This window comes from Enorma burkinafasonensis (genome assembly GCF_902150035.1).
GTDB lineage: Bacteria > Actinomycetota > Coriobacteriia > Coriobacteriales > Coriobacteriaceae > Enorma > Enorma burkinafasonensis.
The window spans coordinates 1-57,671 of record NZ_LR597506.1 but is presented as its reverse complement, the minus strand read 5'-3'; the positions used below and the strand labels follow the sequence as shown (position 1 = coordinate 57,671).

Here is a 57,671-nt window from a genome sequence, read left to right as displayed (position 1 = left end):
TCCACCGTGAAGCCCGTGGAGGCGGCACGCACGGTGGGGTCGTCCGCGCAGGAGAGCTCGACCCGGAAGGGCTCGCCGATCCGCGCCGTCACGCGCACATCGACCGCGCGCTTGCGGGGCACCGCGCGCTTGAGCGCGGCGTCGGCGATATCGATGGCCTCCTGGCTGCGGATCACGCGCACACGGCAGCTGGTCGCGACGGGGCGGGGGACCTCGACCGAGATGGTCCCGCCCCCGACGCCGTCCGTGCGGGCGAGCGCGGTGAGGAAGGCGTCGGGACTCTCGTCGTCGCGAAGCTCGAGGAGGTCGCCCGCGCCCACCGGCTCATCGAGCGCGAGGACGGCCGTGCCCGCGGGGCCCTTGATGGCGGCGCGGAGCCGCTCGCCCTTGGTGACGGGCTCGGTGGGAATGAACTCGGCCACGCGTCCCACGAGCTGCCCGCGGTTGTTCGACCGCTCGTAGCTCATCATGTCGTCGTCCGAGCGTCCGTCCTGGTAGGCGTGGGTGAAGTCGCGGTTGAAGCAGCGCTTGAGCTGCCGTGCGCGCCGCGTGCGCTCGGTGGCGTCGGGCTCGCTGCCGTGGGCGAGGTCATCGAGGTCGCGGCGGTAGACATCGGTCACGGCATAGACGTAGTCGGCGGCCTTCATGCGCCCCTCGAGCTTGAGCGCCGCCGCGCCGGCTTCGATGAGCTGCGGGAGCAGGTCCGTCGTGTTGGTGTCGCGGGGGCACAGCGGGCGCCCGCGCCCCGGGGCGGAGATGTTGCGGCCGTCCTCGTCGATGAGCTCGTAGGGCAGGCGGCAGGGCTGGGCGCACATGCCGCGGTTGGCGGAACGCCCGGCCTGGCAGAAGCTCGAGAGCAGGCAGACGCCCGAGTAGCTGAAGCAGATAGAGCCGTGCGCGAAGACCTCGAGGTCGATGCCGGGGCACGCGTCGTGGATCGCGGCGATCTCGGCGATCGAGAGCTCGCGCGAGAGCGTCACGCGGTCGGCGCCGGCCGCGGCGCAAAACGCCGTCCCGCGCGCGTCATGGATGTTCGCCTGGGTGGAGATATGCGTCTCGATCGAGGGCATGAGGCGGCGAACCTCGGCGAAGAGCCCCCAGTCCTGGATGATGAAGGCGTCCGCGCCGAGCATGGCGCACTTTCGCACGAGCTCCAGGGCGTCTCGCATCTCCGCATCCTTGATCACGATGTTCACGGTCACGTAGACGCGCGTACCGGCGAGGTGCGCCGCGCGGCACGCCGCCGCGAAGCTCTCGTCATCGAAGTTCGCGGCCTTGCGGCGCGCGTTGAAGGAGCCCATGCCGCAGTAGATGGCGTCGGCGCCCGCGGCGAGGGCCGCCGCGAAGGGCTCGGGCCCGCCGGCGGGGGAGAGGAGCTCGACGCGGCGCGCGGCGGCGCCGTCGGTGGTCATGAGGTTGTCTTCAGTGCGTGCGGGCACGGCGGTTCCTATCGTTCGAGGTCGGTCGGCGCGGTATCGGACGGCCTCATGCGCAGGCGGAAGTCGCAGCGGCCGCAGCCCTCCATGAGGGTCTCGGTGCGGGTGAACTCCAACCGCTCATCGTAGCCGTAAAACATGCGCGGGTCGCGCTCGCAGGAGAGGAGCCGGCCCAGGTGCTCGAGGCCGAGCCGCCGGTACATCTCGGCGAAGGCGCAACGCGTCGCATCCATGGCGAGCGTGCCCGCCTCTGCATCGAGCTCGACGTCCTCCCACGTCATGGAGCCTCCTGCCGAGAAGCGCGGCATGACCTCGTCGCGGTAGTAGGCGAGCGGGTCGGCGTCAGTGGGGCGCTCGGCGGCGAGCGCGCGGCCGGATTCTTCCCCCAGGCGCGCCACGGCCGTGCGCACGACCCGGTCGGCGCGCTCCTGTCCGAGCTCCTCGACGAGCGCGTCGTAGAAGGGCGCGATGGCCCGCGCCTCGATCTCGCGCCGGACGATCAGGGGGATATCCTCGATGCGGGGGGTCGTGCAGCTAGCGGTATCTATCGCATCGTATCGGCCGTCTTTGCCCACAATCGTCCTCCTTGCATGTTGCCTCGTGGTGTCAATTGTCTGCCAAAGCGGCCGAAGAGCGCAAAAGCCGATCGTCATCAGGCGTATCTTCACGTCCCCTCCAAAGGGCCGGCAGGAGGCGGCATCGCGGCGCGCCCCGTAGCAGCTGTGTCGCCCGACGGGGATTTGATCCGGGGCGTCGTCGGGTGTCGGGTTTTCCGACGGGACGATGGCATGGTCCCGATAAGTTCGAGTAAGAATACTGTGGGTAATTAGCATATGGGCGACTAGACCACGTGCTCGCCCAACGCTTTCCTGCGTATTCCTACGTCGAGATCGCTGGTGCCGCTCGAATGCGCAAGTGAACCCACAGTATTCTTGATCGAGCGGAAAAATCGGCGCTGGATGCCTCTGCGTCGGCACCCGAATCGCGCTTGCGGGCGCCGCTCGCCCTATCAGCCGCTTCGCCCGCGCCCGCGGAGTACACTTGGAAGGGAAGCGGTGCCGGTGCAAGGGCGCCGGCGTTGCCCGCAGCCTGAGGATCACCGCCGCACGAGGAGGCTTGCCATGCGCTACGACTTCACGACCATCATGGACCGTCACGGGGAAGACGCCATCGCCGTCGACGCCCTGGGTACCGCGCCTGGCGTCCCCGGTGCTCCCGACGAGGGCTTCGACCCCATCCCGATGTGGGTCGCGGACATGAACTTCCCCGTGCTTCCCGACATCCAGGACGCCATCATCGGCCGCGTGCGCAAGCCGCACTTCGGGTACTTCGAGCCGCGCGACGAGTACTTCGAGCGCATCATCGCCTGGCACCGCGACCGCAACGGTGTGAGCGGGCTTGAGCCCGAGCACATCGGCTACGAGAACGGCGTGCTCGGCGGCCTCATCTCCACGCTCGCGGCGTTCATGGCGCCGGGCGACGCCGTGCTCGTGCACAGCCCCACCTACATCGGGTTCACCAAGGCGATCTGCAACGCCGGCTTCAGGATCGTCCACTCGCCGCTCAAGCTCGACGAGCGGGGCGTGTGGCGCATGGACTTCGAGGATATGGAGAACAAGCTTGCGGAGAACCGCATTCACGCCGCGGTGTTCTGCTCGCCGCACAACCCGTGCGGCCGCGTGTGGGAGCGCGCCGAGATTGAGCGCGCCATGGAGCTCTACGCGAAGTACGACTGCGTCGTGGTCTCGGACGAGATCTGGTCGGACATCATCCTGCCCGGGCACGTGCACGTTCCCACGCAGTCCGTGAGCGAGGACGCCCGCCGGCGCACCGTGGCGCTCTATGCGCCGAGCAAGACCTTCAACCTGGCGGGGCTCGTGGGCAGCTATCACATCATCTACGACGGCTACCTGCGCGACCGCGTGGTGGCGCAGAGCACCAAGCCCCACTACAACGAGATGAACGTGCTCTCCATGTACGCGCTCATCGGCGCGTACGGCGATGCGGGCCGCGTGTGGGTCGACGAGCTCCGCGAGGTGCTGGGGCGTAACGTCGACTGGGCGTGCGCGCACATCGCGGAGCGCTATGCGGCCGCGGGCGTGCACACGGCCAAGCCCCAGGGCACCTACATGCTGTTCCTCGACTGCACGGGCTGGTGCGAGGAGCACGGCTGCGAGGTCGACGAGCTCCTGCGGCGCAGCTGGCGCGTGGGCGTGGCATGGCAGGACGGCCGCCCCTTCCTGGGCGAGCACCACATCCGCGTGAACCTCGCGCTGCCCGAGGCGCGCGTACACGAGGCGTTCGAGCGCCTCGACCGGTACGTGTTCTGCGAGTAGTCCGGCGGGTTTCGAACGGTTTCAGCGACTCGGTGCGTGGCCGCGACGGCTTGACCGGCCGCCACGGCCATGCACCGCGCGGCTACAGCGCGACGATGCACTCGATTTCGACGAGCGCGCCCTTGGGCAGCGCGGCGACCTGCACGGCGCTGCGCGCAGGGTAGGGCTCGGTGAAGTGCGCGCCGTAGACCTCGTTCACGGCGTTGAAGTCGGCGATGTCGGCGAGGAAGACGGTGGTCTTCACGACGTTGCCGAACGTCGCGCCGGCGGCGGCGAGCAGCGCCTCGATGTTCTTGAGCGCCTGCTCCGCCTGGGCGACGACGCCCTGGGCGAGCTCGCCGGTCGTGGGGTCGAGCCCCAGCTGGCCGGAAAGGAAGGCAAGGTTGCCGGTCGTGATGCCGGCAGAGTAGGGGCCGAGCGCCGCGGGCGCGTTCTCGGATGCGATGACGTGCTTGTCCATGGATCCTCCTCGAGGTGGGGCAGATGTCTGGACCAGTATATCTATTTTTCAGCGCGGAAGGCCTCGTTCGCCCGCGGCCGCACGCTCCGGCGCTCTCGATGTATCCTGAATGCAGTGCGCCAGACGGAGCGCTTGCCATAACGCGATTGGAGCCGCCATGGACCGGGATTTCGACGTCGTGCCGCCGCGCGGCTTCTCTGCGCTCATGCTGGGCGGCGTCGCGCTGCTGGCGCTCGTCCCGGCGGGGTTCGCGCTCGCGGGGGAGCTCCCTCTCATCGGTGCGGTCATGTTCGCGCTGATCATCGCCCCGTTCCTGCTCGCCGCCGTCTGGGCGCGGCGGTTCAGGGTCGCGGTGCGCCAGGGGCTCGTATCCGTGCGTCCCGGGCTCATCGGCAGGCCGTGGAGTTTCACCGCGGGCGACATCACCCGGGTGGTACGCCATATCAACCGGAACAAGACCGTGGGCGTGATGACCAAGATGACCGTCTGCGCCCGCGAGCGCCGCGTGTCCGTCGAGACCCTCATGCAGGGGAGCGAACGGTTCGAGGAGTTCATCTTGGAGAACGTCGATGCCGGCAGGATCGTCACCAAGGTGCACGGTACGGCCGGCGAGTGAGCCAGGGCCCACGCCCTCGCCCTTCCCCTCGCGGAGCGACTTCGCAGTTCGGTGCGCTTGATTCTGAGTTAGGTGCATATCCCCAGGGGAACAATCTCGAATCGCTCGCGGTTTCCCAGGCGGTTTGCACCCAACGGGTTTTCCGATGCGTCCAACTGGAGCATACAGCGCGCTTATGAACTAAGTTGGGCGCTGGTCTTAGGCTCCCGGTACAAAGAGGTGCGCTGCGCTTGCTCCCCACGCCCTTCGAATCGGCTGCAAAATAAAAAAACGAAAATTTATAAAAAAACGAAAATGGATAAAATAACGAAAAGGAGCCATCAAGTGAGGAGGCGCCATGAAGAAGGTCAATCCGTTCAAGCCGACTGCGGGCGCGGAGCCTCCGGTTCTGGCGGGTCGCGATGCGGTTCTCAGCGATTTTGAGATAGGGCTAGAGGAGGGTGTCGGTGCGCCCGGAAGGCTCATGCGCATTACTGGTCCGAGAGGCTCAGGAAAGACGGTCCTGCTAACTGAATTGGGTGACATCGCTCGCCAACATGGATGGCGCGTGGTGGACGTGACGGCAGCGGGGCATCTTCCCGAGCTGATCTGCCGCAGGCTTGAGAAAGAAAAAAGAGCCGATTACTCGGTCGAGCTTGACCTCAAGGTGATCAAGGCGAGGGCTCAAAAGGACGACTTCCATAAGACCGAGGATATCTACGAAGTGCTTGAGCGCGTTGTTGGCAAGCTGACCGAGAAGGGTTATGGCCTGCTTGTGACGGTTGATGAGATCCAGGATGCCAGCATTGAGGATGTTCGTGAGGTTGCCGTTGCCATTCAGCACCTCATACGAGAGCGTCGCAACATCGCCTTTGTCTTTGCGGGACTGACGGCGGGAGTGATGAACCTGCTGGGGGAGGATGGCCCGACGTTTCTGAGGCGCGCATATCCTGAGGAGCTGGACACGATTCCGGTCAATGAGGTCGAGACGGCGCTCGGGGCTACATTCGAAAAGAGCGAGGTCCGTATCGGTGAGGACGAACTCTCCTTGGCTGCGCATTCGACTGCGGGATATGCCTACCTCATTCAGCTGGTGGGATATTATGTCTGGCGCGCTGCGCAGGTCCGAGCGGGTGCGGAGCTCGATGCCATCACAATGGAGGATGTAGAAAAGGGCGTGGTCGCTGCACGACGGGAATTCGAGCGGACGGTGCTCGAGACGGCGATAGCCCATCTTCCCAAGACGGCTATGGAGTACCTGCTTGCGATGGCGGAGGATAAGCTGGCGTCTTCAACAGGGGAAATCGCCAATCGACTGGGCGTTTCCGCATCCTCGCTCTCCACCACCCGAAAGCTGCTCGTCTCCCGTCAGGTCATTGAGTCGACAGCTCGCGGCTACGTTGGCTTCTCCATCCCGTTCATGAGGGAGTACCTGGTTGAGAATCGCGAGGCATTGCTTGCTCGTTATGGGGTCGAGGGATAGTCACACGCGGCTTGCTGTTCCGATGCTAGAGGGCTAAGAGGCGCATTCGCTCAATGGTTCTCGATTCTGCGCCGTGAGTTATTGTTGTCCGGTCTGTCTGTTATGGTCTAGGAAATAGAGGTCGCTACAGTCGGGGACGCGATGAGGCTGTGGTACAAAACGGGGGATATCACGGCTCTGAGGGAGCTTTCGCATCGTAAGGTCGTGTGTCTGGATATTGAGACTACGGGTTTCGACCCGTGTGCTGATGAAGTGCTTCAGGTCGCCCTCGTTCGCGGCGACGGAGAGCCCATGCTATCTCGCTATGTGCGGCCCGAACGCCGCTCGAGTTGGCCTTCTGCGCAGCGTGTGCATGGCATCTCTCCTTCAATGGTGGAAAGCTGTCCCTTGTTGGCTTCGTTGAAACCGGAAATTGAGAGGGCTTTCGAGGGCGCTGGCCTCATTGTTGGTTACAACGCTCCTTTCGATCTCTCGTTCCTCCAGGCGGCAGACATTTCTTTCGGAAACGCTGCAGTTTTTGATGTGATGCGCGAGTTTGCCCCCGTTGTGGGGCGCTGGGATGCCGACCGACAGAGATACGCCTGGGTCTCCCTAGCCTATTGTGCACAATTCTACGGCGTCTCCTTTCGAGCCCATGATGCGCTCGAGGATGCGCGAGCGACGCTAGAGTGCTTCTGCGCCATGATTGGGAAAGATCCCGCTAGATGCGGATTCCCGTCGTCTACAGCCTACCTGGACGTCGTGGCACGTTATTCTCGAATGAAGACACGGGAGAGGCGGGAAAGATGAGTGAGCTCACGACTCGAGTCGGAATGCCGGCGAACGGAATTGATGAGCTTTCTAGACAAGCTCGCGCTCTCTGGGCGAAGACTGACCCCGAGGACGATTCTCTTTGGCTGCCTCTCCATATTCACCTGAGCGATACAGCTCGCACCATGGTTAGACTTTGGGATGGATGGGTTTCGAAAAACGTAAAGAACCTATTTGCACGCCATTGCCATGGGAGTGAGGTGCTCGCTCGCAAGGCTCTTGTTTTCCTTGCCGGCGCTCATGACATAGGTAAGGCCACTCCCATTTTCCAGGCTAAGCCGTGCGGCCGTGGACGGGGCGGGGAGCGGGTGAACCTCGCATGGAAGCCGGAGAAGGCTGGTCTGTTCATCGAGGCTAGCCTCTCTACGACTAGGGATCCTACTCATCCTATTGCCGGTCAGGTGCTCGTTACTCGTTATCTCCAGGACATGTTCGGCTGGTCTTCTAATCAGGCTGATGCTTGGGGTTCCATAGTGGGGGCTCATCATGGGAACGTTCCGGATAAAGAGCGGGTCCATAAGGGCTTTATCCTGAAGACGGCAATGGGCGACGCGCCGGACGATGTGGGCAAGGGCTGGCGCGGTGTCCAACGAGAGCTCCTTGACTATGCTTTCCATGAAGCGGGGTTGTCGAATGAGGATATGGCCTCGCTTGCGCTCTGCGCATGGGACGCGTCGACTGATTCAGTCGCCTGCGGCCTTCTCATCATGGCGGACTGGATTGCGAGCAACCAAGATCTATTCCCGTTGGTCCCGCTGATACCCGGAGAGGGATCGACGCGCAGTTTCATGATGAAGAGAGACGGCGCGTCGCTTGATGCGCGTGCAGATCGAGCATGGCTCGAGCTCGACCTTCCATCCAGCTGGAGCGGTGAGAAGCCCGTTGTGTCCGACAGTTGGTTTTGCGAGCGTTTCGGCCTGTCCGAGGGCTGTGCGCCACGTTCTGTCCAGAAGGCGGTGATGGAAGCCGCTGCGCAGATGACGGAGCCTTCCCTTATGGTTATCGAAGCTCCTATGGGCGAGGGGAAGACCGAGGCGGCGCTTGCAGCGGCGGAAATCGTTGGAGCGCAGTTTGGCTGTGGGGGTGTGTGCGTTGCTCTTCCCACCATGGCGACGACAGACGCCATGTTCGGTCGTGTCCGCCGATGGCTCGATCACCTTGCTGCGCATGACTCCTCGAGCATCTATCTCGCACATGGAAAGGCGCAGCTTAACGAAGAGTATCAGGGAATCGTTCGTTCTTCCCGCACATATCGTTCTCTGAGCTCTATGGGTGTTGACCTAGACGAAGAAACCCCAAGAGACGATCGTGTTGTGGTGTCCGACTGGATGCAGGGTCGCAAGAAGGGCATGCTGGCCAATTTCGTTGTTTGCACGGTCGACCAAGTGCTCATGGGTGCGCTCGACATGCGGCACCTCTCGCTGAGGCAGCTCGCCTTGGCCGGCAAGGTGGTTATCGTCGACGAGTGTCATGCCTACGACAGCTACATGCAGCAATATCTGTTGCGTGTGCTGGAGTGGCTCGCGGCATGGGGCTGCCCCGTTATCCTTCTGTCCGCCACGCTGCCGACGTCGGTACGAGACAGTCTGATCGATGCCTATCGAGAAGGGCGTGCTGCCCAGGGGGCCTGCCCCGTATCTACAGCCGGCTTCGGTGACATGCCCACCACCTCCTCTCGAAAGCTCACTCGAAAAGAGAGGGCAAGGTCAAGGGGAAGAAAGCTGAGGGAGGTACAGACGCCCGTAGATGAATCCTATCCACTCATCACGATTGCTTCCGAGCGGGGCATTGAGAGACTTGATTGTCCGGCGACATCGCGAAGTGCCCAGATCGACGTATCGATTCTGCAAGATGAGCCTGATGCTCTCGTTGCCCTTATGAAGGAGAAGCTGAGCGAGGGCGGTATCGCGGGGGTCGTATGCGATACGGTAACGCGCGCACAGATGGCGTATCGCGCCTTGCGGGGTTGCTTTGATAGCGGCGAGGTTATGCTGGCCCATGCTCGCTTCATGGACTTAGACCGCATGGAAAACGAGACCGTGCTCCGCAACCTGCTTGGCCCCGATGCGACGCGGTCCAACGGTAAGCGTCCTGAGCGAATGATCGTGGTGGGAACACAGGTGCTCGAGCAGTCGCTCGACATAGACTTCGACCTTCTCGTCACCGACATTGCGCCCATCGACCTTTTGATGCAGCGCTTGGGAAGGGCCCATCGTCATGTTCGCGGCGAGGGCGAAAAGGACCGTCCAGTCCGCTTGCGTAAGGCTCGCTGTTTTCTCCGTGGCATTGAGGAAATCGGTCCTGAAGGCCCAGTATTCGCGCCCGGGGTCTCAAAGGTCTATGACAAGGCATCTCTCATGGAGGCACTTGCGGTAAGCGGGCTTGGCGACATGGATGCGAGCGCTAGGCTTTGCCTGCCGCAAGACATCGCTAGGCTGGTGCGCTTGGCGTATTCCTCGACGATTGAGGGGAGGATTCCAGAGGGTTGGCTCTCATCGTATCTCGATGCTTGTGAAGAACGGATAAACGCGGTTCAAGACAAGAAGTGTCGTGCTGGAGATTTCCTCCTTCCGTCGGCGAAGTATCTTGCGGAGAACGAGAAAACACTTACTGGGCTCTTCGCCCGGGCAGTTGAGGACAGCTCGAATTCGAAGATGAGCGAAGATGCGGGGCAGCGTGCGGTCAGAGATACGCAGGAGACCGTCGAGGTTCTTCTTGTTAGAAGAAGAGACGGCCATGTTCACCTGCTTCCTTGGGTGGGGGACGAAGGGAGCGGTGTCGAGCGGGGACAAGAGGTCCCTACTGCATATGAGCCGGATCGGGCTCTGTCCATGGTGCTCGCTCAGTGCGCGGTGAGGCTGCCGCTCTCTCTATGTCGACCACAGCAGCTCGACAGGCTCATTGGTGAGCTTGAGGATGGCTGCGAGCGTTGGGTTGCTGCGTGGCAGGATGTTCCCGTTCTGGCGGGGAGGCTGGTGCTTGCCATGGAAGGGGTTGAGATTGAGCCGGGAGTGCTCGAGGCGACGGTGCTCGATCAGCGCGTGCGTTATACCAGAGAAGAAGGGTTATCGACCGTTCGTCGAGAAACTTAAAACTTTCCTATCCCAATTAATAATTCAGGGAAATAGGCAGATTGATGTTTCCACCAACGGGCGGAATGTACCTTGAGAAAGGATTGTTTTTGATTTGTTCCCCACAAATGTGGGGTTCCAGTACCCACTTTATTATTGCGGCAAACGAAAGGAGGAAGAAATGGCCCAACAGAAACCACATTACGATCTAAGATTCGAGCCCTGGATTCCTGTCGAGCGGCTCGACGGCACTGCCGATGTTGTCTCGATACGAGAGGCTTTGGCCGGCGCCCATCAGATTCGGCGTCTCTCAGGCGAGATTCCCGGAGAGGGAATTGCCCTCCTGCGTCTCTTGCTTGCGCTTGTCTATTGCATCAATGCCGATCTCGAGGATGCGGGCGAGAAGGGGAAGAAGGGGCGTTGGGAAAAACTTCGGTCCCAAGGGTGTTTTGGGCCGGACCAAATTGATGAGTACCTTGCCGACTATCCCCACGAGTTCGACCTCTTTGACAACGAGCGTCCATTCTATCAAGTTCCCAACCTTGCCTACATGGGGGAGAAAGAGTTTGACCCCGTCTGCGAGTTCATGCTGGACGTCCCCAATCCAGAAAAGGGCAAGTTTCTCTTTTCCATGAGGAGCCCGGAGCACCTGGATTCGCTGCCGTTTGATCTCGCAGCTCGTTATCTTATTGTTGTGCAGGCGTACGATATAGCTGGGATTAAAAGTCCTGTCGAGGGAAACACTTCCGTGGTGGATGGCAAGGCGCGAGCGCCCAAGGGGGCGTTGGGCACGGGATGGTGCGGTGCGCTGGGCGGAATCTACCTAGAGGGGCAGAGCCTCTTCGAGACCCTGCTTCTGAATTTCGTACTGTATCTGAACAACGCTTCCGTTATCGTTCCAAACGATTATGCTCCTTGGGAGCGTGAGGCATCTCCGACGGATACATGCCGACGAGAGCCGACCGGGCCCATTGACCTGCTCACATGGCAGAGCCGAAGGATTCGTCTGGTTCCAGGCTCGGATGGCTCTTCCGTCCGCGGCGTCATCATCAGCTACGGAGACATTCTGATTCCAGCGAATAAGCAACGCTTTGAGATGATGACCTGCTGGCGTGAGAGCGAGCGGCAGCAGAAGAAGCTGGGTACCGCCACGGTACCGCTCATGCCCGTGGTTCCAGATACGGCTTTCGCTCTTTGGCGTGGTCTTCCCAGCTTGCTCGCGCTTGTAGATGGAGGAAAGCTTCGTCCTGGCGTCATTCGCTGGATGTCGGAGCTTCAGGACGTTCAGAGCGTTGATGACTGGCGTCTCAATGTTCGCATTGTTTGTCAAGGAGTCAGCTACGGGCCCAACAATAGCGTCATTTACGATGCTATGACGGACTCAGTTGACTTGCGAGCTGGCTTGTTGCGTAAGGATTCGGAGGCAGTTCTCAGATTGCTCGATGTCATTGAACGTACCGACAGGGCAGTAGATGCTCTCGTTAAGTTTATCCGGCACGTTGAGCAGGCCCAAGGCGATCGTCGTGGAAAGAATAAGAAGTTCCCCGACGTTGCCACGAAGAACGACGTCCGCGAGGGAGCTTATTATGCTCTCGACGCTCTGTATCGGTCGCGGATTGCCGAGTTTCCCGATGAGGGGGTGGACGAGTATTGCCTCGCGTGGCGCAAGGAGACTCGTTCTGTGCTTCGAAGGCTGGCGAATGCGTACGTGTCTCGTCGGCACGTCTCGTGCTTCTCGGAACATGATGACGTCTCCGTTGGTCAGGCGCTCGCTTGGTTTGAGCGTGACCTCGTCAAGGCACTGTTCTAGGAAGGGAGGAAGTATATGTCGTCGATTTACGACCGTGCGAACGAGATAGCCTTGTTCGCGCAGAAGAAGATCGCTCGGCTGCAGCGCGCCTATGTAGGAAAGGGCTCTGACGCCGCGGATGCACGAGCCTCCCTTGCGCGCCTGCGCCAGCTGGGGATGCCCGGCGGTGCGTCTTGGGTCTCCGTGGGGGAGAACCTCTTCGAGGGGCTTCTCGACCTGAACCTGTCCGAGGCGGACGAGAGGAAGGCCCTTCGTGCCATAACGACCGCTCTGAGGCTCTACGCCTATCACCAGCAGTCAAGGGACGTCCCCATGGCCATTACGGGCTCCCCTGAAGGCGCGCGTGCCCAGCGGCGCTCCTTTGGGTGGTCATGCCGGTGCATCGAGTACGACAAGGACAAGGCGAAGGGGGTCCGTCGCCGGATGGCCGCACTGGAGGGCGTGCGGGACATGGAGGGCATCGAGCACTACATGCATGCCCTCATCCTGCTCATGAAGGGCAAGGATGTCCGCGTGGACTACTACCAGCTCACCCGCGACCTCTTTCTCTTGCAGTTCCCGAGTGCCCGTGGTGACGTGTTTATGCGCTGGGGACGGGATTACTTTACGACTGCATCCGACGAGACGACAACAGGCGATGCCGCCGGCGCGGCGACTGATGAGAAGAACTAGGAGGCACCTCATGTACCTTGATCTTTATGCCCTTCAGAGCGTTCCGCCCAGCAACATCAACCGCGACGATACGGGGAGCCCTAAGACTGCCATGTTTGGCGGTGCACTTAGGGCCCGCGTCTCCAGCCAGGCGTGGAAGCGTGCCATGCGCGAGATGTTCTCGGACTTCCTGCCGGAAGGCCAGCTGGGCGTGCGCACGAAGTTCGTTGTGCCGCTGATTGCGGAGCGGATCGCTGCCAAGCGCGAAGATCTTGCCGAGCGGTCCGTCGATTTTGCTAAGGCGGTACTGGACGCCACGGGAATCAAGTCGTCCGAGACCGACAGGAAGGGTTCCGACGAGGGGACGCTTGCTACGGGCTACCTCGTCTTTATCGCCAATCGCGAACTCGACGATCTTGCGGACATCGCCATTTCCTGGGCAGACGGGGGAGTCGATCCCAAGAAGCCTGACAGCAAGTCGAAGAAGGACGTCCAGAAGGCGTTCAAGGGAATCCAGGCGGTTGACATCGCCCTGTTCGGTCGCATGCTCGCCGATGCGTCCGACTTCAACGTCGATGCGTGCTCACAGGTCGCGCACGCCATCTCGGTCAACGAGATCTCCCAGGAGTACGACTACTTCACCGCCGTGGATGACTGCGCGGCAGATGACAACGCTGGTGCCGGGATGCTGGGTACCGTAAGCTTCAACTCCTCAACGCTCTACCGCTATGCGACCGTGAACGTCGACGCGCTCATGGAGCAGCTGGAGAGCGCCGAGGCGACGGCGCGCGGAGTGGCGGCCTTCGTCGAGGCGTTTGTCAAGTCCATGCCTACCGGCAAGCAGAATACCTTTGCCAACCGCACGTTTCCCAATGTGGTGGCGGTCTCGCTGCGTGACGACCAGCCAATCAACCTGGCTACGGCGTTCGAGCGTCCCGCGTATGCCGAGCGTGACCGCTCCATCACGCAGGTCGCCGCAGAGCGCCTTGCGGCATGTGCCAAGGATGTCGAAGGTGCCTTCGCGCACTCGGCAACGAAGAGCTGGCATGTCTCGTATGGCGTGGATGCGGCAGCTCTTGAGCATTTCGGGGAGGGCGTGTCTTTCGACGCTCTCGTGGCTGCCGTGCGTGAGGCAATCGAATCGGCCCTTGCGTCCGAGGAGTAATCATGGCCGTTCTTCTCATTCGCCTTGCGGGGCCCATGCAGTCTTGGGGGGACTCGTCGCGCTATGCGAGAAGAACCACAAGGCGCGAGCCGACTAAAAGCGGGATCGTAGGGCTTATCGCCTCCGCGCTCGGCCGAACACGCGAAGACCCGGTGGGCGACTTGGCGCAGCTCGAGCTTGCCGTTCGCGTTGAACAGCCTGGTCAGCTCATGCGCGACTTCCAGACGGAGCGTCCCATGAATGGCGGCAAGCCCATGCCGCTCTCGAACCGTTACTACCTTGCCGACGCCTGCTTTCTCGTTGCCCTAGGAGGGCCTAAGAAGACGCTCGAGAAGGTGGAGTCAGCTTTGAGACTGCCGCACAGGCCGCTCTATCTGGGCAGAAGGTCCTGTCCGGCGGATATGCCGCTCTGTTTGGGCATCGACGAAGGGGCGCGAGACGTTCGGAAAGTGCTTGTCGAGGAGCCCTGGAGAGCTTCCGCGCGATATAAGTCCCGGCACCCGGATGTGCTCGTGCTAGAGATGGTTGCTGACGCACGTGATGGGGAAGCTTGTGAGAGCTGGGCGGATTATCCGCTTACGTACAGCCCCGCGGGAAGACGTTACGCGTGCAGGCCGGTCACTCGGCTGCGGGTGCCTAATCCCGACATCGTCGGTTTTGATGACGCCAGCAGTAGCGGGGCATCCGTCTTGGAGCCGAATTTGAAAGAGGTGCTCGTTCACGATCCTTTGGGATGGATGGAGTGAGGTGACTTATGTATCTATCAAGAGTTCCTCTAAACCTGGAGTGCATGGATGCCATTGCGCTTGTCAGCTCGCCCTACAAGGTTCACGCGGCAATTGAGGGGGCATTTGCGCCCGATGCCGTGCGCGAGGGTGCAGAGGGAAGAATTCTCTGGCGTTTGGACGAGGTTCCAGGAAACGAGCGCGAAGTATGGCTTTACGTCGTGAGCCCCGAAAAGCCAGACTTCGCCCATATTTGTGATCGGGCGGTTTCGGCGGCATCGCTCACCTGGGTGACCAAGGACTACGGCCCTGTACTTAATCAGGTATCTGAAGGGCAGCTTTGGCAGTTCAGGCTTAAGGCGAACCCGGTGCGCAAGGTTCTTGTCGACAAGGGGAGAAGGGAGCGTGAAGGGGTCGTCGGTACGCTCCAAGGCCACGTTACCGAGGCGCAGCAGCGCGAGTGGCTCATGGATCGCTCCGAGGCTCACGGATTTCGCGTTGCCAAGACGGAGGAAGGATTCGAGCGGCTGGTCGTGTCTCATCGTCGTCGAGAGCGGTTCAAGAGACAGGGCGGCGTGGTCACGCTTGCGACTGCACAATACGATGGCGTCCTTGAGGTTATCGACGCTGATTCATTTCGACGCACACTCGGCTTCGGCCTGGGCCGTGCCCGCGGCTTCGGATGCGGCCTTATGACTGTTGCTCCGCTTCGGGAGCTCGGCGATGACTGACGACTGCACCTCCGAGGTGGAAAAGAATATGGGTTCTGAGGGCGGGACGACGCCGGGGGCCGTTCCGCCTGTCTTATCCGATTTGGTCCGCGCCGACGAGCGCATCTCGTTTGTTTACTTCGAGCGATGCGTTGTCAATCAAGCGGAGAACGCCATCACGATTACCGATGACGAGGGGACAATTCGAATACCGGTGGCAACGCTGGGAGTTTTGATGTTGGGTCCCGGGACGAGCATCTCCCACAAAGCCATGGCGACGATAGGGGAGAACGGCGCCAGTGTGATTTGGGTTGGCGAGCGCGGGGTGAGAATGTACGCATCCGGGCGCCCGCTGACACACTCAAGTCGGCTTCTCATCAGCCAGGCGAAACTTGTTTCCAATACGAGAATGCGGCTCGCGGTGGCCAGGAAAATGTATCAGATGCGATTCCCCGAAGAGGATGTGAGCTCTCTGACTATGCAGCAGCTGCGAGGTCGAGAGGGAGCACGTATCCGCAGGGTATATCGGTACTGGTCGAGGGAAACGGGTGTTGACTGGAAGCGGAGGGAATTCGATCCCGATGATTTCGATGCTGGCTCAGAGATCAATAAGGCCCTATCTGCGGCTCATACATGCTTATATGGAATAACACATGCCGTTATCGTTGCTCTAGGTTGCTCTCCGGGCCTTGGTTTTGTTCATACCGGTCATGAGCGTTCGTTTGTATACGATATAGCAGACCTATATAAGGCAGAACTGTCTATACCGGTGGCATTCAAAACTGCCGCGTCGCATCCAAATGACATCGGTTCTGCTACCCGAAAGAACATGCGGGATGCTCTTTATGATCTATCGATCATGAAGCGTATGGTTGAAGATATCGATGCTCTGTTTTCGACAGAATCCAGCGTAGAAGAGTCCTTGGACGATGAAGTTAAGCTTTGGGATGAAAAAACAGGAGAAGTTGCCGCTGGAAAACTGTATCTCGCCGGACCGGAAGGATGAATAAGAATGGTTGTTATGGTTCTAACGGCGTGTCCTCCAGGCGCTCGGGGAGATTTGACTAGATGGCTTTTAGAAATCGCTCCGGGAGTATTTGTTGGGCGATTATCGGCACGCGTGAGGGAAAGGCTCTGGCTACGCGTCTGCTCGTTTCTCAAATCTGGCAGGGCAATTATGGTGTATGGGGCACGTAATGAACAGCATTTGGACTTCGAAGTGTTTCAACCCGACTGGACGCCGGTTGATAACGAGGGACTAAAACTAATCAAGCGGCCGGCGGGGACAGATGATGCAACGCTGGTGGGTTCACTTCCGACAGGCTGGAGTAGCGCTTCGAAACATCACAAGGCAAGGAAATATCGTTCTCACCCATAACGATGCAATCGTTTAAGTGTTTAGATTAGATTGGAAAAGTGAACCAGATGATGTAGGGTTAGAATCTGGACCGCTGGTAAACAACTGTGCTCCCCGCGCATGCGGGGATGATCCCAGGGGGAGGAGCGACACCATGGGAACCAAGCTGTGCTCCCCGCGCATGCGGGGATGATCCCAAAGTGTCGATGCCGCCCACGAGCTGCTCGTAGTGCTCCCCGCGCATGCGGGGATGATCCCATCGTCACCACCAGCTCGTGGACCAACGTAGCGTGCTCCCCGCGCATGCGGGGATGATCCCGTCGGAGAGCTTCATCACTCGTCGCCCCCTGCGTGCTCCCCGCGCATGCGGGGATGATCCCGGGATGTGGTTGATCTCGATCTCGAGCGTCTGGTGCTCCCCGCGCATGCGGGGATGATCCCGGGGCGTCCTCATACGACCGGATCGACATCGTGTGCTCCCCGCGCATGCGGGGATGATCCCGTCTTTTGGGTGAGCGTCACATCCACTTACAAGTGCTCCCCGCGCATGCGGGGATGATCCCCGTGCCGTCCTCGGGGTTGCCCGTGCGCATCAGTGCTCCCCGCGCATGCGGGGATGATCCCGAGTCCACGGCCGAGACCCTGGGAGATCTCGAGTGCTCCCCGCGCATGCGGGGATGATCCCCTCACGATGTCGGTCGACGCGTTCGCGAGCCCGTGCTCCCCGCGCATGCGGGGATGATCCCGAGTACTCGGTGGACGTATCCCTGGAGGTCGGGTGCTCCCCGCGCATGCGGGGATGATCCCGTGCAGTCGCTCGCGCTACCGGCCATTCAGCAGTGCTCCCCGCGCATGCGGGGATGATCCCGGCATGGCGCCGACCTGCTCGCCGTCGATTGCGTGCTCCCCGCGCATGCGGGGATGATCCCCATGGTCACGGCGAACCAGGTCCGCATCGACAGTGCTCCCCGCGCATGCGGGGATGATCCCTCGTTGAGGAAGTCCCCGACCTTGTCGAGCTGGTGCTCCCCGCGCATGCGGGGATGATCCCAGCGCCACGGCCTCCTCGTCGGAGGCGATCTCGTGCTCCCCGCGCATGCGGGGATGATCCCGGGGACGTGGACATGTCCGCCCTGACCGACCAGTGCTCCCCGCGCATGCGGGGATGATCCCAGAGTGTCGATGCCGCCCACGAGCTGCTCGTAGTGCTCCCCGCGCATGCGGGGATGATCCCAGGCGATTCATGCTGTTGCCCGAGACGATGAGGTGCTCCCCGCGCATGCGGGGATGATCCCCATATCGGCGATCTTGCTGCTGGCTTTCATCGGTGCTCCCCGCGCATGCGGGGATGATCCCTTCGTCTCCTGAGTGGTGAGCTGGCGGAATCCGTGCTCCCCGCGCATGCGGGGATGATCCTATGCAGAACAGCGTGCATAATATGCGAAACTAGTGCTCCCCGCGCATGCGGGGATGATCCCTCGTCGAATACTTCCACATCTCCAAAGAGGCCGTGCTCCCCGCGCATGCGGGGATGATCCCTCGTCGAATACTTCCACATCTCCAAAGAGGCCGTGCTCCCCGCGCATGCGGGGATGATCCCATCCAGAACGCCCTCAACGCGGGCAAGTTCAGGTGCTCCCCGCGCATGCGGGGATGATCCCGAGGACGCGGACATGTCCGCCCTGACCGATAAGTGCTCCCCGCGCATGCGGGGATGATCCCGACGTTCTGCCCCGCCGTGATGACCGACTGCAGTGCTCCCCGCGCATGCGGGGATGATCCCAACGCCGAGGTTGCATACATCAGCGAGAGCAAGTGCTCCCCGCGCATGCGGGGATGATCCCGCCGCCAACGCTGCCTCGCAGTTCGCCAGCAAGTGCTCCCCGCGCATGCGGGGATGATCCCATGGACGTACCGGCGGGCTACCGGCTGGAGGTGTGCTCCCCGCGCATGCGGGGATGATCCCGGTGTGGTCACGGTGCTCAGTCAGAGCGAATTGTGCTCCCCGCGCATGCGGGGATGATCCCAGCGCCCTGGCCGAGAACATGCGCGGCCTGCGGTGCTCCCCGCGCATGCGGGGATGATCCCGCCGTCAGCGCGGGCTCGCAGTTCGTCAGCAAGTGCTCCCCGCGCATGCGGGGATGATCCCTCGCTCATGAGGTTGGCGGAGAGCAGCGCCGCGTGCTCCCCGCGCATGCGGGGATGATCCCGCGGGCAAGTTCAGGTAAGGAGGGCCACATGGGTGCTCCCCGCGCATGCGGGGATGATCCCGAGGACGTCCTCCCGCACCTCACCTCGGTCACGTGCTCCCCGCGCATGCGGGGATGATCCCACCGAGTTCAGGCAGTTCCAGAGGAGGAGAAGGTGCTCCCCGCGCATGCGGGGATGATCCCATAGGCGGGACGCCTGCCGGGACGAACGTCAAGTGCTCCCCGCGCATGCGGGGATGATCCCCACGTTGTTGTGTACTACCGGGGCGACGACAAGTGCTCCCCGCGCATGCGGGGATGATCCCGAGGACGCGGACATATCCGTACTCACCGATAAGTGCTCCCCGCGCATGCGGGGATGATCCCGGCCCCGGTACCCACATGTACGACGAGATCATGTGCTCCCCGCGCATGCGGGGATGATCCCATGGTTCAGGAAATCGTGTGCCCGGCCACGGGGTGCTCCCCGCGCATGCGGGGATGATCCCGGGATGTAGCTCGACGCCTCGAAGTAGTAGGAGTGCTCCCCGCGCATGCGGGGATGATCCCAGGGTGTCGATGCCGCCCACGAGCTGCTCGTAGTGCTCCCCGCGCATGCGGGGATGATCCCGGCGTCGATCAGGCGTCCTGCGGCCCCCACCAGTGCTCCCCGCGCATGCGGGGATGATCCCGGCGTCGAGGTGCACGCCACTGTCAATAGCGAGTGCTCCCCGCGCATGCGGGGATGATCCCTCGGAGTAGGAGCAGTACCCAAACTCGAAGCTGTGCTCCCCGCGCATGCGGGGATGATCCCGGCAGCGCCGCCTCCTGCGCGGTCCTGAGCGCGTGCTCCCCGCGCATGCGGGGATGATCCCGACGGCAAGGACTATCTTGCCGATGCGGATGCGTGCTCCCCGCGCATGCGGGGATGATCCCGGCCCCGGCACGGTCCCCGGCACCTCGACGCTGTGCTCCCCGCGCATGCGGGGATGATCCCGTGGCAGGCGGGCCCCGACTCGAACAGCGCCAGTGCTCCCCGCGCATGCGGGGATGATCCCACCGAGCACGCCAAGCGCTCGCAGTCAAAAAAGTGCTCCCCGCGCATGCGGGGATGATCCCACCATACTGTCCATGATCGCCCTGCAGCTCACGTGCTCCCCGCGCATGCGGGGATGATCCCGATGCGATAAGGACTGCCTGGCCGTCCGACAGGTGCTCCCCGCGCATGCGGGGATGATCCCTGCCCAGAACAGCGGCAGAAACGGGGCCGTGCGTGCTCCCCGCGCATGCGGGGATGATCCCTGGATGATCGTCGGAAGCATGTTCGAGGCGCAGTGCTCCCCGCGCATGCGGGGATGATCCCCGGTTCCAGTAGTATTTGAGCATCGGGCCGTTGTGCTCCCCGCGCATGCGGGGATGATCCCGCCGGCACCTCCCCGCAGGACCTGCTGATCCGGTGCTCCCCGCGCATGCGGGGATGATCCCTAGCCGTATATCGGAATTACTGTGCTTAGCTAGTGCTCCCCGCGCATGCGGGGATGATCCCGAGCAAGAAGGTACTCCTATAACGTACTCCGAGTGCTCCCCGCGCATGCGGGGATGATCCCTTAAGGTCGTAGGTTCGAATCCTACATGGCGCGTGCTCCCCGCGCATGCGGGGATGATCCCGTCACGTCGCTTGAGGTCTGCCGCATGATGCTGTGCTCTCCGCGCACGCGGGGATGATCCCCGTCGACACGCCGCGCCGCTCCGAGATCTAGAGTGCTCCCCGCGCATGCGGGGATGATCCCGGCAGCGCCTGCACTATCTCGTCCGTGCCCCGTGCTCCCCGCGCATGCGGGGAAGATCCCATGGTGGGCGTCGAAAGGAGAACGGATGGAGTGTGCTCCCCGCGCATGCGGGGATGATCCCCACTTGGGTATCGTGGAGCTCAACAAGGGCACGTGCTCCCCGCGCATGCGGGGATGATCCCCCGTTCGTGAGCTGGTTGAATGTCGCACCGAGGTGCTCCCCGCGCATGGGGGGATGATCCCGAGGCGCACCTCGTGGCGGTGCTCTGCCATCCGTGCTCCCCGCGGACGCGGGAATGATCCAGCTACGTTTGGCAAGGTGGGCTCTTTGCAAAAAGTTCACTGTTCGTTCGGAAATGATTTCGGGAACGTTGTGAGTGGAACTCAGAGACGGAGTCAGACCAAGAGGTTGAGCATGCCTATCTGAATCTTGAAAAGATGTCATCAGAAGGCGTGACCGCTATTAGTCATTCGCTGCCGTCGTCAACTTTGGTGAGAATATTGTGGTTACCCGTCTCTATTCCCGCTTTTCAGCAGGGGTAGACGGGGCCTTATCTCGCTAGAGGGCACACTAACTGTGGTCTCCGGATTGCGATCATATTGCCCCATAGCAGATGGTTTCGTACATTTGAGTGGTTGCACGGGACGCCATCGTACGAGGGCACGGACGGGCCCGCGGAGCATCCGTTTGGCTGACGAGCAGCGCGGTGCAAGAGGGAGGCCCGCGCTGCAAGCCCTTCCGCGACAGCTGGTATTCTTATCGAGAAGCATGCGGCGCCCGCTGCAGCGGGTATACCAAGGGGCGTGTGCCGGTCGGATGGAGGTGCGGATCGTGGAATCGTACGCGCGCGACGAGCTCGTCTCGGAGCTCTCGAAGCTCACAGAGCTCACGAGCGACGCCGTGGTCGTCTGCGAGGGCGACGGGACGATCTGCCATGTGAACGGGCGGCTGCTCGACCTCGCGGGCGAGCCGCGCGAGCGCATCGTCGACACCGACATCAAGGACCTGCTCTACAGCGACTCGTTCGAGCGGGCCGAGGGGCACCGCGTGCCGTTCCCGCTCAACGGGACCGACACCACCCTCATGCTCAAGCTCGCCGACGGCTCGTTCGTGCCCGTGCTCGTGCGCGCCGTCGAGCTCGCCGCGTCGGTGAGGCTCCGCTCGCGCCTGCTCAAGCGCGGCGCCCCGCGCGGCCGCATCCTCGTCATCCTGCGGAGCCTCCAGGAGCGCTACGCCTACGACCGGCAGATGCGGAGGGTCCTCTCGGAGCTCCAGGCGGCGAACAAGCGCCTTTCCGGCACGCTCTCGGTCATCATGTCCACCGTGGGCGGCGACGACCTCCCGACGCTGCTCACGACGGTGCTCGACAAACTCGTCGACGCGCTCGACGCCGACGGCGCGGCGATCTACTTCTCGGAGAACGGCGGCTTCAAGCTGCGCTCGATCTCGAAGGGGCTCGAGCGCGACTACGTGCCGGAGTTCGTGCCCTACGGCGTGGGCATCCCCACCTACGTGCTCAGGCAGGGCCGTTCCTGCCGCCTGTCCATCGTCCGCGCGGACGAGGCTGCAGGCGCGCGCAGCGGTTCGTTCTACGACATCGACGCCCGTCAGACGCGCACCCTGCGCACGCACTTCATGCCGCCGTACAAGACGCTTATCGCGGTGCCGGTGTTCTTCGGCACGCAGGTGCTCGGCGTGATCGAGCTCGGCTGGAAGCGCCCCACGACGCCGCGCACCTACGACGTGAACGTCATCGAGGTCGTCTGCGAGTACCTCTCGATCGAGCTCATGAGCCTCGTGTCGGGCATGCGCTCGCGCCGCACCGCCGAGCTCACGCGCTCCCTCAACCGGGTGCGCGACCTCATGTTCGATGTCGAGCCCTCCGAGGCCTGGGGTGAGGCGTCGCGCGAGATCGGGCGGGTCCTCGGCTGCCATGTGTGCCCGCTCGTGCCCGTGGGCGCCGACGGCGCGCTCGCGATCGATTTCGAGGGCGGGAGCCAGGTGGCGCTTCCGGGCGATGCCGAGCAGCTGTTCTTCTCGACGACGGCGCCCGCGGCCCGCGTGGGCGCCTCGGCGCGCGACTACTTCGCTGCGGCGGTGCCGGCGCAGGCCGATTCCGGGGCCGACCTGGAGCGCGTGCGCCTGACGCGCGTCGAGCGCTTCTCGCGCATGGGGGAGTGGCTCGACGCGCACGGGCTTCCCTGCCAGGGCGTGGTGTTCGACATGGGCGACATGGTGGCGCCCGCAGCGGACGCCGTGGCGGCGCTGCCCGGCCAGGCCGGCGAGCCCTCCGCTGAACCCGCCGCGGCGCGTCCGGCGCGGTTCTTCCTGCTTTTGCGCGACGCCTCCCAGGAGCCGATCGATGACATGGAGTACGACTACCTGGTGCGCCTCGCGCACGAGTACGAGCTCCGCGCGCACGACGTCCAGCGGCATACCGAGGAGCGCCGTATCGCGCAGACCCTGCAGGCGGGCATGAGGAGCTCGCTCGGCGCGGTGCCGGGCATCGTCACGGACTCCCTGTACTCGTCGGCGACGCGCCAGGCGCTCGTGGGCGGCGACTTCTACACGCTCATCCGCCTGCCCGACGACTGCGCGGTCATGATCTTGGGCGACGTCTCGGGCAAGGGCGTCGAGGCGGCGTCCATGTCGGCGCTCGTCAAGACCGCGCTTTCCGCCTACGCCTGGGAGGGCGCCTCGCCGGTCGCCATGGTGCGCTCGCTCAACTCGATGCTCATGGGCTTCTCGCGCGTCGAGACCTTCGCGACCATGTTCGTCGCGCATCTCGACCTCAGGCGCAGCGAGGCCGTCTACTGCTCCGCCGGGCACCCGCCCTCGATGCTCGTGCGCGCCGGCGGCGGGGATGCCGAGCCGGGCGGCGAGGTCGAGCTCTTGAGCATCCAGTCCGGCGTGGTGGGCGCCTTCGAGAGCATGGCCTTCGAGAGTGGGTCGTTCTCGTTCGGTCCCGGCGACATCCTGTTCATGTACACGGACGGCGCCATCGAGGCGCGCGATGCGGAGGGCGGCTTCTTCGGCGAGCAGCGGCTGCGCACGATTCTACTCGAGCAGGCGGGCGCTCCCGTCGAGGGGCTCTGCCAGCGCGTCCTCGACGAGCTCGATGCGTTCACGGGCTCGGTGCTCGAGGACGACATCGCGCTCGTGGCCCTGCAGTTCGGCTCGCCCGACGCCGCCGTGCCGCCCGCGGACGTGCCCGCACCGCTCCGCGAAGACGCGTCGCCTGCCGGCGGCATCGCGGTATAGCGGCGCCGCGCGCGGGGAACCATCTGCGTATGCGTGAATGGAACGACATAGCCGTGCTTGCCCCTCCCGGCGATATCGACATCGCCACGGTGCCCGCGCTGCGCGCGGAGGTCGATGCGCTCATCGACGGGGGCGTGCGGCGCGTGGTGGTCAACTGCGCGCACGTGGGCTTCATCGACTCGACCGGCCTCGCGTTCCTGCTGTCGCGCGCCCGGGCGCTCATGCGCGCGGACGGCCTGCTCTCGCTCGTCAACGTATCGGCGGGCGTCTCCCGGTTCCTGCAGATCGCCCGCCTGCTCGATATCCTCCACGTGAGCGCCGCCGACAAGCCGCCGCTGCCGGTGCTCGCCCCGGACGAGCTCCCGCGCTGGAGCAAGGCCGTCGCGATCCAGGAGGGCATCGAGCACCTGGGGGGCTATCGCCACCGGGTCGTCGAGCTCCTGGAGGACCTGCCGCTCACCGACGAGGCGCGCTTCGACGTCGCGCTCGCCGCGAGCGAGGCCCTCGGCAACGCCTACGACCACGCTGCGGGCGCCGGCTGCGTCATGAACGTGCGCGCCTACCGCGACCGCGTGGTCATCGAGGTGTGCGACTCCGGGGAGGGCTTCGAGATCGCGCCGGACGAGGAGCCGGACGAGTCGGAGGAACGCGGCCGCGGCATCCGCCTCATGCGCCTGCTCGTCGACAGCGTCGAGGTCCGTCGCCGCGTCGACGCCCGGGGTACGATGGTCCGCCTGGTGAAGCTCCTCGACCGGCCGTTCGCGGCATAGCGCGTTTCCGAAAAACGGTGGTTTCCGCCGGCTCTTTACCGGTTCTTGATGCGCGCCCGCCGACGCGGTGGCACAATGGTGCATCGGCTGTTGAGAGGTTGCAAACCGGGAAGGCGGAAGATCATGTCGACTGCACGCGAACGATATCCGATGGACGGGAGCATCGCCGGTGCCGCTCCGGGCGGCATCGAGGAGGTGCACGGGCGCATAGCGCGCCGCATCGACGACATCGCCGCGCGCTCGCCCATCCCCGTCGAGGTCCCCGCGGCCACGGGCCCCGCTGAGCGCGAGACCTACGGGTGGATCGACTTCGGCCACCTGCCCAACACGCGCGACCTGGGCGGGCTCGCGGGCGCGGAGGGGAGCCGCGTGAAGCCGGGGCTGCTGCTGCGCTCCGGCGCGCTCGGCTTCGGCAGCGACGCCGACCTCGTGCGCCTGCGCGACGAGTACCACCTCGCCGCGGTGGTGGACCTGCGCAACGGCGAGGAGATCATCGAGGTCCCGGACCCCATGGACGCCTTCCCCGGCGCCCGCTACGTGCATGCCGACATCCTCGCCCGCAGCGCCGAGGGCATCACCCAGGAGCGCGCCACGCAGGACAAGATCATGCGCGAGCGCCGGGAGTTCGAGCGCGCCATGCGCAGCGATAAGACCGACGGCCTCGAGGAGATGTACCGCTACCTGCTCATGAGCGAGACGGGCATGATCGGCTACCGCGCGTTTCTGCGCACGCTCATCGCCTGCGACGAGGGCGCCGCGCTCTGGCACTGCTCGGTGGGGCGCGACCGCTGCGGCCTGGCGTCCGTGCTCATCGAGTGCGTGCTCGGCGTCTCGTGGGACGACATCACCTCGGACTACCTCGCCACGAACATCTTCGCCACCGACGAGCAGACCTTCAGCTACCCGGCGCGCGAGAGCGCGCTTCTGGCCGCGCGCGCCGCGGCGGAGGAGCGCTACGGCAGCCTTCTGGGCTACATCCAGCAGGCGCTCGGCATCGAGCCGGCCGAGCTCGAGGCGCTGCGCGAGCGCTACCTGGCCTAGGCCCCCTTGAGGGCGGTGCCTCTGCCGTTTACGATGAGGGCACCATCCGTGTAGATGTCGATGGTGAAGCCTTTGTCATCAAAACCGGTCTGTACGGTAACCAGACGCTCTACGAATACCGTTCGACGGTTATTCCGACCGCGGATGAGGCCAGGCAGCTCGCTTTGGACAACAATCCCCAGTAAGACCTGAAGCTGCTCACCCATTATGGTCTAGCTGCAAGGCGCCTGCCGTTTGGCAGGCGCTTTCTCGTTGGGCGGCGCCCGCTCCGTGCGGGTCACGCCCGCAGGAACACGAGCGTCGTGGCGTGGCTGCAGGTCCCGGAGAGCTCCGGGGCGAAGCGGTAGCTCACATCGAACGCCGTGAGTTCCCGTGGGTCGTCGCAGCCGCGTTCCGCCATCCAGCGTACCATCGAGCCGCGGGCGATCTTCGATGCCGTCGCGCGCTGCACGGGCCTGCCCGCGCGCACCTCCTCGCCGAAGATGCACGTTGTGACCTGCGTTTCCGCACCTAGGTGCGGGAGCACCGCTTTGGCGTACTCGACGCTCGCGAGGTTCACGACCGTGGTAGCGGCCGCCGCCCCGCTCGTCGGCGCGCCATTCGGCCCCGTCTCCAAGGGTCCTCGGACACCCTCGGCATCGGCCTGCTCGATCCTGCGGGCGATGCGCTCGCCCCAGAAGGCGTAGAGGTCCCGCGTCCCGTCGAGCGCGAGCTTGGCGCCCATCTCGAGGCGGTACGGCTCGACCGCGTCGAAGGGGCGGGCACAGCCGTAGAGGCCCGAGACGACCCACAGGTGCCCCTGAAGCCAATCGAGCGCGTCGAGGTCGAGCACCTCGGGCGCGAGGCTTCGGTACTGGATGCCCACGTAGGAGAAGACGGCGGGGGAGACGAGGGCGGCGAGCGCGGGGTCGTCGAGGTCGCGCTCGTCGCGGAGCACCTCGAAGCGGTCCAAAAGCTCGATGTTCTGCGCGAGGAGCTTGTCGTTCACGCGCCAGAGCGCGCGGAGCCCCTCGGCGCCCCCCGTCCGCTCGATGCGGCGCAGCTCGCGGACGAGGCGCGCCGTCTCTTCCGGGAAGGGCGGGATGCCGCGCGGCGCGAACGCGTCGCGCTCCACGCGCATCTGCTTGGCGGGGGATATGATGACCTGCATCGGCGCCCTCCCGGACTTTCTACGCGCGGCTGATGAACGCCTTGTAGCCCTTGTAGGCCTCGTAGATATCGGCCTTGTTCGCGACCTCCCAGAGCGCGTGCATGGAGAGCACGGGCACGCCCGAGTCGATCACGTCCATGCCGTACTCGGCGAGGACGTAGGCGATCGTGCCGCCGCCGCCCGCGCCGATGCGCCCGAGCTCGCAGGTCTGGAACGCCACGCCCGCCTCGTCCATGATGTCGCGGACGAGCGCGAGGTACTCGGCGTCGGCGTCGTTCGAGCCGGCCTTGCCGCGGCTGCCCGTGTACTTGTTGAAGCACAGGCCGTGCCCCATGATGGCGGCGTTCTTCTTCTCGAAGCGGTCGGCGTAGAGCGTGTCGAACCCGGCGGAGACGTCGGAGGAGAGCATGCGCGAGGCGTCGAGCGCGCGGCGCAGCTTGAGCGGGCCGCCCTCGCCGGCGAGCTCCATGATCTCGGCGACGGCGTTCTCGAAGAAGCGGCTCGTCATGCCCGAGGCGCCCACGGAGCCGATCTCCTCCTTGTCGACGAGGAGCGTGCAGGAGGTGCGCTCGATCCGCTCGACCTCGAGCTGGGCGGCGAGCGACGTGTAGGCGCACACGCGGTCGTCCTGGCCGTAGCCTAAGATCATCGAGCGGTCGAGACCCATGTCGCGCGCCGGCCCCGCCGGCACGACCTCGATCTCGGCCGAGAGGAAGTCCTCCTCGTCGATCCCGTAGCGCTCGGAGAGGATGTCGAGCAAAAGCCGCTTGACGGGCTCCGCGGGCTGATCCTCGCCGCCCGAGAGCGCAACGGGCCTGCCGCCCACGATCACGTCGAGCTTCTCGTGCTCGACCGCCTCGGCGGCGGGCTTCTTGAGCTGGTCGGCGGCGAGGTGGATGAGCAGGTCGCTCACGCAGAACACCGGGTCGGCGGCGTCCTCGCCCACGCAGACGTCGACCGTCGTGCCGTCCTTCTTGCACACCACGCCGTGGAGCGCGAGCGGGGTGGCCACCCAGTGGTAGGCCTTCACGCCGCCGTAGTAGTGCGTGTCGAGGTAGGCCATGTCGCCGTCCTCGTAGAGCGGGTTCTGCTTGAGGTCGAGGCGCGGGCTGTCGATGTGGGCGCCCAGGATGTTCATGCCCTCCTCGATAGGCCGCGTGCCGAGGTTCACGAGCATGAGCGTCTTCAGGTGGCTCACGGCGTAGACCTTGTCGCCGGGCTTGAGGGCACGGCCCTCGCGCACGGCCTCGGCGAGGTCGATGTAACCGGCGGCGCGCGCGAGCTCGACGGCCCCCGTCACGCACTCGCGCTCGGTCTTGTGGGCCGAGATGAACGCGCGGTAGGCGCCGCAGAGCTCCTCGAGCGCGGCGCGGTCCTCATCGGTGTAGGCCTTCCAGGCGTTGGGGCGTTCCATGCTGCCTCATCTCCTCAGGGTTTCAGGTGCGTATCGTTCGCATGGTAGCACGCGCCCGGCGGGACGTCACGGCGAGGCGTGTCGCGCGCCGGCGGGATCGTCGCGGCGTATGGAGGCGGTGTGCCGGTAGCGCCCCTCGATGCCGACGGTGTCGCGCAGAAGCCTCAGGTAGAAGCCCATGTGCTCGGCCTCGGGCCGGATGAGGCGATCCTCGTCGTGGAAGAACCCCGGGCCGTCGCGGTCGGTGTGCTCGGGCAGGGCGCGGTCGTAGAGATGCGCCTGGCCGACGGCGTGCCATGTTCCCTCTACACAGGCGATCCTGACGCCGATGGTCCCGTCCCGCCAGCGGGGCTGGAGGCAGGTGACGGGGTCGCATACGTCGTAGCGCCGCCTCGTGACCACGTCGGAGAGGACGACCGTATCCGTCGCGGGGTCCTTGTCGAGGATCGCGAAGCGCGAGAAGAACTGGCTGCGTGCGATCTCGCCGAGTCTGGCGACCCGCGCCGGCTCCGTGCCCGCGGGAGGGTGCGCGGCGTACTCCTCGAGCGGGGTCCTCCGCTCGAGGAACGCGAACTCGAAGAGCACCCACTCGGTGAAGAACATCGAGAACTCGTCGTGCCCCACATACGGTTCCTCGCCGTAGCGGAAGGCCGGGTCGACGAAGGCCATGAAGAGCTCGTTGGCGGGTTCCAGAAACTCGAGCTTGCGGTCTTCCCAGTAACGGGCCATCGCGTTGATATCCGCCTGCACGACGTCAAATCGGTCCATGGTCCCTCCAAACGGTCGGCACGTCTTTGGGGGGAGTGTACCGGGCTCGGCTCGGTCCGGGTACGGCATATCAAACGGGAACCTGGCCGGAACCTGTCCGAAAGCTCACGCGGATGTCACGGCGACCTTCCCCGGTTCTTCCCGGGCGAGCTCGCCCGCGTGGGGAACCGCCTCCCGATGCGCACGCCGGGCGCGGGTCGCGCCCGCAATCCATGGAACCTTCACGGGCGTGAGGGGGCTGTCTGTGGAGTTACGGTGGAGGGGGCGCTACGAGCGGATGTCCACCTTGGTGCCGCACTTGGGGCAGGTCACGCGGATGTGCCCCTTGCCGCGCGGCACGGACATGAGCTGCCCGCAGCTCTTGCACTTGAGGTAGCGCGTCGTCTTGCGGTTCTTCCACATGGTGCTCGCGGTGCGCTTGGTGCGCTCGAAGTCGACCGAGCCCGCCGCGCCGCGCGCGCCGGGAGCCCTCGACAGGAGGGAGCCGATTCCCGGGACCTTGGCGATGAAGGAGCGGAACGCCTCGTTCTCCTCGCGGCGCGTCCCGAAATCCCGCGAGAGGGCCCGCATGAGCGCGAGCGCGAGGATCGCGAGCGCGATCCACGAGAGCGGGCGGAGCGAGAAGATGGTCGCGATGAGCGTGAGCACCACGCCGCAGGCGCCGAGCGAGGCGGAGAGGTCGTCGACGCCGTAGCGTCCCTTCATGAAGTCCTTCATGGTTTCCTATCCCGTCGAGAGTCGATGGAGCGCGGCGCCGCCCGCGCGGGGCGGGTCGACGGCACACGTCCGGTTGTACCCCGCGAGCCGGGCGGTAAACGCCGCGTCGCGGCGATTCCCGGGTATGGACACCGCCCGGGAGCCGCCGCTTCCGCGAGCCTTCCGTGCGCCTACCGCGCGAGCTTGTCGATGACCTGCTCCACCTCGGCGAGCTTGCGCTCCTTCTCGGCCTCGGTCCCGCTTTCCACGGCGGTGCGCACGCAGTGCTCGACATGCGCCTTCAGCACGTCGGCGTTGATGCGCGCGAGCATGGACTGCGTGGCCATGAGCTGGGTCGAGATGTCGATGCAGTAGCGGTCCTCCTCGACCATGCGCATGATCCCGTCGATCTGGCCGCGCGCGGTCTTGAGCAGGCGGAGCGTCTTGCCGCGGTCGGCCTGCATCCTAGGCCGCCTCGACCGAGCGCGCCGTGAAGCCGGCTGCCTCGACGGCGGCGGCGAGCGCGGCGGGATCGACCTCGCCCGACGTCTCGACCGCGACGGTGTTCGCCTCGTGGTCGGCGTCGGCGTCGGTCACGCCGGCGACCTTCATGAGCTCGGCCTCGACGGCGGCCTCGCAGTGCCCGCAGTGGAGCCCCTCGGTGTGGATGGTGTAGTTCATGTCCGGTCCTTTCGTCGGTACCTACCTTATCCCTCCGCGATGACGCGGTCGGTTGCCCTGGGGCGGAACCCGCGCAGGCGCAGCGCGTTCGTCACGACGCAGATGCTCGACAGGCTCATGGCCGCCGCGCCGAACATGGGCGAGAGCTGCCAGCCGAGCAGCGGGAAGAACGCGCCCGCCGCGAGCGGGATGCCGCACGCGTTGTAGAAGAGGGCCCAGAACAGGTCCTCCTTGATGTTTCTGATTACGGCGCGCGAGAGCTCGATGGCGCGCGCGACGTCGACGAGGTCGCTGTGCATGAGGACCACGTCGGCGCCCTCCTTGGCGATATCGGCGCCCGTGCCGATCGCGATGCCCACGTCGGCGCGCGCGAGGGCGGGGGAGTCGTTGATCCCGTCGCCCACCATGGCGACGCAGCGGCCGGCCTCCTGGAGCGCGCGCACGTGGCGCTCCTTGTCGGCCGGCATGACGTCGGCGACGACATCGGAGGCGTCGAGCCCGACCTCATCGGCGATCGCCGACGCCGTGAGGCGGTTGTCGCCCGTGAGCATGACGGTCTTGACGCCGAGCGAGGCGAGCGCGCGCAGGGCGGCCGCGCTCGTGGGCTTCACCTCGTCGGCGACGGCGATGGTGCCCGCGAGCTGGCCGTTGCGCGCGAAGAAGAGCGGCGTCTTGCCCGCGCGGGCGAAGCGCTCGAGCTCCTCTGCCGGCACCTCGATGCCGAGCTCCGCCATGAGGGCCGCGTTGCCCGCGGCGACGGTGCTCGCGCCCTCGCGCGCCGTGACGCCGCGCCCGGGCAGCGCCTGGAAGTCCTCGACGGGTCGGGCGGCGATGCCCAGCTCGCCGGCGCGCGCCATGATGGCCTCCGCGAGCGGGTGCTCGCTGTTCTTCTCCAGCGCGCAGGCGAGCTTCATGAGCGCCTTGGCGCTCATAGCCGGCGTGCCGTCCGCGCGCACGGCGGGGAGCACGTCGGTCACGGCGGGCGCGCCCTTCGTGACGGTGCCCGTCTTGTCGAGCACCACGGTGTCGACCTTGTGCAGGGTCTCGAGCGCCTCGGCGCTCTTGAAGAGCACGCCCAGTTCGGCTCCCTTTCCCGTGCCCACCATGATGGCGACGGGCGTGGCGAGGCCGAGCGCGCACGGGCAGCTGATCACCACGACGGCGACGGCCGAGGTGAGAGCCTCGCTCACGGAGCCGCCCGCGACGAGCCAGGCGACGAATGTGACGGCCGCGATGCCGAGCACCACCGGCACGAAGACGCCGGCGACCTTGTCGGCGAGCCGCGCGATCGGCGCCTTGGTCGCGTTGGCGTCCTCCACGAGCCTGATGATCCTGGCGAGTGCCGTGTCGGCCCCCACGCGCGTGGCGCGGAAGGTGAACGATCCCGTGCGGTTGACGGTCGCGGCGCTCACCGTCGCACCCGGCCCCTTCTCGACGGGGATCGACTCGCCGGTGAGCGCGCTCTCGTCCACGGCGGACGCGCCCTCGAGCACCACGCCGTCCACCGGGATCGACGCGCCCGGACGCACCGCGATGACGTCGCCGGGGCGGATCGCCTCGACGGGGACCGTCTCCTCGCTACCGTCGGCGCCGACGCGCGTCGCGGTCTTGGGCGCGAGGTCGATGAGTTTCTCGATGGCGCCGCCCGTCTTGGACTTGCTGCGCGTCTCGAGGTACTTGCCCACGGTAACCAGCGTGAGGATCGTGCCCGCGCTCTCCAGGAACAGGTTGTCCATGGCGATGCGATGCGCGCTCGCGGTATCGCCCGTGGCGAGCGAGGCCGCCATGAGGAACATGGCGTAGACGGACCAGCCCACGCTCGCCGCGGCGCCGATGGCGATGAGCGCGTCCATGGTGGGCGCGCCGTGCGCGAGCGACTTGAAGCCGCTCTCGAAGTACGCGCGGTTCACGTAGATGATTGGCAGGGTGAGGGCGAGCTCGGCGAGCGCGAGCGTCATCGAGTAGCGCGGGTCGGTGAAGACCGCGGGCAGCGGCCAGCCGAACATGTGCCCCATGCCCAGGTAGAACAGCGGAATCCAGAACGCGAACGAGGCGGCGAGCCGCGCCCGCATGGCGCGGGCCGTGGCCTCGAGCTTCTTGGTGGGCGACTCGGGCCGGGCGCGGGCGGAGCCCGTCGCGGCCGGCGCCGAGCCGGGTTCGGCCACGGGCGCCGCGGAGTAGCCCGCGCGGTCGACGGCGTCGCAGATGTCCTGCTCGGTCAGGGCGTCTTCGTCGAAATCCACGGTCATGGACCCCGAGAGCAGGTTCACGGCGACGTCCTCGACGCCGTCGAGCCCCAAGACCGCCCGCTCCACATGGGCCTGGCATGCCGCGCAGGTCATACCGCCCACATCGAAAGATTCATGTGCCATGATGGCTTCCTTTCCGGTCCGCGGCGCCGGGATGCCTTCCCGGCGGCGCGTTCCCATGCACCATCATATACCCCCACGGGGTATGGGTATTCAGCAATCGCAACGATCGTTGCCTTCTCCCGTCTCGACGGCGGCGCGGGGGAGCCCGCGCGCCACGCGGTTCATGGGGTTTGCGTGCGCGGCCGCGCGATGTCGGCCCCCGGGCGGCGGAAGCCCCTATACTGCACAGGGCACCCGCGGCCAGCGGGTGCGGCATCTCGCGCCCTTCTGCAGATGCGGGGCGCAAAACCTTGCGACCTCGCGCCGGCGCGCCCACGCGGATGCGCCGGCGCTTGCTTGTCAAATCGATGGAACGGAACGTACCTCTATGAACAGGGAATCAGATAACCGAGCCGTCCGCTTCGAGGACCTCGGTCTCTCGGACACGGTGCTCGCCGCCGTGCATGATATGGGCTACGAGGAGCCGACGCCCGTGCAGGCGGCCGCCATCCCCGAGGTCCTCGCCGGCCGCGACCTGCTCGCCGCCGCGCAGACCGGGACGGGCAAGACGGCGGCGTTCCTGCTGCCCGCGCTCGACCGGCTCGGCCATGTTGCCACGGAGCGAAAGCGCGGCCGGGGCCGCGGCCCCCTCATGCTCGTCATCACGCCCACGCGCGAGCTCGCGCAGCAGATCGACGAGGTGTGCACCACGATCGCCCGCCGCACGCGCCACAGCGCCGTGACCGTGGTGGGCGGCGTGGGCTACAACCCGCAGCGCAGCGCCCTCAAGCGGGGGTGCGACGTCCTCGTCGCCACGCCCGGCCGCCTCATCGACCTCATCGACCAGGGCGCCTGCGACCTCGGCGAGGTGCGCACGCTCGTGCTCGACGAGGCGGACCGCATGCTCGACATGGGCTTTCTGCCCTCGGTCCGCAAGATCGTGGAGCGCACGCCCGCCGAGCGCCAGACGCTGCTCTTCTCGGCCACCCTGGATGACCAGGCACTCAAGGGTATCGCGGACCTGGTGCGCGACCCCGCCCGCGTCGAGATCGCCCCGCCCGCGTCCACGGCCGACACCGTCGACCAGTACGTGCTGCCCGTCTCGCTCGAGGCGAAGAACGGCCTGCTCTCCCAGGTGCTCAAGCGCGAGGGCACCGAGCGCGTCATCGTGTTCGTGCGCACCAAGCGCCGTGCCGACACCTGCTGCAAGCGCCTCGCGCGGCGCGAGATCTCGGCCCTCGCCATCCACGGCGACCGGAGCCAGGCCCAGCGCGAGCGCGCGCTCAGGGCGTTTCGCGAGGGGAAGGTCGACGTGCTCGTGGCGACCGACGTCCTCGCCCGCGGCATCGACATCACCGATGTGCGCTACGTGGTCAATTTCGACGTGCCGAGTGAGCCGACCGACTACATCCACCGCATCGGCCGCACCGGGCGCGCCGGCGAGGCGGGCTGGTCGGTCACGTTCGTGACGGAGCAGGATGTGACTGAGTTCTACGCCATCGAGGGCCTGATGGGCAAGACCGCGCGCCTCTTCGACACCGCCGGGCTCGACACGGGCGAGAACCCGCCGGCGCTCGACCCCGCGCGCGAGCCGCGCGCGGGCCGCAAGAAGAAGACCAAGCGCGGCAAGTCGACGTCGCGCAAGAAGCGCGCCCCGGCATCGGCCGCCCGCGAGGACGCCGCGCCCCGTCCCGCCCGTCCCAAGCGCGCGGGTAGGGTGCGCGTGCGCGCGGCCGAAGGCGGCAGTGCCGAGGGCGGCCGCGGTGCCGGTGGCGCGCGCACGCGCGAGCGGACGCGACGCGCCGAGGGCGATCGCGCGGGCAAGCGAGCGCGGGGAGCCGGGCACACGCGCCGGCCCGAGCAGGCCGAGCGGCCCCGTGCCCGCCGGCGCCCAGGCGACCATGGCGGCAGGCAGGCGTAACCCCGCCGGCTCGCGATCTTAAGAACAGGGACATGCGACGAGCGCCCGACGCGGTACGGACCGTGTCGGGCGCTCGTCTTTCTCGGGTTTCGTGCGCTCAGGTGCGCAGGAGCCGGGCATCGTGCCCGCTCACGCCCGCGGTTCGCGGCACGCATCGATAAACGAGCGGAAGATGAGCGCCATGGGCTCGGTCGCCGCGAAGTACTCGGGGTGCCACTGCACGCCGAGCATATTGGGGCGAGCGGGGTCTTCGATCGCCTCGATGACGCCGTCGGTGGCGCGCGCCGTGCAGACGAAGCCGGGCGCGAGGTCGCGGATGGCCTGATGGTGCAGGGAGTTCACCTCGAGCTCCGTGGCGCCGACCGTGCGGGCGAGGAGCGACCCCTCCTCGAGCGAGATCCGGTGCGAGATGCGGCCGTCCATGTAGGCGTCGTGCGCGATGGCGAGCGTGCCGGGGTCGGCCGGGTGCTGCGCGGGTAGGTCGTGGTAGAGCGAGCCGCCGTGCGCGATGTTCATGATCTGCAGGCCGCGGCAGATGCCGAGCACGGGCATGCCGCGGCGCTCGGCGCCCTCGAGCAGGTAGAGCTCGATGGCGTCGCGTCCGGGCGTGACCTCGTGCACGGTGCGCTCGCCGGCATCGAGCTCGTCCGCACCGAGGGAGAGCGCATCGCGATAGCGGGCGGGGTCGATGTCGGAGCCGCCGGTGAGCATGAGGCCGTCGGCGCGGTCGAGCAGGTCGTCAAAGATGGAGAGGTCGTCCGAGAGCGGGGTGACGACCGGCAGGCCGCCCGCCATGACGACGGCGTCGGCATAGTTCTCCGAGAGACGCAGCGCGGGCTCGCCGAGGTACTCGGTGGCGGAGCTCGTGACGAGGATGAGCGGTCGCTTGCTGGGCATGGGGCCTCATTCCGGTCGGTGGCCGCTTGCGCGCGGAGGCCGCGCACGGGGCCGGGCGGTCCTTGGGGGCGACCGGCCCACGCGGGCGTTCGCGTCGCCGCCCACATTCTACACGCAGCGCGGGAATTCTTCGATAGGCCGTTGCGGGAACGGGCAGGATGCGCTATCCTACCTTCAGGGGTAATACTTAGTAATACTTAGTAATACCAACATAGCAGAAACACAGCACGCTTGGGCACGGCGGCATGGCGCCGTAGGGCAGGTGGTAGTGCAACGTCGGCACATGCCGCCGTGTCCAAGCAAACGCAGCCCATTCGCTCTACAGAGGTAGTTCCATGGCAGAGCACATGACCCCAGTTGTCGCGAAGGTCTTGCCTGAGGAGAAGGCGGCCTTCGCGGCAGCGACCCAGCAGGTCGGCACCACGCCGTCCAACGCGATACGCATGTTCATCGCCGCCTTCAACCGATGCGGCACCTTCCCGTTCGATATAACGCCCGCGGGCGTCTTCGGGGCGGACGGCCCCGCGATGTCGTATGCTCAAGGGGAGCTTGCGCCCGGCATGGCATCTGCCGGCGCCCCGTCCGTATCCGAGGGTTAGGAGCGGCCATGCCCCGTGAGGAAGAGAACGCCCGCAGCGCCGGCGCTGCCCGCCCGGCGCGCCATGCCGTCGTGCACCGCACGCGCCATACCCGGCTCTCGCACCGCAACCACATGACCGTCCACTGGCACGAGGTGCTCGATGAGCACGACAGCCTCGCCACCGAGGCGAGCCTGCCGGACAAGTCGTCGATCGTGTGCCGCGTGGGGCTGCTGCTCCTCGCGGGCGGCGCGGGCGCCTGGCGCGTGCGCGAGGCCATGAACGCCACGGCCGGGGTGCTCGGCATCACGTGCTCCTCGGACGTGAGCCTCACTTCCATCGAGTGCAGCTGCTTCGACGAGACGGGTTCGTTCTCCGAGGTCGTCTCGCTGCCCACGACCGGCGTGAACACCGAGCGCATCTGGAACATGGAGCGGCTCGTGCGCCGCATCGAGGCGGAGGGCAAGACGTTCACGGCGGGCAGGTTCCATGAGCTCATGGACGAGATCGAGCACGTCAAGGGCCGTTACGCCCCCTGGCAGGCGGCGCTCGGCGCCGCGGCGGCCTGCGCCGCCTTCGTCTTTCTGCTCGGCGGGGGCCCCATCGAGATGCTCTGCGCCTTCGCGGGCGCGGGCGTGGGCGGCTACGTGCGCCGCATCATGCTTGACCGGCACCTCACGCACCTGGGGTGCGTCGGCTGCGGCGTGGCGGCGGCGTGTATGGTCTACCTCGCCGTGCAGCACGTCGTGGGCCTCGTCGTGCCCGCGGCGCTCGATTACAACGCGGGCTACATCGGCGCGATGCTCTTCGTCATCCCCGGCTTCCCGCTCATCAGCAGCGGCCTCGACATCGCCAAGCTCGACCTGCGCTCCGGCGGCGAGCGGCTCGTCTACGCGGTCTCGATCATCGTGACGGCGACGCTCGTCGCATGGCTCATCTCGTCGTTCGTGGGACTCAGGCCCGATGAGTTCCAGCCGCTCGGGCTCGGCCCCGTCGCGCTCACGGCGCTGCGCGTTCTCATGAGCTTCGTGGGCGTCTTTGGGTTCTCGGTGCTCTTCAACTCGCCGGCGCCCATGGCGGCGACGGCGGCGGGGGTGGGCGCGGTCGCCAACACGCTGCGCCTCACGCTCGTCGACGCGGGCGTGACGCCCGAGGCGGCCGCTTTCGCCGGTGCGCTCGCGGCGGGACTCCTGGCCTCCGTGGCGGTGCGCGGGGCGGGCTTCCCGCGGATCTCGATCACGGTCCCCTCGATCGTGATCATGGTGCCCGGCCTCTACCTGTACCGCGCGGTGTACTTCATGGGCACCGTCGACGTGGTGGGCTCCATGGAGTGGATCTTCCGCGCGGTCATGATCATCCTGTTTCTGCCCTTGGGCCTCGGCCTCGCGCGGGCGCTCACCGACCCCGCGTGGCGCCACTGCAACTAGGCCGCCCGAGCGGCGGCGTCGCGCGTCGTCGGCGTGAGCGGCCTGTCGGCACCCGAGCGCGCTAGAGCGCGCGGACGATGCGCCCGCCGCCGAGCACCCGGTCCCCGTCGTAGGCGACCACGGACTGCCCGGGGGCGATGGCGCGCTGCGGCTCGCTGAAGGCGATGCGCAGGGCCTCACCCGTGCAGCCGGCCGCCTCGTCGGGTGCCGGCGCGAAGATGCGCGCCTCCTGGCCCTCCTGGTGGTAGCGTATGCGCGCCTGGACGGCCATCCCCGTCCCGCTGGCGGACGCCGCGCGGATGGCCTCGGCCTCCGCGGCGGGGACGCACCAGGTCCACGAGTCGGCGACGAGGGCCGGGGCGTACAGGTCGCGCTCGTCTCCTAGGGTGACGGTCCCCGTGCGGGCGTCCACACGGGTCACGTAGAGCGGGCGCGCCGCCGCCACGCCGAGGCCCTTGCGCTGGCCCACGGTGTAGCGGATGGCGCCGCGGTGCTCGCCGAGGAGGTTGCCGGCGGTATCTACGACGGGCCCCGGCTCGAGCGTCTTGCCGCGCCGCCGCTCGATGAACGTGGCGAAGTCGTTGCCGGGCACGAAGCAGATGCCCTGGCTGTCGCGCTTGCGGGCGTTCTCGAACCCCTGCTCGGCGGCGATGCGCCGCACGTCGCCCTCCTTGGTGAGCCCGCCCAGGGGGAAGATGACGCGCGCGAGGGCGCCCTGGGTGAGGCCGTAGAGGAAGTAGCTCTGGTCCTTGGTGCGGTCGTGCGCCCTGAGCAGGTCGAACGTGCGCCTGCCCTCTGCATCCGCTCGTTCGGCGACGCGCGCGTAGTGGCCGGTGGCGAGATAGGCGCAGCCCTCCTCGCGCGCGTGCTCGAGCAGCGTGCCGAACTTGATCGCGCGGTTGCAGACCGCGCACGGGTTGGGCGTGAGGCCCTGCTCGTAGGCGTCGACGAATCGCTCGATCACGTCGCGCTCGAAGGCCGCGCGGCGGTCGAGCACATGGAAGGGGATGCCCAGGCGGCCAGCGAGCGCGCGGGCGTCCTCGATGTCGGCGCTGTTGCCGCAGGCGCGCCCGCGGCCCGGCGTGTCCTCGTCGAAGAGGCGCATGGTCACGCCGATGCACTCATAGCCCTGCCGCTTGAGCAGGTATGCCGCGACGCTCGAGTCGACGCCGCCGCTCAGCGCCACGAGGACGCGCCCGCGCTCCATGACCCGGATACCTCCTCGCCCTTACGCGAAGAGCGGGGTCGAGAGGTAGCGCTCCCCGGTGTCGACGAGCATGACCACGATGGTCTTGCCGGCGTTCTCAGGCTTGCGCGCGAGCTCGAGCGCGGCCCAGGCCGCGGCGCCCGACGAGATGCCGGCGAGCACCCCTTCGGTCGCGCCGAGGCGCCTGCCGGTCGCGAAGGCGTCCTCGCTGGTGACCGTCATGATCTCGTCGTAGATGCCGGTGTCGAGCACCTCGGGCACGAAGCCCGCGCCGATGCCCTGGATCTTGTGCGGGCCGGCCGCGCCACCCGAGAGGACGGGGGAGTCCGCCGGCTCGACGGCGACTACGCGCACGTCGGGGTTGCGCTCCTTCAGATAGGAGCCCACGCCGGTGATGGTGCCGCCGGTGCCCACGCCCGCGACGAAGATGTCGACCGCGCCGTCGGTATCCTCCCAGATCTCGGGGCCGGTGGTGGCGCGGTGGGCCGCCGGGTTCGCCGGGTTGGTGAACTGGCCGGCCATGATGCTCTTGGGCACCTCGCGCGCGAGCTCCTCGGCGCGCTCGATCGCGCCGGCCATGCCGCGCGCGCCCGGGGTGAGCACGAGCTCGGCGCCGTAGGCGGCCATGAGCTGGCGGCGCTCGACGCTCATCGTGTCGGGCATGGTGATGATGACGCGGTAGCCGCGCGCCGCCGCGACGGCGGAAAGCCCCACGCCCGTGTTGCCCGAGGTGGGCTCGATGATCGTGTAGCCCTCGTGCGGGCGTATGGCGCCGGCGCGCTCCGCGGCATCGATCATGCCGAGCGCGATGCGGTCCTTGGCGGACCCCGCGGGGTTCATGCTCTCCAGCTTGGCGAGCACACGGGCGCCGAGGGCGTCCTCGCGCTCGATGTTGCTGAGCTCGAGCAGGGGCGTCCTGCCGATGAGCTGGTCGATCGAGGTGTAGATCTTGGCCATGGAAAACCTCCTTATGAGTGGCGGGCACGGCGCCCGCCGGGTTGTGCCTGTGGGGTCTGTACCCATCGCGCGGCCCCGCTATGACGCTCGCCGCGCACGCGGGCGACCGCGGGCCTTAAGATTTGCGCACGCCGAGCAGCGTGCACATGATGCTCACGATGATCGCGCCGCCGAACGCCGCCCCGAAGCCGTCGATGACGATGCCCGCGTGGAACAGGTTGAGCGAGAGCTGGCTGGCGAACTGGAGCATGAGGCCGTTCACCACGAGCTGGAAGATGCCGAGGGTCACGATCGTGATGGGCAGGGAGAGGAGGCTCACGATCGGCTTCACGAACGAGTTCACGAGCGAGAGGGTGAGGCCGCAGAAGACGTAGCACAGCCAGACCTCGACCGGGCCGATGACGAAGATGCCGGGGACGATGTAGTCGGCGATCGCGATGGCGATCGAGGTGAAGAGCCAGTTGAGCACGAAGGTCATGGATTCCTCGCAAACGGGGTAGACGGTACGGTGTCCTATGGATGATGGGCGGGTCCCTGGTCCGGGGTGGCCGCGTGGCGCGCCCGGCCCCGGCCAGGCTGGCCGGTGTCCTGAAGATTATGCCCTAACCCGCCGCTTCGGCACGCGGCGCGCGGGCGTGTGGAGATATGGGGGAGCGCATGGGCGCAGGCAGCGGGAAGCGGGTTCAGAGGGAGGCGGACGGCGCGCTCTCCGTGCGCTTCATCTGCTTCGATACGGTGGTCGACCTGCGCGTCTACCCCGATGCGGCACCCGGGTGCGCGAAAGGCGCGCTCGACGGCGCCGCCCGGGCCCTCGACGCATGCGTCGAGCGGTGCCGGCACTTCGAGCGCTTGCTCTCGCGCACCGATCCCGCCTCCGACATCTCGCGCGCGCATGCGGCGGCGCCCGAGCCGGTGCCGGTCGCGCGCGAGACCGCCGAGCTCGTGCGCGCGGCGCGCACCTACTGCGCCGGGAGCCGGGGCTGCTTCGACATCACGATGGGCACTGTGACGTCGCTTTGGGACTTCCACGCGGGCGCCGTCCCCGCGCGTCCCGGGCTCGCCGAGGCGCTGCTCCACGTGGGGATGAACCTTATCGAGGTCTCGCCCGGGGACGGCGGCGCCCCCGGGGGCGCGCCGTGGCTCGCCATCCGCGACCCTCAGACGGTGCTCGACCTCGGCGGCATCGCGAAGGGCTACATCGCCGACGACCTCGCAGAACTCCTCTGTGGCCGGGGTGTCGGCCGTTTCGCGCTCAACCTGGGCGGTAACGTGCTTGTGCGCGGGCGGGCGCCCGGCGGTGACGGCTGTTCGGGCCCGTGGCGCATAGGCGTCGCCGACCCGTTCCGCCCGGGGCGCAGCCGCGCGGTCATCGAGCTCGACCAGGGCTCGGTGGTGACGAGCGGCACGCACGAGCGCCGCTTCTCGCGGGGAGGGACCGTCTACCACCATATCCTCGACCCGCGCACGGGCATGCCCGCCGCGACCGACGCCGCGAGCGCGACCGTCGTGGCACGGCGCTCGCTCGACTGCGACGGCTGGTCGACGACGGTGCTCATGCTCGGCGCGCGCGACGGGATCGCGTTCGCCGAGGGCGTCCCGGGCATCGAGGCGCTCACGGTGGACGAGTGCGGGCGCGTGCGCTGGACGAGCGGCCTTGCCGGGCGCGTGACGCTCGCATAGGGGCGCCACTTTAGTGTGGTGGTGTGCTACACTGCTCTCGCTGCGCCTTCCGGCGCTTCGTTGGAACCCGGATGTTTGGTGGTGCCCATGAATATCGAGACGATGCTCGCGCGCGAGGACGTGCATCAGCTCGTCCATGCGTTCACGCTGCTCGAGGGCGAGCGCGAGGTCGAGGAGTTCCTCGTCGACCTGCTGACGCCGCGTGAGTTCTGCGATTTCGCGCAGCGCCTGCACGTGGCGCGCTGCCTCGACGAGGGGGAGTCCTACCTCGAGGTGCAGGCGCAGACGGGCGCCTCGTCCACCACGGTGAGCCGCGTCTCCAAGGCCCTAAACGGCGAGTACGGCGGCTACCGCCGGGTGCTCATCAAGCTGGAGGACGGCGAGTGAGTTCGGAGCCGGTTTCCTTCGAGGCGGTCGGGCCCGCCGACGTCGACGCCCTCGCCGAGCTCGCGGGTGCCATCTGGCGCGAGTTCTGGACCGGTCGATTGGGGCGCGCACAGACCGAGTACATGATCGAGCGCTTCCAGTCGCGCGCGGCCATCGAGCGCGACATGCGCGAGCACGCCTACGAATACTGGTTCGTCCGCGCCGCGGACGACGGCCGGGTCGTGGGGTACACGGGCGGCTGCGTCGAGCCCGAGACGGGCCGCTTCTTCATCTCGAAGATCTACCTCAGCGCCGCCGAGCGCGGCAGGCATTTCGCGAGCGCCATCGTGCGCTTCTACGACGCGCTCTGCCGCGAGCGGGGACTTAGCGCCATGTACCTCACGGTGAACAAGGGCAACGAGCTCGGCATCCGCGCATACGAGGGCAACGGCTTCACGACCGTCGACGCCGCGGTGACCGATATCGGCGCGGGCTTCGTCATGGACGACTACATCATGGAGCGCCCCGTCGGGTAGCCCCGCGCCCCCGGCCCGCGACCCGTCTCCCGGCTCTCGCCCCGCCTGTCCGCACGGGCGTGTAGGATGGTGGGGACGGAGAATGGGAGGGATATGGCGACTCAAGTCATCAGAAAGGCCATGGGGAACCGTCCGGACGCCCGGGAGATCGAGCTCATCGGCGACCTTGCCCGGGCACATGGCCGCGTGACGCTTCTGGTGCCCCATGCGGGCATGCGCGATGCCTGCCGCCGCGCGCTCGCCGACGTGGGGCTGGGCGTGGGCATCGACGTGCTGACGCCCGCGGCCTGGGTGTCCGCGCTCTGGGAGCTCTCCGGCGACGGCCGCCGCATCGTCGAGCCGGCCGAGCGTCGGCTCCTCTTGGCGCGCTCGATTGACGAGGCCGCCGCCGACCCCACGCGCCCCGCCGATGCCGCCGCGCTGCCCCGGACCACCGGCACGCTCGCCATGCTCGCCACCGCCGCCCGCCTCTACCAGCCGTTCATCACCGCAGCGCGGCGGGAGTCGCTCACGCCCTCCGAGCGCGCCGTGGTCGATGTGCTCGAGCGCTACGCGCGCGCCCTCGACCGGCTGGGCGCCGTGGAGCCCTCCTGCGCCGCCGTCTCGCTCGCCGCGATGGGCGCAGACGGCGTTCCCGGCGTCCACGCGGTGGTGGCGCGCGCCCTGGACGACCGGCCGGAGTACCTAGTGCGGCTGCTCGACGCGTGCGCCTGCCGCGTGCCGCTGCTCGTGCTCGAGGACGACGGGGGCGCCTGCGCGGGCCTCGCCGCGTCCCGTCTCCAGTTCGCCGAGATCTCCGGTCCCTCTGCCCGCGACGCGGCGCATGCCGAGCTCATCTCCGACGCCTCCCATGCGGCCGCGGGCGCCACGCTCGCCGTCGCCGCGCCCGACCCCGTCGCCGCCTTTCGCGCGCTCGCCCCCCGGCTCGCCGCCAGGGGGTTGGAGGCAGAGCTCTCCGTGCGGGTCCCCTTCGAGGACGCGCGTGCCGGCCAGGCGTTCTTCATGCTCCGGGACCTGCTCCGCCGCATGGAGGCGGAGGAGCCGAGCGCCTGGTGGCCCGCGCCCGAGGTGCCCGACTGGATCCGCAGCCCCTTCTCGGGCCTGTCCCATGTGGCGCCGCGCATCTCTCGCATGCTCGACGCGCGCCTGCGCAAGACCCGCAAGCTCGACGCTGAGGGTTTAATGGCGGAGCTCACGAGCCTCGAGAGCAGGGAGCTCAACCGCGAGCGCAAGCTCGCCGAGGAGGACGGCCGCGACCGGAGGCCCATCGTGGCCGCCGCGGTCCCCCGTGCGCTCGCCGGCGGCCGCCTCGCCCGTGCGCTCGCGCTCATGGCCGAGGCGGCCTCGGCGGCCGCGCCGCACGCGTTCGGTGCGGAGGGCCTCGCCGCCCGCGAGGCCGAGCTCGCCGCGCTCGAAGAGGCCTCCGGCCTGATGGAGACGGCCCATCGCCTGGGCGTCTCAGAGGAGCAGGCGGTCCTCGCCCTGCCCGGCCTGGCCACCCGCCTCACCGCTGACGCCGTCCCGTCCGCATCGGTGGCCCCTGCGGCCAGGGTGCTCTTCATCACGTGCGAGGAGCTCGCCCGCCGCGCCGAGGGGTCGTTCGACGCCGTCGTCCTCATCGACCTGGATGCCGACGCCTACCCGCTCGCCCGCCGCGAGACCCCGCACGACCTGCTCGCCGCCAAGCTCGGCTGCCCCGGCGCCAAGGTCCCGGCGGTCGAGCGCCACCGCATCCAGGTGCGCCGCGCCTGCGAGGCCGGCCGCCGCGCGGTCCTCGCGCATACGGCCCGCGACCGCCAGGGCGACGAGCGCTACGCCGCGCTCGCCTACGACGAGCTCAAGGCCGCCTTCGGCGACGCCGCCCCGGCCGCCCCCGAGCTTCCCCACGAGGGGGCGCTCCTCTCCAATCTCGATGTCGCCGCCGGACGCGACGTCGTGCTCACCGAGGCGAAGATCCCCGGCGCCCACGTGCTCCCGTCCGGGCTCGAGCGCTTCCTGCTGCCGCCCACGCGCAGCATGGGCGGGACGGAGGTGCCGCGCACCCTCTCCGCCTCGCAGATCGAGGCCTACCTCGCCTGCCCGTACAGCTGGCTCGTGGGCAACCGCGCGTCCACGCGCCGGCTCGATGTGGGCTTCGGCCCCATCGAGATGGGAAACTTCGTCCATGACGTGATGCAGCGCTTCCACGAGCGCCTGCAGGAGGAGGGCCTGCAGCGCGTCGACGCGGCCAACCTGGACGCCTGCCTCGAGCAGATGGACCTGGCGTACGCCGAGGTGCGCGCGGACCATGCGCGCGGCAAGTACACCCATGGCAAGTACGCGCGCGAGGAGCGCCCGCGCCCCATCCGCGGCCCGCTCGTCGCCCTCGACGAGCTCGAGCGCGACCAGCTCGACGCCATCCTGCCCAAGCTGCGCGACGTGGTGCGCCACGAGAGCGACCTCATGCCCGGCTTCATCCCCGCCTGGTTCGAGTACGCCTTCGACAAGGAGGGCGTCGCCTACGCGGGCCGTCCCCTCGGGGGGCGCATCGACCGCATCGACGTCGCCCCGGCGGCGGGCGCGCCCGCGGGCCACGTGCCCGAGCGCTGCGAGCGCGACCGCTTCGTCGTGATCGACTACAAGAACCGCGCCTCGGTCGCGTCGCTCTCCTGCGCCGACCCCACCATGGCGCTCGAGGAGGGCGAGGGGCTCGACCCCGCGTGGCTCCCGGGGCGCGATGCTGACCGCGCGCCCAAGGTCCAGACGCTCATCTACGCCCAGGCGCTGGCGCGCATGGGGTTCGGCTCCGCCCAGGGCGCGCTCTACCTGGGGACGCGCGGGCCCCAGGTCGCCGGCCAGGTGACCGATACGCTGGCGGATACCGAGCCTCCGTCGTTCCCGCACGACAGGGTCTCGGGCTTCCCCGGCGTCAAGCCGCCGCGCTCGCGCAGCGCCCTGCATGACGGCACCATGGCCCTCACCGAGCTGCTCGACCAGGTCGAGCGCGCGATCACCGGCGAGCTCGACAAGCTCGAGCAGGGCCGCATCGCGCCGGCTCCCGCCTCGGATTCCTGCACGTACTGCCCGCTTACCATGTGCGAGAGGAGGCGCTGATGGCGCGCATCCAGCTCGAGCCCAAGCAGGAGCGGATCGTCCGCACCCTCGAGGGCCCGCTCTTCGTGTCGGCCGGCGCCGGGTCCGGCAAGACGTTCACGCTCACGCAGCGCATCATGCACGCCCTGCGGCCGGGCTCCAAGCCGCGCGAGCTCTGGCGCGACCCCAGCCGTCCCGAGCCGTTTTTGGACAGCATCGACCAGGTGCTCGCCATCACCTTCACCGACAAGGCCGCCGCCGAGCTCAAGCAGCGCATCCGCGCGGCGCTCGTCGAGGAGGGCATGGCCGCCGAGGCGGAGAAGGTCGACGACGCCTGGATCTCGACCATCCACGGCATGTGCTCGCGCATCATCCGCGCGCATGCGCTCGACGTGGACGTGGACCCGGCGTTCTCCGTCGTCGGGTACGCCGACGACCTCAAGCGGCTCGCCGTCGAGCACGTGGTGCGCCGCATCGCCGCCGACGACGCGCAGGGCGACGGCGCGTTCAGGGAGATCCTCGGCGCCTTCGCGCTCGAGGGCGCCGGGGGCCCCTCCCAGGGCCTGGACAGCCTGCTTTCGATCCTCGTCGCCATCCTGGGGCGGGTTTCCGCCACGGTGGGCGGGCTCTCCGCATTCCAGCAGGTCGCGCCCGTGCCCTCCCCGCGCCGTATCCTGGAAGTCTATCGCGACATCGCGGAGACCCCCTCATACGCGAACGCCGCCGCGGCGCGCGTCGCCCTCGATGCGCTCGAAACCTATCTGGCGTCGCCGCGCACCCGTGACGACCTGCGTGCCTGCTTCGATGCCGCCGGCGAGCTCTCGCTGCGCGGCAAGGGCATGGGCAAGGACGAGAAGACGGCGGTGGGGGAGGTGCGCGCCGCGCGCCCGGCGTTTTTCGCCGACGCCTACCTCGCGACCTGCGCCGGCGCCCTCGACGAGCTCGTTCCCCTCGTCGAGCTGGTGCGCGCCGAATACGACGCGCTCAAGGCGGACCAGGCGGTGCTCGACAACGACGACCTGCTCACACGGGCGTTCGATGCGCTCAACCACGACGAGCGGATCCGCCGGGAGTTCTCCGGCCGCTTCAAGATGGTCATGGTCGACGAGTTCCAGGACACCGCTCAGCAGCAGGTCGAGCTCGTGCGCCTGCTCTGCAGCCCCGACGGGCGCGAGCTGTGCACGGTGGGCGACGCGCAGCAGTCCATCTACCGGTTCCGCGGCGCGGACGTGTCGGTCTTCCGCGGCAAGAAGGACGAGGTCGAGCGCACGGGCACGGTCTTGGACCTCGACGTGAACTACCGAAGCCATGCGGACATCCTGTCGTTTGCCGACCGCATCTTCGAGGGCGGCGCGGAAAACCCGCTGGGCCGCGATTTCCTCCATCTCGTCTCGTGCGGGGAGGGCAAGCGCAAGGGCGCGCGCCGGGTCTCCGCGAAGACGTCGCGCCGCCAGGCCGTGCTCGCGGTGGCGGGGACCTCGGACGACCGCGCCGCGGCCAAGGCGGCGGCGATCGCGGAGCGCTTCCGGCACCTGCGCGACGCGGAGGGCTTCAAGCCGAGCGAGATGGTCATCCTCATGGCGCGCCTCACCAAGGCGGACGTCTACGCCGACGCCATCCGCGCGGCGGGCATGCCGTGCGTGGTGTCGGGCGGCACCTCGGTCTACCGTCGGGCGCCCGAGGTCGGGGTCGTCTCCGCGCTGCTGGCGTTTCTCGCCAACCCCGACGACGGCGAGCGCGGCATCACGCCGCTGGTCACCTCGCCGATGTTCTGCCTGGGCGCGACTGAGCTCCTCGCGCTCTCCACCTGCGTGGACGCCGAGACCGGGGCGGTCGACAGCAGGACCATCACCGGGGACGTGCTCCTCTCCGCCGAGATCCTCGATGCGTTCGGCCCCTTGCCGCTCGTCGACCGCATGCGGGAGGTGCTCGGAGGCGCCCAGGCGCGCGTCGGGCGCGACCCCATGTCCGCCATCGTGCGCGACGCGGTCGCCGAGTCGGGCTGGCTCGCCCGCCTCGAGCGGGGCGGCGCCCAGGAGCGCGCCGTCGCCGCGAACCTGCTGAAGGCGATCTCGATCGTCGAGCAGGAGGAAGCCGGGCGCGCGTTCTCGCCGCGTCTCGTCTCGGAGGCCTTCGACGCGCATATCGAGCACGTGAAGGAGTCGCCTGCGACGCTTTCGGGCGCCGACGAGGACGCGGTGCGCATCATGACGGTGCACGCGTCGAAGGGCCTCGAGTTCCCGGTCGTCGCCGTCGCGGAGTGCGACGGCATCAAGGCGGGTACGGACCGGATCCAGATGCTCGACCGCGATGGGTGCACGCTGTGGGCCGCCCTGCCCAACCGCTTCGGGCTCGCGGCAGACGAGAGCCTGCTCAAGGATGCCATGGGTGCGCTGAACGACCTGGAGAAGCAGGCCGTCGACGCCGGCGAGCACGGCCCCGAGGTCCCCGCTTCCGCCGCCCCGGCCTTCGCATACATGAAGCGCGAGAACGCGCAGCTCGACTACGAGGAGGCGGCGCGCCTGCTCTACGTCGCCATCACGCGCGCCCGGGAGGTCGCGATCCTCGCGCTCGGGGCGCGCTACGCATCCGAGCTCGAGCCCGGGCACGCGACCTCGCTGGTGGGCGAGGTCCTCGCACGGATCCTGCCGCCTGATGAGGACCTGGGCGGCCTGCCCGACCTGACCAGCGACCGGCTCGCCTTCCCCGATGCCCATGCCGGCGACTTCCAGATGATCCTTCTGGACGACGTGGCGTACCCGGCGAAGAAGAAGGGCCTGAAGCGGCCCCAGGCCGCCTTCGCTGCAGCGGATTACCCGCCCCCGCCCGCGCCCGCCGCGGCGTGCGGCGCCGCAGACGGCCCCGTCTGCGAGGAGCGCTCCGTGCTGCTGGTGAGGCCAGCTCGGGTGGAGGTCTCCATGGTCCCGGCCCCCGTTCCACCGCGCGACTCGTACAGCTACTCCTCGGTGGCCGCCGCCTCCCACGCCGAGCTCGAGGACCGCAGCGCCCCCGTCGAGCCTGCGGAGGATGACGCCCTTTGTGCCCCGAGCGCTCTTTCGGCAGGGCGGGACGGCGGCGCTCCCGACGCAGCGCGTCGCGGCGACGGCGACCCCACGGCGCTCGGCTCCGCCTTCCATGCCGCCGCCCAATGGCTCATCGAGACCGGGGAGGAGTCCGTGCCCGCGTCGCGCGTCGACGCGCTGTGCCGCTACTGGGGCGTCACCTCCGCGCAGCGGGTGCGCCTCGAGGACGCCCTCGCGCGCTGGGAGCGCTCCAAGGCGCGCGCCCTCATGCGCTCTTGGGCGCAGGTGCGGGCCGAGGTCCCCTTCTTCTCCCTGGGGATGGAAGACTTCCGGGAGCAGTACGGCGCCTACGCCGAGGGAGCGATCGACGTGCTCTGCACCGACCCCGGCCGTCCCCGCGAGGCGCTCGTCCTCGACTACAAGACGGGCGGTTCCCCCGCCGAGACGCCCGAGCAGCTGCAGGAGAAGCACGCGCTCCAGGCGAGCGTGTACGCCGACGTGCTTCACAAGGCGGGGTTCGAGCGGGTGACCCTGATGTTCGTGCGCGTCGAGGTCGACGACCCCGCCGACCCCGGCGAGCCCCAGGTCGTCACCTACTCGTAGTAACCGGTGCCCGGCGGGTGCTCACACCATATCCGGCAGCGCGGCGGGCGCATTCCTTATGGAGTGCGCCCGCCTTTTCTTGGGGCTCGACGTCGTTCGTGCGTCTTGGCGGTGGGTTGTCCGCGGAACCTCAGACATACAGGTCTCGGGCTGATGCATTTACGCAGGTAAAAGGCTTGCATAAAAAACGAGATGGGGGATTGGCCCCGGCAGCTCCGGCGCCAACCACCGCCAAGGCGCTCAAGTCGCCTCCGGGAGTCCCCGGAGCCTTCCGTTCGATCAAGAATACTGTGTCTTATTTCGATCCTGCGGTCGGGACCGGGCTCCGGTGGCGAGAAAGCGCAGGATTGCATCGGTCCCAAGAGCCGTGGGACCGGAGTGCCTCCGTGCACCCACAGTATTCTTGATCGAACGTGCCCGCCTCCCGCTCGAGCGACGAGCTGCGGCAGCGGGGGAGGCGTTTTGCCGCGATCGGGGCGACCTGGGCGGCGCCATCGAACACCCTGTGGTGCTTCCGCGAGCCGTCGCGGCACCCGCCAAGGGGTCCGCCCGCTGCGGTAGAATCGGGTACCGGAACAGAGGAGCCACCCCACAATCACAGCCCGTCCTCGTTTCCGCAGCTTTGCACATCAGCCGTACCAGCACATTTCGAGGAGACGACCGTGGCCTTCGTTCACCTGCACAACCACTCCGAATACTCCATGCTCGACGGCGCGACGCGCGTGGGCGACATGGTCGACCGCGCGGTCGAGCTGGGCATGCCCGCCGTGGCGCTCACGGACCACGGCTACATGTACGGCATCCCCGAGCTCGGCCTGGCGTGCGACGCCTACAACAAGAAGTCGCCCGAGCGCCGCGTGTGGAACAACGACAAGAAGATGCTCGAGGCCGGCCGCGCCGCCGAGCTCGTGGCGCCCGATCCCGAAGAGGACCCGCGCGGCGCCGCGCAGCATGCCCGCGACCTCGCCGAATGGGGGCGCACGGGCTCGATCGACGCCGTCAAGCCCTACGTGATCAAGCCCATCTTCGGGTGCGAGGTCTACTTCACGCCCGACGAGACGCTCGCCCGCGACCGCAAGCCCGAGCTCTACCACATGATCCTCATCGCCCGGAACGAGCGTGGCTACGTGAACCTCATGCAGACGGTGTCCGAGGCCGCGGTCAACGGCTTCTACTACAAGCCCCGCGTGACGCTCGACAACCTGCGCCGCCATAGCGAGGGCCTCATCGCCACCTCGGCGTGCATCGCGGGCATCATCCCCAAGTGCATCGACCGCGGCGAGATGGACAACGCGCTCCGCTGGGCGGAGACCTTCCGCGACACGTTCGAGCCGGGCAGCTTCTACATCGAGATCCAGGACCACGGCATCACGACCGACTCGGGCCTCACCGACGAGCAGCTCGACCGCCAGCTCATCGAGATCGCCCGCCAGGTCGGCGTGAAGGTCATCGCCACGAACGACTTCCACTACCTCACGCGCGAGGACGCGCCGGTGCAGGACATCATGATGTGCATCGGCATGAACTCCAAGGTCGACGACCCCAACCGCATGCGCATGCAGGGCAGCGAGTTCTACATGAAGACCGAGGAGGAGATGCGCGCGCTCTTCCCGTACTGCCCGGAGGCCTGCGACAACACGGTCGAGATCGCCGACAAGTGCGACGTCGAGCTCGAGTGGGGCAAGATCATCCTGCCCCGTTACCCGCTGCTCGACGAGGGCGAGACCCACGAGAGCCAGTTCCGCCGCGAGTGCGAGGAGGGTCTCGCGAAGCGCTACGGCGCGGACTGGGAGACCAAGGTCGTGGGCGGCGTCTCCGTCAAGGAGCGCTTCGAGTTCGAGTACAAGGTCATCTGCGACAAGGGCTTCGCGGCGTACTTCCTCATCGTGGCCGAGTACGTACGCTGGGCCAAGCAGAACGGCATCGGCGTGGGCCCCGGCCGCGGCTCGGCCGCCGGCGCCATCGTTGCCTACGCCATGGACATCACCACCTTCGACCCCCTCGAGAACGGCCTCATGTTCGAGCGATTCCTCTCGCCCGAGCGCACCGAGATGCCCGATATCGATATGGACTTCGACGATGAGCGGCGGCTCGAGGTGATCGAGCACGTCCGCCAGCTCTACGGCCCCGAGAAGGTCACGCACGTCATCACGTACTCGACCATCAAGGCCAAGCAGGCCATCAACGACGCCGCGCGCGTACTCGACTATCCCGTCTTCAAGGGCCAGCAGCTCTCGAAGATGATCTCGAGCGACCCGTCCGTGAAGCTCAAGCAGGTGCTCACGCGCGTCGAGGGCAAGGAGGACCTCTACAACCCCGACTTCGCCGAGGCCTACGCCAAGGACGAGGACGCGCACCGCATCATCGACGCGGCGCTCTCCATCGAGGGCCTCACCCGCGGCGAGGGCGTGCACGCCTGCGCCGTGCTCATCTGCCGCGACCCGGTGAACGAGCACGTCCCGACCAAGCTCGACACCAAGGGCGGCGTGGAGATCACCCAGTACGAAGGCCATACGGTCGCGGACATGGGCCTGCTCAAGATGGACTTCCTGGGGCTCCGCACGCTCACGGTCATCTCGAAGGCCAAGGCGAACATCAAGGCGAACCACGGCATCGACATCGACGTCGACGCAATCCCCTTCGACGACCCCGAGATCTTCAAGCTCATGCAGGGCGGCCACACCGCGGGCGTGTTCCAGATCGAGTCCGCCGGCATGACGGCGACGATCAAGAACATGAAGCCTACGGAATACAAGCACGTCGTCGCCCTCATCGCCCTCTACCGCCCCGGCCCTCTGGGCGCGGGCATGGTCGCGAGCTACATCAACCGCATGAACGGCAAGGAGCCCGCCGTCTCCTACGACCCGCGCCTGGACGACATTCTGAACGAGACCTACGGCACCATGGTCTACCAGGAGCAGGTCATGAACATCTCGGTCGAGATGTGCGGCTTCTCCAAGGGCGAGAGTGACTCGCGCATCCGCAAGCCCGTGGCCAAGAAGAAGATCAAGATGCTCACCGAGCAGGTCTTCAGCTGGGAGGACGGCCACGAGGAGACCATCTACGACCACTGGATGAACGGCGCCGAGCGCAACGACTACTCGCGCGAGACCGCCCAGCGCATCTGGGACGACGTGCTCGAGTTCGCCTCCTACGCGTTCAACAAGTCGCACTCCGCCGGCTACGCCATCCTGGTCATGCAGACCGCGTGGCTGAAGGCCCACTACCCGCACGAGTACATGGCGGCCGTGCTGACGAGCTACACCGGCAAGACTGAGAAGATCACGCACTACGTCTCGGCCTGTCGCCACGACGGCATCCCGGTGCTGCCGCCCGACGTGAACGAATCGGGCCGTGAGTTCACGGCTACCTCCGAGGGCGTGCGCTTCGGGCTCGCGGGCATCCGCGGCGTGGGCGAGGGCGTGGCCGATGCCATCATCGAGGAGCGCGCCCGGGGCGGCGCCTTCAAGAACCTGCACGACTTCGTCGACCGCGTCGACTCGAGCCAGGCCAACCGCCGCGTCATCGAGGCGCTCATCAAGGCCGGCGCCTTCGACTCGACGGGCTACCCGCGCCGCCAGCTCATGAGCTTCGTCGACAAGGCGAACCCCGAGAACATCATCGACGCCGCGACCAAGCGCCAGAAGGACCGCGTGGGCGGCCAGACCTCGTTCTTCGACCTGTTCGGCGATATCGAGGGTTCCGGCTTCGAGGTCAACGTGCCCGAGCCCGACGGCCAGGAATGGGACCGCCACATGAAGCTCTCCGCGGAGCGCGACGTGCTGGGCATCTACGTCTCGGACCACCCGCTGCGCCCCTTCGAGTACGCGCTCGGCAAGGCCCGCGAGTTCACGCTGAGCCAGATCGACACGGGCGTGGAGCAGGTCGTCCCCGGGAGCGACACGACGGTGAACAAGGCGATCCCGGAGGGGAAGGCGTTCTGGTTCGCCGGCATGGTGGCCGAGGTCTCCAAGCGCGTGACCAAGAAGGGCGACCCCATGGCCATCGTCCGCCTGGAGGACATGGAGGGCGAGGCCACCGTGGTCATGTTCCCCAAGGTCTACAAGGAGTGCGAGAGCTTCCTCTACGGCGAGACCGACCCCGAGACCGGCGCCGTGCTCGCGGACTCGTTCATCCGCGTCCACGGCAAGCTGGAGCGCAGCGACCGCGGCGACCAGATCATCGCGCAGGAGGTGCTGCCGCTCGAGCTCAACGAGGAGACCAACCGGCCCAAGGTGTTCGAGGTCATGATCCCCAGCTCGCGCTTCTCGCAGGGGAGCATGGCGCGCCTCGCGGCGATCCTCGCGAGCAACCCCGGCGGCGACCGCGTCGAGATCTTCGTGGAGCAAAGCGACGGCCAGACCATGCGCGCCGAGATCCCCGCGCGCGTGAACGCCCGCTCGATCCCGCTCATCGCCGAGACCAAGGCGATCGTCGGCGACCAGGGCCGCGTGGCCGTGGTCTAAGGGCTCGGGCCGGCGCGAGGCGCCGCCGTGGGCCCGGGCGTCGCGGCGCGCCGGACTCCGCGCGCGTTTGAAATCGGGAGGGGGATGAGCCATGGACGAGGGTTCCGCGAAAGGATGCGGCCCCATCGAGGTGCTCGACGAGGTGGGCTCCACCAACGCCGTGCTCATGGAGCGCGCGCTCGCCGGGGCGCCGCACGGCACGGCGATCCGGGCGCGCGTGCAGACCGCCGGCCGCGGCAGGCGCACCCACAACTGGGCGTCGCCCGCAGGCGGGCTCTACTTCTCCATGCTCATCAAGCCGACGGTTCCCGACCGTGCGCTGCCGGGCCTGCCGGTGGCATTCGGCCTGGGCGTGGTGCGCGCGCTCGAGGGGCTCGGGTGCTGCGGCATCGCGCTCAAATGGCCCAACGACGTCATCTGCGGGCGGGGCAAGCTCGGCGGCATCCTGGTCGAGCTCAAGCGCTCCTCGGGCGAGGCGCTCGCTGTGTGCGGGCTGGGACTCAACCTGAGGTCGGTCCCCTTCGAGCCGAGTGACGCGACCGCGCTGCCGGGTGCCGGCGTCGCGGACTGCCTTCCCGCCGCGGCTCCCATGCCGACACTGGACGACCTCGCCGCGGCGGTCCGCGCCTCCGCGCTCAAGGCAATCGACATGTGGACCGCTGCGGTCGATGCCGCCGGTGAGGGCGCGGCGCCGCTCACCGGCATCGAGGATGCGTACAACGCCCTTCTGGCCTACCGCGGCGAGCGCGTGCGCGCGGGTGCGCCCGATGGAAGCGTCTCGGCCCACGGCGTGCTCGCCGGCGTGGATTCCTGGGGACGCGCCCTCGTCGAGCTCGCGGACGGCACCGTGCAGGCCTTCGACGCCGCGATCGTGTCGATTCGCCCTGCGTGCTAGGCACGTCGCCGCGCGCGTGATGCCTCCGCGAGCTTGTGAACCCTGATTCGATCCTCTGAACCCTCGATATAACTTGTGAACCCTCGGGATAACCTGTGAACCCTCGGGATAACCTGTGAACCCTATAGAGCCATCTTTGCTCTAAAGAGATGGCGGATAGGGGTTCGCAGGTTTCCCCGAGGGTTCAGAGGATGGCCGGATGGACGGAGAAGCCAGAGGGTGCGCTGCAAACAGCGTCGAGCCGGTACAAACGACCGGCAAGAGAAAACCGGCGCCGCCGATGCGGGCAGACGCCGGTTCTGAGTCATGAGCGTGCACCTTCGCGCTTACGCCACGTCGATGGTGACCTCGACCTCCTGCACGGGCACGTCGTAGAACGGGTCCTCGCGCCGTCCCAGGAAGTCGCGCGCCTGCTCGGGGAAGAGCGCGTAGGCGAGCACGTCCTCCTCGGTCTTGGCGTACTGCGCGATCTCCTCGCGCGCGCGGGGCAGCTCGGGCTCGAGCAGGTCGGCAGGGCGGCAGGTGATGACCTCGTCGTCGCCGATGATCTTCTCGCGGATCTCCTTGGAGATGGTCACGGGCGGCCGGCCGTACATGCCGTGCACGTAGTCCTTGATCTCCTTGGGCACGACCTTGTAGCGCTCGCCGGAGAGCACGTTCATAAGGGCCTGCGAGCCCACCATCTGCGACAGCGGCGTCACGAGCGGCGGGTAGCCCAGCTCGGCGCGCACCCGCGGGACCTCGGCGAGGACCTCGCTGTAGCGGTCGCTCGCGCCCAGGTCGGCGAGGTTGCTGATCATGTTCGAGAGCATGCCGCCGGGCACCTTGTACAGGAGCGCCTTGGGCTCGACCTCAAGCACCTTGGGGTTCAGGCCGCCGTCGGCGACGAAGCGGTCGCGCACGCCGGCGAAGTGCTTGGCGATGCCATCGAGCTTGTCGACGTCGAGGTCGGTGTCGTAGCCGAGCCCGTCGAGCGCGATGGCCATCGACTCGGTGCAGGGCTGGCTCGTGCCCTCGGCGAGCGGGGAGAGGCAGGTGTCGATGATGTCGGCGCCGGCCTCGACGGCCTTCAGGTAGGTCATCTGGCCGATGCCCGCCGTGCCGTGCGTGTGCACCTGCAGCGGCAGGTCGGTCGCGCCCTTGATCTCGGTCACGAGCTCGTAGGCGACCTCGGGGGTGAGCACGCCCGCCATGTCCTTGATGCAGATGCTGTCGGCGCCGGCGCGCTCCATCTCGACGGCGAGCGAGGTGAAGTAGCGCACCGTGTGCACGTCGCTCGTGGTGTAGCAGATGGCGGCCTGCACCTCGCCGCCGGCCTCCTTGGCCGCGCAGATCGAGGTCTGGAGGTTGCGCGTGTCGTTTAGGGCGTCGAAGATGCGCAGCACGTCGATGCCGTTCTCGACGGACTTCTTGACGAACTCCTCCACGACGTCGTCGGCGTAGTTGCGGTACCCCAGGAGGTTCTGGCCGCGCAGCAGCATCTGGAGCTTCGCGTTCTTCACGTGAGCGCGGATGGTGCGCAGGCGCTCCCAGGGGTCCTCGTTCAGGTAGCGCAGGCACGAGTCGAAGGTCGCGCCGCCCCACACCTCGAGGGCGTAGAGGCCGCAGCTGTCGAGGTCCTCGAGCACGGGCAGCATGTCCTCGATGGGCATGCGCGTGGCGATCTGGCTCTGCTGGCCGTCACGCAGGATGGTTTCCATGAAGCGGATGGTACGTCCCATGCGGTTCTCCTTTCGCGCTTCGACGCTACGACTCGCTCTTCGGGCTGAAGATCTTCGACAGCGCGAGCGAGACGAGGTAGATGACGATCATGACGACGAAGATGCCGCCCCAGCCGATGCCGAGTAGCTCGATGGCGGTAATCAGGTTCTCAGACATACGAGCTGCCTCCCTACATCAAAAGGCCGAGCACGAGGCCGCCGGCGACGACCGATGCGATCTGCCCGGCGACGTTCGCGGCGCTGGCCTGCATGAGGACGAAGTTCTGCGGGTCCTCCTCCGTGGCGATGCGCTGGACGACGCGCGAGGCCATGGGGAAGGCGGAGATGCCGGCGGAGCCGACCATGGGGTTGATTGGCTCCTTGCGGAAGATGTTCAGGAGCTTGGCGAACATGATGCCGCCCACGGAGTCCATGATGAAGCCCACGAGACCGAGCCCCATGACGATGAGGGTGTCGAACTGCAGGAACTCGCTGTACTCCATCTTCACCGAGACGCAGAGGCCCAAAAGGATCGAGATGAGGTTCACGAGCTCGTTTTGCGCGGACTTGGAGAGCGAGTCGAGCACGCCGCACTCGCGTAGCAGGTTGCCGAACATGAGGAAGCCCACGAGCGGCAGCGACGCCGGGGCGATGAGGCCGGCGATGACGCAGATGATGATGGGGAAGAGGATCTTCGCCGTCTTGGACACCGCGAGCGGGTTGTAGCTCATGCGGATCTGGCGCTCCTTCTTGGTGGTGCACATCTTGATGGCGATGGGCTGGATGATGGGCACGAGCGCCATGTAGGAGTACGCGGCGACCATGATGGCGCCCATGTACTTGGAGCCCAGGCTGTTCGCCACGAAGATCGAGGTCGGGCCGTCGGCCGCGGCGATGATGCCCGTGGAGGCGGCGTCGGCCATGTCGAAGCCCAGAAGCGTCGCGATGATGATGACGAAGAAGATGCCGAACTGCGCGGCGGCACCGAAGATGAGCAGGAACGGGCTCGAGAGCAGGGGCCCGAAGTCGATCATCGCGCCGATGCCGATGAAGAGCAGAAGCGGGAAGAGCTCGGTCTCGATGCCCATGTTGAAGAGCACCGTGAACGGGCCCGTCTCACCGATGACGCCCGAGAACGGGATGTTCACGAGGATGGTACCGAGGCCCATGGGCACGAGCAGCGTGGGCTCGTACTCCTTCTTGATGCCGAGGTACATGAGGATGCAGCCGACGAGCATCATGACGATGCGACCGGGCTCGGCCGCGAGCGCCACCACGCCCGCGGTCAGCACGTCTGCTGCCGTAACTAGGATCTCCAATGGTCTCTCCTCTACACGTTGTGCGCTGCCGGGCCGCTAGGCGATGGAGAACAGCTCGTCGCCGGGGTTCACCATGTCGCCCTTGGCGACGTTGATGGAGGCGATGGTGCCGGCCTGCTCGGCCACGATCTCGTTCTCCATCTTCATGGCCTCGAGCACCATGACGGGCTGGTTCACCTCGACGGTGTCGCCCACGTTGAGGTGGATGTCGAGGATCTTGCCGGGCATGGCGGCCGTCTGCACGTGCGCGCCGGCAGGGGCGCTCGACGTGGCCGCGGCGGGGGGGGGGGGGGGCTCGGGGGC

At 67.1% G+C, this 57,671-nt stretch carries 43 protein-coding genes and 1 CRISPR repeat array (1 of these 44 running past the window's edge); of the genes, 25 read left to right on the top strand and 18 right to left on the bottom strand.

Annotated elements, in window-relative coordinates:
- A protein-coding gene (locus FS885_RS04935) for a U32 family peptidase (protein WP_246060800.1) crosses the window boundary here: on the bottom strand, positions 1–1,412 show its 5' portion. The gene continues 1,075 nt to the left of window position 1, outside the view; only the first 1,412 of its 2,487 coding nucleotides appear in the window; it begins with the start codon at positions 1,410–1,412; its stop codon lies beyond the left edge, outside the window.
- A gap of 35 nt (positions 1,413–1,447) precedes the next feature.
- The gene (locus tag FS885_RS04930) at positions 1,448–2,011 is read right to left on the bottom strand and encodes an L-2-amino-thiazoline-4-carboxylic acid hydrolase (RefSeq protein WP_246060795.1); all 564 of its coding nucleotides are present in this window, start codon (positions 2,009–2,011) and stop codon (positions 1,448–1,450) included.
- Positions 2,012–2,557: 546 nt separating this feature from the next.
- On the opposite strand from FS885_RS04930, the gene FS885_RS04925 reads away from it, so the two are divergent.
- Positions 2,558–3,772: a MalY/PatB family protein gene (locus FS885_RS04925; protein WP_144743918.1), complete on the top strand. Its 1,215-nt coding sequence runs from the start codon at positions 2,558–2,560 to the stop codon at positions 3,770–3,772.
- Positions 3,773–3,854: 82 nt separating this feature from the next.
- On the opposite strand, the gene FS885_RS04920 is transcribed toward FS885_RS04925, so the two are convergent.
- Positions 3,855–4,232, bottom strand: a complete 378-nt coding sequence (locus tag FS885_RS04920) for a RidA family protein (protein WP_144743916.1) — start codon at positions 4,230–4,232, stop codon at positions 3,855–3,857.
- Between the two features lie 157 nt (positions 4,233–4,389).
- Between FS885_RS04920 and FS885_RS04915 the strand changes: the two genes are divergently transcribed.
- The 14 genes from FS885_RS04915 to FS885_RS04850 all read left to right on the top strand — a co-directional run bounded on the left by FS885_RS04915 (position 4,390) and on the right by FS885_RS04850 (position 25,661).
- Positions 4,390–4,848 carry a hypothetical protein gene (locus tag FS885_RS04915; protein ID WP_144743914.1) on the top strand — a complete coding sequence of 153 codons (459 nt, stop codon included), beginning with the start codon at positions 4,390–4,392 and terminating at the stop codon, positions 4,846–4,848.
- A 337-nt stretch (positions 4,849–5,185) separates the two neighbouring features.
- On the top strand, positions 5,186–6,310 hold the full coding sequence (locus tag FS885_RS04910) for an AAA family ATPase (protein WP_144743912.1): 1,125 nt from the start codon (positions 5,186–5,188) through the stop codon (positions 6,308–6,310).
- A gap of 141 nt (positions 6,311–6,451) precedes the next feature.
- Positions 6,452–7,099, top strand: coding sequence for a 3'-5' exonuclease (locus FS885_RS04905; RefSeq protein WP_144743910.1), 648 nt, complete (start codon positions 6,452–6,454; stop codon positions 7,097–7,099).
- Entirely contained in the window at positions 7,096–10,212 is a 3,117-nt protein-coding gene (cas3, locus tag FS885_RS04900; RefSeq protein WP_246060793.1) for a CRISPR-associated helicase Cas3', read from the top strand. Before FS885_RS04905 ends, cas3 begins: the two co-directional genes overlap by 4 nt.
- 160 nt (positions 10,213–10,372) lie before the next feature.
- On the top strand, positions 10,373–12,001 hold the full coding sequence (gene casA, locus FS885_RS04895; RefSeq protein WP_144743908.1) for a type I-E CRISPR-associated protein Cse1/CasA: 1,629 nt from the start codon (positions 10,373–10,375) through the stop codon (positions 11,999–12,001).
- 15 nt (positions 12,002–12,016) lie between these two features.
- Positions 12,017–12,673, top strand: a complete 657-nt coding sequence (gene casB, locus FS885_RS04890) for a type I-E CRISPR-associated protein Cse2/CasB (protein ID WP_144743906.1) — start codon at positions 12,017–12,019, stop codon at positions 12,671–12,673.
- A 10-nt stretch (positions 12,674–12,683) separates the two neighbouring features.
- Positions 12,684–13,817, top strand: a complete 1,134-nt coding sequence (gene cas7e / locus FS885_RS04885; protein ID WP_144743904.1) for a type I-E CRISPR-associated protein Cas7/Cse4/CasC — start codon at positions 12,684–12,686, stop codon at positions 13,815–13,817.
- Positions 13,818–13,819: 2 nt separating this feature from the next.
- Complete coding sequence (gene cas5e, locus FS885_RS04880) at positions 13,820–14,563, top strand: type I-E CRISPR-associated protein Cas5/CasD (RefSeq protein WP_144743903.1); 744 nt, start codon at positions 13,820–13,822, stop codon at positions 14,561–14,563.
- 8 nt (positions 14,564–14,571) lie between these two features.
- Positions 14,572–15,273, top strand: coding sequence for a type I-E CRISPR-associated protein Cas6/Cse3/CasE (gene cas6e, locus FS885_RS04875; RefSeq protein ID WP_144743901.1), 702 nt, complete (start codon positions 14,572–14,574; stop codon positions 15,271–15,273).
- Positions 15,266–16,258: a type I-E CRISPR-associated endonuclease Cas1e gene (gene cas1e / locus FS885_RS04870; RefSeq protein WP_144743899.1), complete on the top strand. Its 993-nt coding sequence runs from the start codon at positions 15,266–15,268 to the stop codon at positions 16,256–16,258. The genes cas6e and cas1e overlap by 8 nt, the downstream gene beginning before the upstream one ends.
- Before the next feature lie 6 nt (positions 16,259–16,264).
- On the top strand, positions 16,265–16,630 hold the full coding sequence (gene cas2e / locus FS885_RS04865; RefSeq protein WP_144743897.1) for a type I-E CRISPR-associated endoribonuclease Cas2e: 366 nt from the start codon (positions 16,265–16,267) through the stop codon (positions 16,628–16,630).
- Positions 16,631–16,716: 86 nt separating this feature from the next.
- A CRISPR array of direct repeats spans positions 16,717–20,892; the repeat unit is 29 nt; unit sequence GTGCTCCCCGCGCATGCGGGGATGATCCC.
- Between the two features lie 528 nt (positions 20,893–21,420).
- Entirely contained in the window at positions 21,421–23,850 is a 2,430-nt protein-coding gene (locus FS885_RS04860; RefSeq protein WP_144743895.1) for a GAF domain-containing SpoIIE family protein phosphatase, read from the top strand.
- A 29-nt stretch (positions 23,851–23,879) separates the two neighbouring features.
- Positions 23,880–24,620, top strand: a complete 741-nt coding sequence (locus FS885_RS04855; RefSeq protein ID WP_144743893.1) for an anti-sigma factor antagonist — start codon at positions 23,880–23,882, stop codon at positions 24,618–24,620.
- A 123-nt stretch (positions 24,621–24,743) separates the two neighbouring features.
- The gene (locus FS885_RS04850) at positions 24,744–25,661 is read left to right on the top strand and encodes a tyrosine-protein phosphatase (protein ID WP_144743891.1); all 918 of its coding nucleotides are present in this window, start codon (positions 24,744–24,746) and stop codon (positions 25,659–25,661) included.
- Positions 25,662–25,938: 277 nt separating this feature from the next.
- Here FS885_RS04850 and FS885_RS04845 read toward each other — a convergent pair whose 3' ends face one another.
- The 7 genes from FS885_RS04845 to FS885_RS04815 all read right to left on the bottom strand — a co-directional run bounded on the left by FS885_RS04845 (position 25,939) and on the right by FS885_RS04815 (position 32,742).
- Complete coding sequence (locus FS885_RS04845; protein WP_144743889.1) at positions 25,939–26,811, bottom strand: YaaA family protein; 873 nt, start codon at positions 26,809–26,811, stop codon at positions 25,939–25,941.
- Between the two features lie 19 nt (positions 26,812–26,830).
- Positions 26,831–28,225, bottom strand: a complete 1,395-nt coding sequence (locus FS885_RS04840) for an aminopeptidase (RefSeq protein WP_144743887.1) — start codon at positions 28,223–28,225, stop codon at positions 26,831–26,833.
- 66 nt (positions 28,226–28,291) lie between these two features.
- Positions 28,292–28,993, bottom strand: coding sequence for a hypothetical protein (locus FS885_RS04835; RefSeq protein ID WP_144743885.1), 702 nt, complete (start codon positions 28,991–28,993; stop codon positions 28,292–28,294).
- A gap of 267 nt (positions 28,994–29,260) precedes the next feature.
- On the bottom strand, positions 29,261–29,710 hold the full coding sequence (locus tag FS885_RS04830) for a hypothetical protein (protein WP_144743883.1): 450 nt from the start codon (positions 29,708–29,710) through the stop codon (positions 29,261–29,263).
- 170 nt (positions 29,711–29,880) lie between these two features.
- Positions 29,881–30,153, bottom strand: coding sequence for a metal-sensing transcriptional repressor (locus FS885_RS04825; protein WP_144743881.1), 273 nt, complete (start codon positions 30,151–30,153; stop codon positions 29,881–29,883).
- Between the two features lies 1 nt (position 30,154).
- Complete coding sequence (locus FS885_RS04820) at positions 30,155–30,370, bottom strand: heavy-metal-associated domain-containing protein (protein ID WP_144743879.1); 216 nt, start codon at positions 30,368–30,370, stop codon at positions 30,155–30,157.
- Between the two features lie 26 nt (positions 30,371–30,396).
- On the bottom strand, positions 30,397–32,742 hold the full coding sequence (locus tag FS885_RS04815) for a heavy metal translocating P-type ATPase (RefSeq protein ID WP_144743877.1): 2,346 nt from the start codon (positions 32,740–32,742) through the stop codon (positions 30,397–30,399).
- 367 nt (positions 32,743–33,109) lie between these two features.
- Between FS885_RS04815 and FS885_RS04810 the strand changes: the two genes are divergently transcribed.
- On the top strand, positions 33,110–34,642 hold the full coding sequence (locus tag FS885_RS04810) for a DEAD/DEAH box helicase (protein ID WP_144743876.1): 1,533 nt from the start codon (positions 33,110–33,112) through the stop codon (positions 34,640–34,642).
- A 129-nt stretch (positions 34,643–34,771) separates the two neighbouring features.
- On the opposite strand, the gene FS885_RS04805 is transcribed toward FS885_RS04810, so the two are convergent.
- Positions 34,772–35,539, bottom strand: coding sequence for a gamma-glutamyl-gamma-aminobutyrate hydrolase family protein (locus FS885_RS04805; RefSeq protein WP_144743874.1), 768 nt, complete (start codon positions 35,537–35,539; stop codon positions 34,772–34,774).
- 335 nt (positions 35,540–35,874) lie between these two features.
- Here FS885_RS04805 and FS885_RS10075 point away from each other — a divergent pair, with 335 nt between their 5' ends.
- Together FS885_RS10075 and FS885_RS04795 are read left to right on the top strand one after the other, a co-directional pair.
- Positions 35,875–36,138: a type II toxin-antitoxin system RelB/DinJ family antitoxin gene (locus FS885_RS10075; RefSeq protein WP_246060791.1), complete on the top strand. Its 264-nt coding sequence runs from the start codon at positions 35,875–35,877 to the stop codon at positions 36,136–36,138.
- Positions 36,139–36,146: 8 nt separating this feature from the next.
- Positions 36,147–37,544 (top strand): threonine/serine exporter family protein, encoded by a 1,398-nt coding sequence (locus tag FS885_RS04795; RefSeq protein ID WP_144743872.1) that lies wholly within the window; start codon positions 36,147–36,149, stop codon positions 37,542–37,544.
- 61 nt (positions 37,545–37,605) lie between these two features.
- On the opposite strand, the gene mnmA is transcribed toward FS885_RS04795, so the two are convergent.
- From mnmA to FS885_RS04780, 3 genes are all read right to left on the bottom strand, one after another.
- A complete protein-coding gene (mnmA, locus tag FS885_RS04790) occupies positions 37,606–38,751 on the bottom strand; it encodes a tRNA 2-thiouridine(34) synthase MnmA (RefSeq protein ID WP_144743870.1) in 1,146 nt (381 codons plus the stop codon).
- Between the two features lie 21 nt (positions 38,752–38,772).
- Entirely contained in the window at positions 38,773–39,708 is a 936-nt protein-coding gene (gene cysK / locus FS885_RS04785; RefSeq protein ID WP_144743868.1) for a cysteine synthase A, read from the bottom strand.
- A gap of 115 nt (positions 39,709–39,823) precedes the next feature.
- Positions 39,824–40,186: a phage holin family protein gene (locus tag FS885_RS04780; RefSeq protein WP_144743866.1), complete on the bottom strand. Its 363-nt coding sequence runs from the start codon at positions 40,184–40,186 to the stop codon at positions 39,824–39,826.
- Between the two features lie 179 nt (positions 40,187–40,365).
- Here FS885_RS04780 and FS885_RS04775 point away from each other — a divergent pair, with 179 nt between their 5' ends.
- The 7 genes from FS885_RS04775 (at position 40,366) to FS885_RS04745 (ending at position 54,349) form a co-directional block, all read left to right on the top strand.
- The gene (locus tag FS885_RS04775; RefSeq protein ID WP_246060790.1) at positions 40,366–41,388 is read left to right on the top strand and encodes an FAD:protein FMN transferase; all 1,023 of its coding nucleotides are present in this window, start codon (positions 40,366–40,368) and stop codon (positions 41,386–41,388) included.
- Between the two features lie 87 nt (positions 41,389–41,475).
- Positions 41,476–41,775, top strand: a complete 300-nt coding sequence (locus FS885_RS04770) for a YerC/YecD family TrpR-related protein (RefSeq protein WP_144743864.1) — start codon at positions 41,476–41,478, stop codon at positions 41,773–41,775.
- Positions 41,772–42,290: a GNAT family N-acetyltransferase gene (locus tag FS885_RS04765; RefSeq protein WP_246060787.1), complete on the top strand. Its 519-nt coding sequence runs from the start codon at positions 41,772–41,774 to the stop codon at positions 42,288–42,290. Before FS885_RS04770 ends, FS885_RS04765 begins: the two co-directional genes overlap by 4 nt.
- 93 nt (positions 42,291–42,383) lie before the next feature.
- The gene (locus tag FS885_RS04760; protein WP_144743863.1) at positions 42,384–45,383 is read left to right on the top strand and encodes a PD-(D/E)XK nuclease family protein; all 3,000 of its coding nucleotides are present in this window, start codon (positions 42,384–42,386) and stop codon (positions 45,381–45,383) included.
- Positions 45,383–48,988: a UvrD-helicase domain-containing protein gene (locus tag FS885_RS04755; protein WP_144743862.1), complete on the top strand. Its 3,606-nt coding sequence runs from the start codon at positions 45,383–45,385 to the stop codon at positions 48,986–48,988. The genes FS885_RS04760 and FS885_RS04755 overlap by 1 nt, the downstream gene beginning before the upstream one ends.
- Positions 48,989–49,650: 662 nt before the next feature.
- Entirely contained in the window at positions 49,651–53,454 is a 3,804-nt protein-coding gene (dnaE, locus tag FS885_RS04750) for a DNA polymerase III subunit alpha (RefSeq protein WP_144743861.1), read from the top strand.
- A 91-nt stretch (positions 53,455–53,545) separates the two neighbouring features.
- Positions 53,546–54,349: a biotin--[acetyl-CoA-carboxylase] ligase gene (locus tag FS885_RS04745; protein ID WP_144743860.1), complete on the top strand. Its 804-nt coding sequence runs from the start codon at positions 53,546–53,548 to the stop codon at positions 54,347–54,349.
- A 326-nt stretch (positions 54,350–54,675) separates the two neighbouring features.
- Here the strand turns inward: FS885_RS04745 and FS885_RS04740 are convergent, their stop codons facing one another.
- From FS885_RS04740 to FS885_RS04730, 4 genes are all read right to left on the bottom strand, one after another.
- A complete protein-coding gene (locus FS885_RS04740) occupies positions 54,676–56,070 on the bottom strand; it encodes an oxaloacetate decarboxylase subunit alpha (protein WP_144743859.1) in 1,395 nt (464 codons plus the stop codon).
- 25 nt (positions 56,071–56,095) lie between these two features.
- Entirely contained in the window at positions 56,096–56,227 is a 132-nt protein-coding gene (locus FS885_RS10120; protein ID WP_281281383.1) for an OadG-related small transporter subunit, read from the bottom strand.
- A gap of 13 nt (positions 56,228–56,240) precedes the next feature.
- A complete protein-coding gene (locus tag FS885_RS04735; protein ID WP_246060784.1) occupies positions 56,241–57,368 on the bottom strand; it encodes a sodium ion-translocating decarboxylase subunit beta in 1,128 nt (375 codons plus the stop codon).
- Between the two features lie 36 nt (positions 57,369–57,404).
- Positions 57,405–57,671: biotin/lipoyl-containing protein (locus tag FS885_RS04730; RefSeq protein ID WP_144743858.1), on the bottom strand; the 267-nt coding region annotated here is incomplete at its 5' end.

What these genes read in the sequence shown, in the direction of transcription:
- cas7e (WP_144743904.1), top strand. Translation starts at nt 12,684, where the DNA reads ATGTACCTTGATCTTTATGCCCTTCAGAGCGTTCCGCCCAGCAACATC.
- FS885_RS04760 (WP_144743863.1), top strand. Translation starts at nt 42,384, where the DNA reads ATGGCGACTCAAGTCATCAGAAAGGCCATGGGGAACCGTCCGGACGCC.
- FS885_RS04755 (WP_144743862.1), top strand. Translation starts at nt 45,383, where the DNA reads ATGGCGCGCATCCAGCTCGAGCCCAAGCAGGAGCGGATCGTCCGCACC.
- FS885_RS04770 (WP_144743864.1), top strand. Translation starts at nt 41,476, where the DNA reads ATGAATATCGAGACGATGCTCGCGCGCGAGGACGTGCATCAGCTCGTC.
- FS885_RS04820 (WP_144743879.1), bottom strand. Translation starts at nt 30,370, where the DNA reads ATGAACTACACCATCCACACCGAGGGGCTCCACTGCGGGCACTGCGAG.
- FS885_RS04810 (WP_144743876.1), top strand. Translation starts at nt 33,110, where the DNA reads ATGAACAGGGAATCAGATAACCGAGCCGTCCGCTTCGAGGACCTCGGT.
- cas1e (WP_144743899.1), top strand. Translation starts at nt 15,266, where the DNA reads ATGACTGACGACTGCACCTCCGAGGTGGAAAAGAATATGGGTTCTGAG.
- FS885_RS04850 (WP_144743891.1), top strand. Translation starts at nt 24,744, where the DNA reads ATGTCGACTGCACGCGAACGATATCCGATGGACGGGAGCATCGCCGGT.
- cas3 (WP_246060793.1), top strand. Translation starts at nt 7,096, where the DNA reads ATGAGTGAGCTCACGACTCGAGTCGGAATGCCGGCGAACGGAATTGAT.
- casA (WP_144743908.1), top strand. Translation starts at nt 10,373, where the DNA reads ATGGCCCAACAGAAACCACATTACGATCTAAGATTCGAGCCCTGGATT.
- FS885_RS10120 (WP_281281383.1), bottom strand. Translation starts at nt 56,227, where the DNA reads ATGTCTGAGAACCTGATTACCGCCATCGAGCTACTCGGCATCGGCTGG.
- FS885_RS04825 (WP_144743881.1), bottom strand. Translation starts at nt 30,153, where the DNA reads ATGCAGGCCGACCGCGGCAAGACGCTCCGCCTGCTCAAGACCGCGCGC.
- FS885_RS04775 (WP_246060790.1), top strand. Translation starts at nt 40,366, where the DNA reads ATGGGCGCAGGCAGCGGGAAGCGGGTTCAGAGGGAGGCGGACGGCGCG.
- FS885_RS04915 (WP_144743914.1), top strand. Translation starts at nt 4,390, where the DNA reads ATGGACCGGGATTTCGACGTCGTGCCGCCGCGCGGCTTCTCTGCGCTC.
- cas5e (WP_144743903.1), top strand. Translation starts at nt 13,820, where the DNA reads ATGGCCGTTCTTCTCATTCGCCTTGCGGGGCCCATGCAGTCTTGGGGG.
- FS885_RS04905 (WP_144743910.1), top strand. Translation starts at nt 6,452, where the DNA reads ATGAGGCTGTGGTACAAAACGGGGGATATCACGGCTCTGAGGGAGCTT.
- cas6e (WP_144743901.1), top strand. Translation starts at nt 14,572, where the DNA reads ATGTATCTATCAAGAGTTCCTCTAAACCTGGAGTGCATGGATGCCATT.
- FS885_RS04830 (WP_144743883.1), bottom strand. Translation starts at nt 29,710, where the DNA reads ATGAAGGACTTCATGAAGGGACGCTACGGCGTCGACGACCTCTCCGCC.
- FS885_RS04805 (WP_144743874.1), bottom strand. Translation starts at nt 35,539, where the DNA reads ATGCCCAGCAAGCGACCGCTCATCCTCGTCACGAGCTCCGCCACCGAG.
- cysK (WP_144743868.1), bottom strand. Translation starts at nt 39,708, where the DNA reads ATGGCCAAGATCTACACCTCGATCGACCAGCTCATCGGCAGGACGCCC.
- FS885_RS04780 (WP_144743866.1), bottom strand. Translation starts at nt 40,186, where the DNA reads ATGACCTTCGTGCTCAACTGGCTCTTCACCTCGATCGCCATCGCGATC.
- FS885_RS04925 (WP_144743918.1), top strand. Translation starts at nt 2,558, where the DNA reads ATGCGCTACGACTTCACGACCATCATGGACCGTCACGGGGAAGACGCC.
- mnmA (WP_144743870.1), bottom strand. Translation starts at nt 38,751, where the DNA reads ATGGAGCGCGGGCGCGTCCTCGTGGCGCTGAGCGGCGGCGTCGACTCG.
- FS885_RS04845 (WP_144743889.1), bottom strand. Translation starts at nt 26,811, where the DNA reads ATGCAGGTCATCATATCCCCCGCCAAGCAGATGCGCGTGGAGCGCGAC.
- FS885_RS04795 (WP_144743872.1), top strand. Translation starts at nt 36,147, where the DNA reads ATGCCCCGTGAGGAAGAGAACGCCCGCAGCGCCGGCGCTGCCCGCCCG.
- cas2e (WP_144743897.1), top strand. Translation starts at nt 16,265, where the DNA reads ATGGTTGTTATGGTTCTAACGGCGTGTCCTCCAGGCGCTCGGGGAGAT.
- FS885_RS04910 (WP_144743912.1), top strand. Translation starts at nt 5,186, where the DNA reads ATGAAGAAGGTCAATCCGTTCAAGCCGACTGCGGGCGCGGAGCCTCCG.
- FS885_RS04835 (WP_144743885.1), bottom strand. Translation starts at nt 28,993, where the DNA reads ATGGACCGATTTGACGTCGTGCAGGCGGATATCAACGCGATGGCCCGT.
- FS885_RS04855 (WP_144743893.1), top strand. Translation starts at nt 23,880, where the DNA reads ATGCGTGAATGGAACGACATAGCCGTGCTTGCCCCTCCCGGCGATATC.
- FS885_RS04745 (WP_144743860.1), top strand. Translation starts at nt 53,546, where the DNA reads ATGGACGAGGGTTCCGCGAAAGGATGCGGCCCCATCGAGGTGCTCGAC.
- FS885_RS04920 (WP_144743916.1), bottom strand. Translation starts at nt 4,232, where the DNA reads ATGGACAAGCACGTCATCGCATCCGAGAACGCGCCCGCGGCGCTCGGC.
- FS885_RS04815 (WP_144743877.1), bottom strand. Translation starts at nt 32,742, where the DNA reads ATGGCACATGAATCTTTCGATGTGGGCGGTATGACCTGCGCGGCATGC.
- FS885_RS04840 (WP_144743887.1), bottom strand. Translation starts at nt 28,225, where the DNA reads ATGGAACGCCCCAACGCCTGGAAGGCCTACACCGATGAGGACCGCGCC.
- FS885_RS10075 (WP_246060791.1), top strand. Translation starts at nt 35,875, where the DNA reads ATGGCAGAGCACATGACCCCAGTTGTCGCGAAGGTCTTGCCTGAGGAG.
- casB (WP_144743906.1), top strand. Translation starts at nt 12,017, where the DNA reads ATGTCGTCGATTTACGACCGTGCGAACGAGATAGCCTTGTTCGCGCAG.
- FS885_RS04740 (WP_144743859.1), bottom strand. Translation starts at nt 56,070, where the DNA reads ATGGGACGTACCATCCGCTTCATGGAAACCATCCTGCGTGACGGCCAG.